We start from the raw sequence: 57,671 nt of genomic DNA on the forward strand, positions 1-57,671 counted from the left end.
GCACATCGACCTGCTCGCCAACGAGGTGCGGTCGTATGACGGGCGCCTCCAGCTGGCCACGGTCGACATCGACCGGGCGATGCAGATCCGCCAGGCGCTGCAGGTGCAGCAGGTCCCGATGGTGCTCGCGGTGCTGCAGGGCCAGCCGCTCCCGCTCTACGTCGGCGACCAGCCGGCCGAGGCCGTGCGACAGGTGCTGGACAAGGTGCTGGAGGCGGCTCAGGCCAATGGCGTGACCGGCCGGCTCGACGTGGCACCGTCGGACGATGCGACCGCGGACGGCGACGAAGCCTCCGCAGAGCCCGAACTGCCCGAAACCCACCAGCGGGCCTTCGACGCGATCGAGCAGGGTGACTACGACGCGGCCGTCGCGGCATACGAGGAGGCGCTCGCCGCCGACCCGGCCGACGACGAGGCGCGACTCGGGCTGGGTCAGGTGAAGCTGCTCAAGCGCACCGACGGCGTCGACCTGGCGCAGGCCCGAGAGGCGGCCGCCGCCGCGCCGACCGACGTCGCCAAGCAGACGGTGGTCGCCGACCTCGACCTGCTCGGTGGTCATGTCGAGGACGCGTTCACTCGCCTGGTCGACCTGGTCAAGGCGACGACGGGTGACGAGCGCAACGCCGCCCGGCAGCACCTGATCGAGTTGTTCGACGTCGTCGGCCCGACCGACGAGCGGGTGAAGAAGGCGCGCACGGCCTTGATGTCCGCGTTGTACTGACGCCCTCCGTGATTTTTACCCTGCCCGACGCCGAACGCCGTTGGCGCAGTGTTGAATTCGACTCGGTCGTCGGAGCCGGTCCGTGCGCGTGGCGAGCGGGGGAGTGGCGTCGCGAGGTGCGCGTGCGCAGCTGGCGACTGGAATACCAGTTCGTGGCCCGGGATGCGCGTGGGCGCCGTCATACGCTGCTGGACCCTGGGCAGGCGGGACGGGTCGACACCGAGTTCGGGGTCCGGTCGGTCTGGACCGCGCCCGACTACCGGCCGCCCGGCTGGCTCGGCGAGACCGCCGTCCACGGGCGGCGGCAGCGGCTGACGCTCCCGAGTGCCCTGGCCGATCCGCTGCCGGTCGAGGTGTGGTCGCCACGCGGCCTGCGGGCGCGCGACGCCGCGCCGATGCTGTGGTGCTTCGACGGCTCGTCGTACGCCGGCGCCGGGCAGCTGCTGCAGTGGGCGGGCGCGTCGATCGCGGCGGGGCGGCTGCCGGCCTTCCGCATCGTGCTGGTCGACGCCCGGCGCCGCATGCAGTGGTTCTCCGGGTCGCAGCGGTTCCTGCGGAGCGTCGACCTCGGCGTGGCCGCCCTGCGAGAGCGGTATGCCGTCACCGGACCGCTGGCGATGCTCGGCTCGAGCCTCGGCGGGCTGACCGCGATGCTCGTGGCCATGCGGCGCTCCGACGTGGGCGTCGTTGTGTCGCAGTCGGGTTCGTTCTTCAACGCGTCGTCGGACGAGGGTGGTTGGCCCTGGCTGACCCGGGTTCGGCGGCTCGTGCGCGCCATACGGGACGAGGAACCGGTCTGGGGGCGGCGACGTGCCGGCCGCGACCTGCTGATCGGCATGACGTGCGGTCGCCACGAGGGCAACTTCGCCGCCAACGAAGAGCTCGCCACTGCCCTTCGCCGGCGCGGGTACGACGTGACCTTCGAGCCAGGCCGCGACCTGCACAACATGGTCGCCTGGCGCGACCAACTCGATCCGATGTTGCCAAACCTCTTGCAGCGGGCGTGGTCTGCGACAGGATGAGCGGGTGAGCCAACGTGTTCAGCTGCCCGTGCCCGGGACCGACGCGTCCCTGGGCGTGGTCCGGCACGGCCATTGGGGGCGGCCGGTGCTGGTCTTCCCGAGTGAGGCCGGCCGGGCCGAGGACTTCGCCGCCAACGGCATGGTCGGGGCGGTGCAAAATCTGGTCGACGCCGGCCGCGTCACCTTCTTCTGCGTCGACGCCGCCGACAAGTGGACCTGGTCGGACAACACCGCGAGCACCGAGGAGCGGGCGCAGCGCCATCAGGTCTACACCGCGTGGCTGGAGCAGTCGCTGCTGCCGTGGATCGACGAACAACTGGGCAGCCGGCAACCGCTCATCACGCTCGGCGTGTCGATGGGTGCCTACCACGCGGTGCACTTCACGCTGACGCACGCGCACGTGGCACCGCTCGCGATCGGCCTGTCCGGCAACTACGACGTCTCGTCCTGGCACGGCCACGGATCACGCGGCGAGGCGACCTATTTCGCCAACCCGGTCGACTACGTCGGCGGCATGCAGGGGGATCACCTCCAGTGGTTGCAGCAGCATGCGAGCGTGCTGCTGGTCGTCGGTCAGGGGCCCTTCGAGGTGGACCCGACCCGTGCGCTGCCGTCGACCAAGGACTTCGCAAACTTGTTGGCGCAGAAGGAGATTCCCCACCAGCTTGACGTGTGGGGCTACGAGAGCGCGCACGATTGGCCGTGGTGGCAGCGGCAGCTCGCCCACCATCTGCCCCGGTTCTGTTGAGACACGTCGGAAAGGATCGAGGTATGACGGAGCACCTTGTCGGACTGCTGCTCGGCGCGGAGGAGGACTGGCCGCAGGCCTTCGAGGAACTCATGCGCCGGGTCGGCCCGGTGACCGCACCCGACGGGACCACGCACGAGGTCCGCAGCGAACGGCTCACGATCGAGCCGTTCAACCTGCGCGACAAGCCGCGCACCGACCTGGTCATCGACCGGCTCGCGCACTGGTACTACCACCCGCGCGAGTGGCTCAAGAAGGTGTCGCTGATGGACGACGTCTACCTGCTCAACTCGCCGTTCACCTTCCAGTCGATGGAGAAGCACTCGGCATACTGCGCACTCATGCGGCTCGGCATGCACGTGCCCGAGACCGTGCTGGTGCCCTACAAGAACCCGGTGGACAACGTGCGCTGGGCCTACACGTCGTCGAAGTACAACCGGTCGTTCGACCTCGACTCGGTCGCGGCCGAACTCGGCTACCCGATGTTCATGAAGCCGTTCGACGGCGGTGCGTGGCGCGGGGTGTCGATGATCTCGGGCGTGGACGACCTGCACCGAAGCTACGACGACTCGGGCGAGATGCTCATGCACCTGCAGCGGGCGGTCGACGGATTCGAAGTGTTTGCAAGGGCGCTCACCATCGGGCCGGAGACGATGGTGATGAAGTTCCGTCCGGACGAGCCGATGCACGACCGCTACGAGGTGGCCTACGACTTCCTGACACCGGAGGTCGGTGCGGAGACCCGCACGATCGCGCAGACCGTCAACGCGTTCTTCCGCTGGGAGTTCAACAGCTGCGAGATGCTGGTCAAGGACGGCGTGGTCTACCCGATCGACTATGCCAACGCCTGCCCCGACGTGGCGGTCACCTCGTTGCACTACTACTTCCCCTGGGCGATCAAGTCGCTGCTGAAGTGGTCGATCTTCTGCACGGTGACCGGCCGCAAGGGTTACAGCCAGGTCGACACCGGCCCCTGGTTCGACGTCGCCGACGCCGACACCGATTACGAGACGAAACTCGAGGCCTATCAACGGCTTTCGGACGAATACTTCGAGACGGAGAAGTATCGCGACTTCGTCGAGCATTCGCTCGGGCACGTCGACGAGATGGTGCTCGACTGGGTGCTGTCGGACGACTTCGACCGGTTGTTGGTCGAGACGGTGAAGTCCACCTATCCGCAGCACGAGCACGAGCGTTTCCTGGGTCACTTCCGCGGGCTGACCGGGCTGTGGGCCAAGGACGAAGAGAAGATCCTTGGGTGACCTCGCCATGACAGACACCACCACCGACATCACCACCGCGCCGGCATCGGCCGGCGTCGAGGCCAACGGACTCAACGTCATCGACGAGTCGGAGCGGCACGGCAGCCCGGCGACGCTCTTCTGGCCGTGGTTCGCGTCCAACATCTCGGTGCTGGCGATCAGCTACGGCTCGTTCGTGCTCGGCTTCGGCATCAGCTTCTGGCAGGCGGTCGTGGCCGCCGTCGTCGGCATCGTCGCCTCCTTCCTGTTGTGCGGCTTCGTGTCACTCGCCGGCAAGCGCGGGTCGGCGCCGACGCTGGTGCTGTCGCGCGCCGCGTTCGGGGTGCGCGGCAACAAGCTGCCGGCCGCGCTGTCGTGGATCCTCACCGTCGGCTGGGAGACCGTGCTGGTGGTGCTGGCGACGCTCGCGACGTCCACCGTGTTCGAGCGGCTCGGCTGGGGTGGCGGCACGGCCACCAAGCTCGTCGCACTGCTCGTCGTCGCCGCAATCACCGTGTTCGCAGGGGTTTTCGGCTTCGCGGTGATCATGCGACTGCAGACGGTGATCACGATCGCCACCGCGGTGCTGACGATCGTCTACATGGTGCTGGCGGCCGATCACATCCACTGGTCGTCGGTCACCGCGGCGAAGTTCGGCGGCTTCGCCGAGATGGTCGGCGCGTGCGTCCTGGTGATCACCGCGCTCGGGCTGGGCTGGGTCAACTGCGCCGCCGACTACTCGCGCTATCTGCCGCGCACCGCGTCCAGTGCCGGGGTCGTCGGGTGGACGACCTTCGGCGCCGCGCTCGGACCGCTGGTGCTGGTGATCTTCGGACTGCTGCTGGCCGGGTCCGACCCCAAGCTGGCGGACGCGGTCGGCGCCGACCCGATCGGTGCGCTGACCGGCATCCTGCCGACCTGGTCGCTGATCCCCTTCCTGCTCGTCGCACTGCTGGGCCTGATCGCCGGGGCGGTGCTCGACATCTATTCGTCCGGGTTGTCGTTGCTCAGTCTCGGACTGCCGGCACCGCGCTGGGTGGCTGCGCTGATCGACGGCACGATCATGACGATCGGCGCGATCGTGGTGGTCTTCTTCGCCGACGACTTCCTCGGGCCGTTCCAGGCGTTCCTGGTCACGATCGGTGTCCCGATCGCGGCGTGGTGCGGGATCTTCCTGGGCGATCTGGCGCGCCGGCGCGGACCGTATGACGATCAGGCGCTGTATGACGCGCGCGGTCGCTACGGGTCGGTCAACCCGATTGCCCTGGTGTTGCTGGTGATCGGCACCGCCGTCGGATGGGGCCTGGTGACCAGCCTGAGCAGCAGCACCGACTGGCTCACCTGGCAGGGCTACCTGCTCGAGCCGTTCGGGCTCGGCGGGAAGGCCGGCCTGTGGGCCGGTGCCGGACTCGGTGTGCTGGCAGCTCTGGCGATCGGCTTCGTGGGCACGGTGCTCACCTGGCGTGGCGACCGGGGCGCGGCGAAGCAGATCGGGTGAAACGTCGAATCCACCTGGTGCGACACGCAATGCCGCAGATCAGCGGTGAGTAGGCGCCTGACCGGTGGCCGTTGTCGGACGAGGGGCGTGCGGCCGCGGTCGCCTTGGCCGGGTTGTTGCCGGGCGGTGGTGGCAGGCGCTGGCACTCCCGCAGGTGGTCACCGTGACCGTCGCCTGACGCAGCCCTGGGTCACGCGCCGGGCAGCCCCCACGCCTCGGCCAGCAGCTCGAACGATCGGATGCGCAGCGCCGGGTCGTAGGTGTAGGTCGTCACGATCAACTCATCGACCTGGAGGTCGGCGACGATCGCTTCGAGCTGGCCGACCACCGTCTCGGGCGAGCCGACGGCGCGGACCTGCTGGAAGTCGTCGACGAACGCGGCGACGTCGGGCGGCAGCACGGCCCCGATGTCGTCCACCGGCGGCTGCAGCGGCACCCGCTGGCCGGTGCGGATGCCGGCGGCCATGAGCTGCGCCGTCGTGAAGAGCCGATGCGCCTCCTGATCGGTGGGGGCGACCACCACGTTGACTCCCGCCATCGCGTAGGGCTCTTGGAGCTCCGCTGTGGCGAACTCGGTCGAAAAGCGTTGGCGATAAAGGGAAAGAGCCTCGTGGCGCAGCTGCGGGGCGAAGTGGGAAGCAAACGCGTAGGGCAGCCCCAGGTAGGCCGCGACGGCGGCTCCGTCGAGGCTCGACCCGAGCATCCACAGCGGCACGTCGGTGCCGAGACCCGGTCGCGCGCTGACGCCGTTGGGCGTCTTGCCATCACCGAGGTAGTGATGCAGATCCACCACATCCTGGACGAAGGTGTCGGCTCCCTCCGAGCCGCGACGCAGCGCGGACGCGGTGATCGGGTCGGTGCCCGGCGCGCGTCCGAGGCCGAGGTCGATGCGATCGCCATACATCTCGGCGAGGGTGCCGTAGTACTCCGCGACCATCAGCGGGCTGTGGTTGGGCAGCATCACGCCGCCCGACCCGAGCCGGATGCGCTTGCTGTGCTCCGCCGCGCGGCCGATGAGCAGCGACGTGGCGGACGAGGCAAAGGTGGCCGTGTTGTGGTGCTCGGCATACCAAAACCGCTGGTAACCAAGGGCATCCGCGCGCCGGACCAGATCGATCGACTGGTTGAGCGCGTCCTGGGTGCTGCTGCCGGCGGAGAGCGGCACCAGGTCCAGGATCGACAGCGGCACTCGGGACGTACTCATGCGGCCTCCTCAGGTGGTCTCACCGCGACGCTAGTACAGATCGTCCGTCTCGTCCGGCACGGAGTGGCTGCCGTCGAACTCAGCTGTGTCGAACTCGCTCGTGTCGAACTCGGTCGTGTCGACGAGCGCTTCATCGGCCCGTTGCAGGATCTGGGTGATCGTCTGTGCCACGGACAGATTGGTGTTGTCGATCCACAGTCCGACACGACGGGTGCCGTGCTCGACCGAGTCGACGAGGCTCTCGACGGTGAAGCCGTCACGGTAGGCGTTCTTGCGTCGTCCCTCTTCGCGCTGGTAGATCGCGTCGACCGACGGCGTGAGCATCACCAGGTGGACCTCGGCGGGGGCGGCGATCGACAGAAAGTCGTCCAGGAAGGTGCCGAAGATGTTGTCGGCGATGACGGCGTCGAAGCCGGCCGCCCGGTAGACGTCGGCGAGGGTGAGTGCCCCGGCATACCGCAGGAAGAGCTGCTCGATCGCCTCGACGGTCGGCGGCTGCGACATGCCCGCCGCGCCGGAGGCGACCATGCCGCCGATGGTGTCGCCGTCGATGAAGACCGCCTTGCGCAGGCCCTCGGCCAGTGCCTGACCGACGGTCGACTTGCCGGCCGCCTGGGCGCCGGTGATCACGAAAAGTCGGCCAAGCTGTTCGGGTGCGTTCACCCGGCGAGCCTAACCGGCGCGGGCTTGAGGCGGCTGGCGCGGCGATCACTCGCCTGACGGTCCGGCCTCAGCCGAGCGCCGCCGAGACGATGTCGCGAGCCTCGCGCTGGACCTTCGCCAGATGCTCTGGGCCCTCGAAGGATTCGGCGTAGATCTTGTAGACGTCCTCGGTGCCCGACGGCCGGGCCGCGAACCAGGCCTTCTCGGTGACCACCTTCAAGCCGCCGATCGATGCGTCATTGCCGGGAGCCTTCGTCAGCTTCGCGGTGATCGGGTCGCCGGCCAAGGAGGTCGACTTCACGTCGTCGGGGGAGAGGGCGGAGAGCTTGGCCTTCTGCTCACGGTCGGCCGGGGCGTCGATGCGGGCGTATGCCGGATCACCATGCTGCTCCACGAGTTTCGCGTAGTGCTGGCTCGGGGTCTGCTCCGTGCGGGCCAGGATCTCGGATGCGAGCAGCGCGAGGGCGATGCCGTCCTTGTCCGTCGTCCACACGGTGCCGTCCTTGCGGAGGAAGGAGGCGCCGGCAGACTCCTCACCGCCGAATCCGACACTGCCGTCGAGCAATCCGGGCACAAACCACTTGAAGCCGACCGGCACCTCCCAGAGCTGTGCGCCGAGTGACGCGACGACCTTGTCGATCATCGACGAGGAGACGAGGGTCTTGCCCACTGTGGTGGACTTCCAGTCGGGGCGTGCCCCGCCATACAGATATTGGATGGCGACGGACAGGTAATGGTTCGGGTTCATCAGGCCTGCGTCAGGGGTGACGATGCCGTGACGGTCGGAGTCGGCGTCGTTGCCGGTCGCGATGTCGTAGTCGGCGCGCTTGTCGATCAGCGAGGCCATCGCGTAGGGCGACGAGCAGTCCATCCGGATCTTCTCGTCCCAGTCGAGGGTCATGAAACGCCACGTCGGGTCGACCAGGGGGTTGACGACCGTGAGGTCGAGGCCGTAGCGGTCGGCGATCGCCTGCCAGTAGGCGACCGAGGCTCCGCCGAGCGGGTCGGCGCCGATGCGCACGCCCGCGTCCTTGATCGCTTGGAGGTCAATGAGATTCGCCAGGTCGTCGACATACGTGGACATGAAGTCGTAGGAGCCGGCTGCGGCCCGCGCCTTCTCGAACGGCGTGCGCTTCACACCCTTGAGGCCGGCGCGCAGGTAGTCGTTGGCGGCCGCCGCGATGATCTTCGTCGCGTCGCTGTCGGCGGGGCCGCCGTGGGGCGGGTTGTACTTGAAGCCCCCGTCGGTGGGCGGGTTGTGCGACGGGGTGACGACGATGCCGTCGGCGAGGCCGGCGCCGGTCGTGCGGCCGCCGTTTGCGCGCAGGATCGCGTGCGAGACCGCAGGGGTCGGGGTGTAGCCGTCGGCGCTGTCGACGAGGAAGTCCACGTCGTTCGCGGCGAGCACCTCGAGCGCCGACGCCCAGGCCGGCTCGGACAGGCCATGGGTGTCCCGGCCGACGAAGAGCGGACCGTCATACCCTCGCGCATTGCGGTAGTCGACGATCGCCTGCGTCGTGGCGAGGATGTGTGCCTCGTTGAACGCCGATCGCAGGCTCGAGCCGCGATGGCCGGAAGTGCCGAAAACGACCTGCTGGTCGAGGTTTTCGGGATCAGGTTGCAGCTCGTAGTAGCTGGTGACGAGGTGGGGAACGTCCACCAGGTCGCTGGGCTGTGCGGGCTGACCGGCTCGGCTCTGGCTCATGGGTCCAGCCTGCCATGCGCGGTGGGGGTCCGGTCAGGTGTCGGTCGGATCGAGATGCGCCCGGATTGCCGTGACGAACTCCGTCGGCCGCGTCGCGTGCACGAGGTGCCCGGCGTCGATGGTGGTCATCCGCCCGTCGGTGAGGGCGGCTGCCAGTGCGGCGACGTCGGCCTCCGGCACGAAACTGGACGGGCCGCCGCTGATCGCGAGCGTGGGCGCGCCGACCTTCGCCAGCAGCTCCGGCCAGGACGGGTCGGGGTCGTCGATCTCGGGGCGCACCTGCCGCACGACCTCCCAGTCGAAGTCGAGCTCGCCCTCAGGGCGGGTCGGTGGGTTTGGCCGGTGCGGGCGCGGCACGCCGACGTCTTCGAGGACGAGTCGGCGCATGGCGGCACGTGCGTCGCTCCCACCTTTCGCGATGGCTTGCACCGCAACCAATCCGCCGAGCGAATGCCCGATCAAGTCCAGGCGATTGCCGAGCTGGGGGAGGAGGGCGGCGACGTCACCGGCCAGCAGCGCGATGCTGTAGCGCCCCGGCCGGTCGCTTGCGCCATGGCCGCGCAGATCGATCGCATGGACCGGCCGGTCACGGCTCAGCTCGGCGGCGATCTCGTCCCAGTCGTTCGCGGTGGCGCCGGTGCCGGGGAGCAGGACCAGTGGTGGATGGTCCGCCTGCTCGGTCGGCCAGCTGCGCACCGCGATGGCGATGCCGTTGGCGTCGTAGCGGCGCACGGTTGGCCGGGGTGTATCGGACACGACTCATCATCACCGATCGGCGCCGGGGCCGCTTGCGTGTTGTTCGAGTAGGCCGAGCCGTTTTCCTACGCTGATCGAGTAGCCCGAGCCGCCGCTTGCCCGCTGGTCGAGTAACCGGCCCTCCCGACGCTGATCGAGTAGCCCGAGCCGCCTTCTCCATGCTGATCGAGTAGGCCGAGCCGCTAGGCGAGGCCGTATCGAGATCAGCTGTGTCTTAGTCGGCGGGTCGGGTGGTGTAGGTGTGTCCGGTGGGGCTGGCCCAGGTGCAGGTGCCATCAGTTGTCATGTACACGGTCCAGCCGGCTTCGTGCTTGGCGCGGTGGTGGTGCCGGCAGAGGCATTGCAGGTTGTGTGGCGCGGTGGGCCCGTCCGGGTACGGGGTGACGTGGTCGAGGTCGGTGAGTTTGGCCGGTCGGGTGCAGCCGGGGAACCTGCAGTGCTGGTCACGGGCGCGCACGAACCGCGCCAACCGCATGCCCGGTGTGTACGAGTGGCAGCCGGTTTCGGCAACGGTGCCAGTTTCCGCATTCACCAGGGCGCGGGTGAACTTCACTCCAAGTAGGCCGGACAGTTCCCGGATCACGCCGGCGGGGATGACGCCGACACACCCGGGAACTGGACGTCGCCGAGTCGGTAGCCCACCGGCGCTGGGTCGTGAGTAAAGCGGGGCACTGTCCCGCCCGGATGGGTTTGCGCTGGGTCAGTGGAGCGCGCTGGATCAGTGCCGCTCGCGGGACCGGCCGATTGCAATGGATCAGGTGGTGGCCGGGTGCCGGTGCGTAGTGCGGCTTCGAGGAGCATGGCTTGGAGTTGGCGTTCCGCCTCGCTGATCGGGCGGCAGCTGCCGAGATCGACGACCATCCGGTTGACCGGGAGGATGACCTTCGGCGGACCGGGCGGTCGCACCTTCGACATCCACGCGCCGACGACCCCGGGCGCCGCGCCGTTCGCTGCTGCTGCGTCGTCAATGCTGCTCGCCCGGTCCAGCACATCAACCCCACCGCCCGTGCCCGTGCCGTTTGCGTCGCTCGCGCTCGTCGCGTCGCCCGTGCCGGTCGCGTCACTCGTGCCCGTGGCATCGTGCGAGCCGGGCGCTTCGGTCCCGCTCACGCCGGTGCCGGTCCCCGGGCTCGCGTTGGTGGACGGCGCGGTGTCCGGGTGGAACGGGACGTGCAAGACGAGCTCGGTCGTCACTTGCGCGTTCGACAGGAGGAGGTCCGTCAGGGCGTCGACGCGGCATTCGCCGAGGCTCTTGCTGGCAGTAGTCGAGTCGTGGAGCAGGCGGGCGTGGGCGTTGACCGCGGCCATGACTTTCGCCGCGTCAAGGGAGGGGAGCACGGCGGTGAGGGTGGACATGCCCGGCTCCCAATGGGGTTCGACGGTCACGTTGGTGCAGTCGCGCCGCCGCGCCGCGGACGCCTGGTCGGACGCGACCGGTGCGTGCTGCACCAACAAGCGCTGCGCGCGCCGGCGCAGCTTTGTCGAGGTGGATGCTTCCGGGGCACTGGCCAGGATCTCGGCCTCGACGGTCGCGGCGAGGTCGCCCGGACAATCGGCCGCCTCGACGGTGCTGGGTGCTCCGGGTGTGTCGGTTGCGGGGATTGCGTCGGCGAGGATGTCGCTGACCGCGACCACCTTCCGCGACTCCAGGCCGCCGGTGCCGGCGTGGTGGAGCAGCAGCGGCGTGTGACGCACGCTCTCGACCGCTTGGGTCAGTCGCAGGCTGGTTTGCCGGTCGGTCCACCCCAACCGGGCACCCACCTCCAACAGGGTCCAGGTGTCCGGGCTTTCCGGGTGCTTGTCGAACTCACGCTGCGCCAGCTGCTCCAGCCGCAGGGTCTGGGTGGCCCAGGCGGAGTTCTGCACCCGCTGCGTCGCCAGCACCTGATCGAGCAACTCGTCATCCGACAGATCCGAGCCGTCGCCTCGTGTGCTGGCGGTGTCGTCGCGGGTCTTGTCGAACACGGCGCGCAGCAGCGTCTGCGCTGCATCGAGGAGTTCACCGGTGGTGGCAGCGGCGATCACTGGATCGGTGAGGGCTCGCTGCAGGTGCGACATACCAAAACCATACACCTGTTCGAATCGGGTGGGAAGAGTTGAACACGATGAATTCGGTGTGTTTCCAGTGTGATTCGTGGGGTTCGGCAGGGTTGTCAGTGGCGGGTGGGATGGTGTCGCGTGGTGGAGTGGGTGGGTCTCGATACGGGCTCCCTCGCTTCGCTCCTCCGCCCTACTCGACCACCACAAAGGGGCTTCGCTGGTCCGCCCTACTCGACCACCATCAGGGGCTGCTCGTGTCCTACTCGACCAGCGCCTGGGGACTGCACCTGTTCGGTCGCAGTCGGCACGATCAGGTGAGTGGCGAGATCACCGAGCGGGGCGAGGGGCCGCGTGAGCGGCCCTATGAAGCGAAGCGGAGCGCTAGCGGAGCGAAGCGGAGTGAGGCCGCGAGGGCGGTCCCTCGGCCCGCGGCCGGCGAGTCGTCCCGCGGCCGTCGAGTCGGTCGCGCGGTCGCCGCAAGGCCTGCACTACGGCCAACTGGGCGCGGACGGCCCCGATGCGTCAAGCGCCCGGTCACCCTCACGGGCGCCGCTTGAGCGCCAACCAGCCGGCGATGCCGAGGTAGCCGACTCCGGTGGCTCGATCTACCTGACGACGACGGCGAGCGTCGTTGAGTCGGCCGCGAACGCTGTTGCCCAACAACACATAACCGACCGCGGTGATCGCCTCGACCCCGATGTAGGCGACGCCGACCACGCACAGTGACACCCAGTCGCGAGGGCCGGTGATGAACTGTGGCACGAACGCGGCGAAGAGCAGGTAAGCCTTGGGGTTGCTCATGGCGGTCAGGAACTCCCGGCGCACCGGTGTGTGCAGCGCGACGTTGCCCGCGCTCACGGCCTCATGCGGCTGCGGCGACGTGCCCGCATCACGAAAAGCCTTGAACCCCAACCAGACCAGATAGCCGACTCCCAACCACCGCAACATCTCGAAAGCAGCTGCCGACTGCAGCATGATCGCTGCCAGACCAGCTGCGACGAGGCCGACCTGTATGCCGAATGCCGCGAACCGGCCGGCCAGTCCGCAGAGCGCCGGGCACACGCCGAGGCGCGCGCCGTGCTGCAGGCTCAGCAGCTGGTTGGCGCCCGGCACGAGCGAGACGAGGACTGCCGCGGGCAGGAAGGCCGTCCAGTCGATCGAGGTCAGCATCGTTCGACGGTAGCGCCAGAGACCGACGGCCGGTGGTTGTCGGCGGTCACGGCTAGCGTCCGCGGGCATGGACGCATCTACCCTCGAACTCCGTGACGCACATGACGTGCTGGCCGGGGTCTACCGCGAGAAACTGGCCACGATCATCGACGAGATGCCGATCGAGCAGGCGGTGCTCGGCCTCTTCTGCGGCTGGGTGCGCGATGCGCCGGGGGACAACGTGATCGGCGACATCGGTTGTGGCACAGGCAGACTCGCGCCATACCTCGCTGATCTGGGGATGACGCCGCGCGGAGTGGATCTCTCACCGGAGATGGTCCGCGTCGCGCGCGAGGACTACCCGGACCATGACTTCGGCCAGGCCGACGCGCGCGAACTGCCCTTCGCAGACGGCGAGCTCGCGGGCGCGATCGGGTGGTATTCCCTGATGTACCTCGACCCGGAGCAACGGCGTCGAGCATTCGCGGAGCTGGCTCGCGTCATCCGGCCGGGCGGATATCTGGCGATGGCGTACAAGCAGGGGAATGACCAGCACCGGCGGGCGAGTCGGGCGAGAGCGTTCGGTGTCGACTTCGACATCTACTGGCTATCCGCGGCGGAGGTCGAGAGCCGCGCGGCGGAGGCCGGCTTCGACGTCGTCTTCTGGGCGGGTCGACCGGCCGGCACCGATGAGCTACAGCCGCAGGGATACCTCATAGCACAAAAGGCCACAGCCCAGAAGGCCACAGCCCAAAAGCATTGCGGCTCAACGAAACCTGGGTGAAACCTGGAAGTGCGTCCAGCCACACGCCCGTCCGGCGATGGCTAGCTTGGCTATCGGTGTGGATCGCACCTCACATCCTCGGAAGGATCCATCTTGATGCGTACACAGCTCGCCCTGCTCGGCGCGATCACCCTCGCAGCCGGAGCAGCCGCAACACCTGCCATGGCAGCCGGCAACCCCGGAGGGGCCAAGGGCCGCAAGGTCGTCGCGCACGCAGTGCAGAGGCCGGGCCAGGCACTCGGCGCGGCGCCGCAGACGAGCGGCACCAGCTTCATCGTCACCTTCAAACTGCGCGACGAAGCGGGCGCGGAGAGCTTCGTCAAGGCGGTCTCCGACCCGTCCAGCCCGCAGCACGGAAAGTATCTGAACCCGGCGCAGTTCACCAGCAGGTTCGCGGCGTCGCAGACCGACGTGTCCAGGGCACTCGCGTGGCTGCGCAGCCAGGGGCTGAATCCGGGCGCGGTGTCACCGACCCGCAGCTATGTGCAGGTCACCGGTGCGGTGTCCGCGGTGAACAAGGCGTTCTCGACCTCGATCAGGTCCTACCGCTCCGCCGGGCGCACCTATACCGCGCCCGCATCCTCGGTCACCGTCCCGAATGACGTCGGCGCGGTCATCTCGGGGGTCGTCGGCCTGGACCGGTCGAAGACGCTGACCACGAGCAACGCACGCTCGGACGAGACGGGTCAGAAGAAGGCAGCGGGCTCGGTGAGCGCGCTGGGTGCCAAGCCCGGCGGGAAGTCGGCCCGGAGCGACGCGTGCTCGTCCTACTACGGGCAGTACACCCTGCCCAACATCCCCGACGCCAAGTCGCCGCTCACGGGCACGCAGCCCGGTGCCATGTGCGGCTACACGCCTCAGCAGATGCGGGCGGCACGCGGCATCGACAAGGTCAAGCAGACCGGCAAGGGCAGATCAGTCGGCATCACCCTGTGGTGCAACGATCCTCGGATCGCCGACGACACCAACACCTGGGCGAAGGACCTCGGCTTCCAGAAGCTGAGGAACGGGCAGCTGCAGGTCATCGCGCCCGCCGGTGGTTACGACCCGCAGTACTGCGACGACAAGGACTCCGGCGGGGTCAACGGCGAGCAGGCCCTCGACGTCCAGTCGATCCACGGCGCCGCCCCCGACGCCAACATCGTGTATGCCGCGGCGGCACGCCCCTTCGACGACGCACTGCTGGCCTCGTTGCACACCCTCGTCGACGGCAACAAGGTCGACGCGATCTCCAACTCGTGGGGTGGCGGGGAAACGAACGACCCGGCCACCAACGACGCCTACAGCTCGGTCTTCATGCAGGCCGCGGCCCAGGGCATCTCGGTGCTGTTCTCCTCGGGCGACGACGGCGACAACACCGGCGGCGACCAGGCAACCACCCCGCCGAGCCCCGACTATCCGGCGGCCAACCCGTGGATCACCGCGGTTGGCGGCACCTCGCTCGCCACCGGCAACGCCTCGGGGTCGAAGGTCAGCTGGGAGCAGGCCTGGAACACCTCGCGCAGCGTGCTCAAGGACGACGCGTGGGGGCCGTGGACCTACCGCTACGGTGGCGGAGGCGGCGTGAGCCAGTATCACCCCGAGCCCTACTACCAAAAGGGCGTGGTGCCAACGCGATTCACCGGTGTCGACCCGCATCGCGCCTACCCGGACCTGGCCGGCGCCGGTGATCCCTACACCGGATATCTGATCGGCTTCCACGACGGAGAGGCGGCGTCCGGCAACTTCGGGCTGACCAAGATCGGCGGCACCAGCTGGTCGTCACCGTGGACCGCCGGCACCGTCGTGCTCGCCGGCAAGCGCGTGGGCTTCCTCAACCCGGCGATCTACGGCGCCGGGCACGCCGGGCTCTCCGACATCGCGGGCAACGGGCTCACCCATGGCTTCGAGGTCAAGACGACCATCGTGCCCAAGAGTGGTGCGCCCTACACCGCGCTGACGACCGTCGGCGTCAACTCCCAGGAGGTGCAGAACCAGACGCTCACCTCCGAGCCGGGCTACGACAACCTGACCGGGTTCGGCGTGCCGGCCTCGACCAGGGCATTCCTTTCCGGCATCAGCAGATAGCGGCAGGTATGACGAGCCCTGGGTGGTCTCGATACGGCCTCGGCTAGCGCCTCGGCCTACTCGACCACCCAGGGCTTCGTCTCGGGTCAGCGCCTCGGCCTACTCGACCACCCAGGGCTTCGTCTCGGGTCAGCGCCTCGGCCTACTCGACCACCCAGGGCTTGGTCTCGGGTTAGCGCCTCGGCCTACTCGACCACCCAGGGCTTCGTCTCGGGTCAGCGCCTCGGCCTACTCGACCACCCAGGGTTCAGCGCCTCGGCCTACTCGACCACCCAGGGGGTTTCGCTAGGGGCGTTCAGGCGTCAGCCAGACCGCACCGAGCGGGGGCACGGTGACGAGCGCGGAGTAGGGCTGGCCGTTCCAGGGTTGCTCCTGCGCCTCGACGCCGCCGAGGTTGCCGCGGCCGGCACCGCCATACGTCTCGGCGTCGGTGTTGAGCACCTCGGCCCAGCGGCCGCCGCGCGGCAGCCCGACGCGCACGTCACGGGCCTCGACACCGCTGAAGTTGATCACCGAGGCGACGACGTCGCCCTTGCGCTCGGAGTCCTCGAAACGCAAGTAGGAGAACAGGTTTGCGTCGGCCGCGTTGGCGTCGATCCACTGGAAGCCGTCAGGGGCGTGGTCGAGCTTCCACAACGCCGGGTGCTCGGTGTAGAGCGCGTTGAGGTCGCGCACCAACTCCGCGATGCCGCGGTGAGCCGGCTGGTCGAGCAGCCACCAGTCGAGGCTGCGACCGTCGGCCCACTCGGCCTCCTGCGCGAACTCCGAACCCATGAAGAGCAACTGCTTGCCCGGGTGGCTCCACATGTTGGCGAGGAACGCCCGCACGCCGGCCAGCTGCTCCCACCGGTTGCCCGGCATCTTGCGCAGCAACGACCCCTTGCCGTGCACGACCTCGTCGTGGCTGATCGGGAGCACGAACTGCTCGCTCCACGCATAGACGAGCGCGAACGTCATCTTGTCGTGGTGGTAGCGCCGGTAAATCGGTTGCTGCGCAACGTAATCCAGCGTGTCGTGCATCCACCCCATGTTCCACTTGAAGCCGAAACCGAGGCCGCCCTGATCGGTCGGCTTGGTGACGCCGGGCCACGAGGTCGACTCCTCGGCGATCATCACCGTGCCCGGCATGCGCCGGTAGGTGGTCGCGTTGGTCTCCTGCAGCAGTTGCACCGCGTCGAGGTTCTCCCGGCCGCCGTGCTTGTTGGGCACCCACTGGCCCTCGTCGCGTGAGTAGTCGAGGTAGAGCATCGACGCCACACCGTCGACGCGCAGCGCGTCGGCGTGGAACTCCTGCATCCAGTAGACCGCGTTGGCGACCAGGAAGTTGCGCACCTGCGGACGGCCGAAATCGAAGATGTACGAACCCCATTCGGGGTGCCAGCCACGCCGCGGGTCCGGGTGCTCGTAGAGCGGCGTGCCGTCGAAACGGGCCAGCGCCCACTCGTCGGTCGCGAAGTGCCCCGGCACCCAGTCGAGGATGACGCCGATGCCGGCCTGGTGCAGCTTGTCGACCAGGAAGCGGAAGTCGTCGGGGGAGCCGAGCCGCGAATTCGGGGCGTAGTAGCCGGTGACGTGGTAGCCCCACGACGGCGGATAGGGATGCTCCATCACCGGCATGAACTCGACGTGGGTGAAGCCGAGTTCGCTGACGTAGGAGACGAGTTCGTCGGCGAGGTCGCGCCACGACCGGCCCTGGCGCCAGGACATCGGGTGCACCTCGTAGACGCTCATCGGCTGCGTGTGCGCGTCGACCGCCGAACGCTTCGCCAGCCAGTCCCCGTCGCCCCATTCGTATGACGTGTCGGTCACGACCGACGCGGTCGCAGGTGCCACCTCGGCCTGGCGCGCCATCGGGTCGGCCTTCTCGCGCCATACGCCGTCGGGGCCGAGCAGGTCGAACTTGTAACGGGTGCCGGCCTCGACACCGGGCACGAACAACTCCCAGACACCACTGGTGCCGAGCTGTCGCATCGGGTGGCCCTGACCGTTCCAGAGGTTGAAGTCGCCGATCAGACGGACGCCCTGGGCGTTGGGCGCCCACACCGAGAACGCCGTGCCCCGCACGTCGCCGAGCGGGCCGGCGTAGCTGCGCACGTGCGCCCCGAGCACGGTCCACAGCTGCTCGTGCCGGCCCTCGCCGATGAGGTGTAGATCGACCTCGCCGAGTGTCGGCAGGAAGCGGTAGGGGTCGTCGGCGACGTGCTCGACGCCGTCGTCGTAGGTGGTCACCACGCGGTAGTCGGGCACCTCGTCGACCGGGAGCCGCCCGCTCCAGAGGCCCTCGACCTCGTGGGTCAGGGGAGCCCGGGAACCGTCCGGCAGTTGCACTTCCACCGACCGGGCGAGCGGGCGGAAAACCCGCACCAACACACCGGATTGGTCCTGGTGCGGGCCGAGCAGCTGGTGTGGGTCGCCGTAGCGGCCGGTGAGAAGTTTCGCGGCCGCGTCGGCGGGGAGTGCGTCGGTGGACGGGGTATCGGTCGGCATGTCGGTGCTCCTTGGTCTCGATACGGGCTCGCCCTGGGGGGCTCGCCCTACTCGACCGGCGGGGGTGGGGGTGGGCTCGGCCTGGGTTGCTGGCCCTACTCGACCGGCGGGGGTGGGGGTGGGCTCGCCCTGGGGGGCTGGCCCTACTCGACCGGCGGGGGTGGGGGTGGGCTCGCCCTGGGGGGCTGGCCCTACTCGACCGGCGGGGGTGGGGGTGGGCTCGCCCAGCAGCCGGTCGATCGCGCTGCGGGGGATCGGCAGCCAGGTGGGCCGGTTGCGCACCTCGTAGACGACCTCGTAGGAGGCCTTGTCGACCTCGAACGCGTCGAGCAACGCCTGGTGCGCGGCGAGGTCGACGTCCAGCTCGGTCGCGTAGCCGTCGAGGAACGCGGCGCGTGCGTCGGCAGCCCAGCCGCGCCGGTCGCCGCCGATGCGTTCCTGCCGGATCAACTCCTGCTCGATCGAACCGGCGGCGTAGTCGAACGACCGCAGCATGCCCGCGACGTCGCGCAGCGGCTGGTCGAGCTGGGTGCGTTCGGGCAGCGGACGCAACGGCTCGCCCTCGAAGTCGAGCAGCACCCAGCCACGCTCGGGGGTATCGAGCACCTGACCGAGGTGGTAGTCGCCGTGGATCCGTTGCAGCGCAGGCCAATTCGAGTCGGCGGCAGCGGCGAGGAGCGCCTCGAACGCCTGCCGGCGCTCACCCAGCTCGGGCACGGCGGCGGCGGCCGCGGCAAACCGCATCCGCATGGCGTCCAGCGACCTGCGAGTGGTGTCGGCATCGGCAGCGGCGGTCGGCAGCGCCTCCGCGAGCTGGCGGTGCACCTGCGCGGTGGCGACCCCGAGGGCCCGGGCCGGCCCGGCGAAGGACCGGTTGGCGCGTGCCGCGTCGAGCGCCTCCCGCCACGCGTCCCGCACCCCGGGGAAGAACTCCTGCGCGAAGGCGAGGTCGCCGGAGAGGCGCGGGACGGCCGCATCGCCCGAGACCGCAGGCCATTCGCCGCGCAGAGAGGCGACCATCTGCGGCACGTGCTCGCTGCCCGCGGCGCTCAGCACGGTCTGCAGCTCGACATCGGGGTTGTCCCCGGGCTGCACGACGCGGAACACCTTGATGATCACCGGTTCGTCGCGCTCGACGTCGACGATGATCGAGGTGTTGGACTGCTCGCCGGACAACACCCGGCTCGAGCTGATCGCCGGGACCGCGGCGTGCCGAAAACCACTGCCGCGCACGGTGATCGACGGGTCCAGCACCTCACCGGTCGGGCCGCTCTCGTCGTGCATCTCGAAGGCGGCCTGCCGCCCGCCCGTCACCATCGTGCGCAGCAGCGTGGCCACGAAGACCGGGTCGTGCGGGCCGTCATAGGCGAAGCGGCGTCCGAGCGTCGAGTGCTCGAGCTCGCCGATGAGCGCGTGCTCCGCGCCGGGCAGCGGGGCACCGCGGTAGGTCACCGGCACCTGGTAGACCACCGGCTCGGCGCCGGACTCGTCGACCAGGAAGAGCACCTCGACACCGACCTCGCCGGCCGGGTCGTCGAAGCGGTAGTTGCCGAGCGGGCGCAGCTTCGGGGCGCTGCCCTTGCCGACATACCAACGCTGTTCGCCGATCCAGGCCTCGACGACGTCCTTCTTGGACGGCGTCAGGGTCGCGCGGTGGATGATCGCCATCGGTGCCTCAGTCTCCCTGCTGCGGGCGGACGACCAGCCAGAAGAAGTCGCGGGAGCCGAGCGTCAGCGTGACCGAGCCGTCGTCGCCGACCGGGGGGAAGTAACCGCCGCCGAACGTGTCGCGCAGCCGGGCTCCGGCGAACCGCTCCGGCAGCTGCACCGTCACCGACTGGGGACGACTCGACAGGTTGTTGACGCAGAGCACGTCGCGCACCTCGATCTCGTCGTCGGGGTCGTCCTCGGGACGCAACGACCTGGTGAACGCGAGGATCGCCTCGTTGTCGGTCTCCTGCGTGGCGTAGTCGCCGAGACCGAAGACCGGGTAGCGCTTCCGGATCGCGAGCATCTCCCGGGTCCAGTGCAGCAGCGACGACCCGGAGCCCATCTGGGCTTCGACGTTCACGTTGTTGTAGTGGTAGACGAGGCTGGAAACGATGGGCAGATATAGCTTTCCGGGGTCCGAGGTCGAGAAGCCGGCGTTGCGGTCGGGTGACCACTGCATCGGCGTGCGCACCGCGTCGCGGTCCTCGAGCCAGATGTTGTCGCCCATGCCGATCTCGTCGCCGTAGTAGAGACACGGCGACCCCGGCAGCGAGAGCAGCAGCGCGTTGATCAGCTCGGTCTCGGCCCGCGAGTTGTCGAGCAGGGTCGCGAGCCGCCGCCGGATGCCGACGTTGGCGCGCATCCGGGGGTCGGGGGCGTACCAGCCGTACATCGCGGCGCGCTCCTCGGGCGTGACCATCTCGAGGGTGAGCTCGTCGTGGTTGCGCAGGAATGTGCCCCACTGGGTGCCGCCCGGGATCTGCGGCGTCTCGTCCATCACCTCGATGATGCGGGTCGCCTTCTCGTCACGCAGGGCGTAGTAGAGCCGCGGCATGATCGGGAAGTGGAAGCACATGTGGCACTCGGGGTCCTCCGGGGTGCCGAAGTAGTCGACCACCTCGTCGGGCATCTGGTTGGCCTCCGCGAGCAGCACCCGTCCCGGGTATTCCTCGTCCACCATCTTGCGCAGCTTGGCGAGGAATTCGTGTGTCTTCGGGTGGTTTTCGCCGTTGTGCCCCTCTTCGATGTAGAGGTAGGGGATCGCGTCGAGGCGGAACCCGTCGATGCCGAGGTCCATCCAGAACCGGACGATCTCGAAGATCTCCTCGTGCACCTTCTCGTTCTCGAAGTTGAGATCGGGCTGGTGGGAGAAGAAGCGGTGCCAGAAGAACTCGCGGCGCACCGGGTCGAAGGTCCAGTTGGAGACCTCGGTGTCGACGAAGATGATGCGCGCGTCGGCATACTTCTCGTCGGTGTCGGACCACATGTAGTAGTCGCCGTAGGGCCCCTCGGGGTCCGACCGCGACGCCTGGAACCACGGGTGCTGGTCGCTGGTGTGGTTGATCACCAGGTCGGTGATGATGCGTATGCCGCGCGCGTGCGCCTGCGACACCAGCTCGGTGAACTCCGGCAGCGTCCCGAACTCCGGCAGCACCGCGCGGTAGTCGGCGATGTCGTAGCCGCCGTCACGCAGCGGCGAGGCGTAGAACGGCGGCAGCCAGAGACAGTCGACGCCGAGCCACTGCAGGTAGTCGAGCCGGTTGATCAGGCCGGTGAAGTCGCCGGTGCCGTTGCCGGTCGAATCGCCGAAGGCACGCACCAGCACCTCGTAGAAGACGGCCTTGCGAAACCATTGCGGGTCGTGACGCAGACCGGGCTGCTGCAGGCTGAATCCCTGGACGGACAACGGTCTAGAACCTCCGGACTTCGACGATGTGCACCGGCTGGGCGTCGGGGCCCAGCCTGACGTAGTTGTGCTCGCCCCATTGCCAGGTCGAGTCGGTCAGCAGGTCGTGCGCGACGAACGAGTCACCAGGCTGCAGGCCGAGCGCCGCCAGGTCCAGGTGGATCGTCGACTCGCGTGTCGCGTGCGGGTCGGTGTTGGCCACCACGACGATGACGTCGTCGCCGCGACGCTTGGAGAAGACCAGCAGCGCCGGGTCGTCGACCCGGTGGAAGGTGATGTTGCGCAGCCAGTGCAATGCCGGGTGCGCACGGCGAATCTCGTTGAGCTGCTTCAGGTATGGCGCGAGCGACTGCCCCTCACGCTCCCCGCCGGGCTGGTAGAGCTCCCACCGGCGGTCCTTGTACTCGTACTTCTCGTTGTCGATCTGCTCCTCGGCGCCCGGACGCGCGACGTGCTCGACCAGCTCGTAACCGGAGTAGATGCCGTAGGTCGGCACGAGGGTCGCGGCCAGGGCGGCGCGCAGCTTCCAGGCGGTCGGCCCGCCGTACTGCATGTAGGGGGTGAGGATGTCGTGCGTGGTCGGCCAGAAACTGGGCCGCATGTAGGGCGCGTCCTGCGACGCGAGCTGCTCGACATACTCCTGCAGCTCGGCCGCGCCGTTGCGCCACGCGTAATAGGTGTAGCTCTGCTGGAAGCCGATCTTGGCGAGCGTCGCCATCATCGCCGGCCGGGTGAAGGCCTCGGCGAGCCAGACCACGTCGGGGTGGTCGCGGGCGACGTCCTCGATCAGCCACTGCCAGAACTCCAGCGGCTTGGTGTGCGGGTTGTCGACGCGGAAGATCTTGACGCCGTGGTCGATCCACACCTGCACCACGCGGCGCACCTCGGCGTAGATGCCCTGCGGGTCGTTGTCGAAATTGACCGGATAGATGTCCTGGTATTTCTTCGGCGGGTTCTCCGCGTAGGCGATGGTGCCGTCGGCGCGGGTGGTGAACCACTCCGGGTGCGAGGCGACCCACGGGTGATCGGGGGAGCACTGCAACGCCAGGTCGAGCGCGACCTCCAGCCCGAGCTCACCGGCGCGGGCGACGAACGCGTCGAAGTCCTCGAACGTCCCGAGGTCGGGATGTATGGCGTCGTGGCCCCCGTCGGCGCTGCCGATCGCATAGGGGGAGCCGGGGTCGTGCGGCCCGGCGGTCAGCGTGTTGTTCGGGCCCTTGCGGTTGGTGGTGCCGATCGGGTGGATCGGCGTCAGGTAGACGACGTCGAAACCCATGTCGGCGACCGCGGGCAGCCGGTCCTGCGCGGTGCGCAGCGTGCCCGAGATCCACTGTCCCTTCTCATGATCGAAGCGGGCGCCTTCGCTGCGCGGGAAGAGTTCGTACCACGCGCCGTAGAGGGCGCGGTCGCGTTCGACGAGCCAGGCGTAGGTGGGGCTGGCGCTGACGAAGTCGCGCAGCGGCGTCTGCCGCATGACGCGCTCGACCTCGCCGGTGGTGCCGGCCGCGAGGCGGGTGCCGGGCGGCTGTTCCTTGTCCCGCAGGGTCGCGATCGCGTCGGTCAGCACGGCCTTGTCCGCGTCGGCGTGCGGCACCTGCGCGACCGCCCGCTCCAGCACCCGCGCGCCCTCCTCGAGCATCAGCTCGACGTCCACCTCGGCTGCGATCTTGATCACGGCGTCGTGCTCCCACGTGCCGTAGGGATCGGACCAGCCCTCGACCCGGTAGGACCAGAGACCCGGCCGGTCGGCGACGAGCGTGCCCTCCCAGGCGTCCAGGCCGGGATTGGTCAGTGTCATCGGCAGTAGCGTCGTCACGTCGTCGGGGTCGGTGACCACGACCGTCGCGTTGACCGCGTCGTGACCCTCGCGGAACACGGTCGCGGTGACCGGAAACTCTTCCCCGACAACAGATTTGGTGGGCAGCACGCCGCCGTCGACGGACGGCGCGACGTCCTGCACCGGGATGCGTCCTATCGGGCGTGCGCTCGGGATCTTGCTCGATGTCGAAGTCTTGGTGGTCGGCAGGGGACGGGCCATCGGCTCCTGGTCAGTCACCGCACCGACGCTACACAATCCGCACCCCGGACTGACACCTGTCGCCGCAACCTCCGGCCGCACAGATGAGCGGCGCGGCACATCATCACCCTTTGGTGCTCGCACCCACGGGTGAGCGCCCTACCATCGGTGCACGTGAGAGCCATCCGCCGCTTCAATGTCCGCACCGCGCTGCCCGAGCCGCTGTCCCCGTTGTCCGAACTCGCGACCAACCTGCGGTGGTCGTGGCACAGCCGCACCCGCGAGCTGTTCCGCGATATGGACCCCGAGGCGTGGGAGCGGGTGCACGAGGACCCGGTCGCGCTGCTCGCGGCGCTCACCCCGGAGTGCCTCGCGGAGCTGGCCGCGGACGAGTCCTTCGTCGCCCGGATCCGCGCCGCGAGCGAGGGGTTGTCGTCATACCTCACCTCGAAGGTCTGGTACGACGACTTCCGCGGCGAGCGGCAGGCGCCGGCGTCGATCGCCTACTTCAGCGCCGAGTTCGGGCTGACGCACGTGCTGCCGCAGTATTCCGGCGGCCTCGGCATCCTCGCCGGCGACCACCTGAAGTCCGCGAGCGACCTCGGCGTGCCGATCGTCGGGATCGGCCTGTTCTACAAGTCCGGCTACTTCAAGCAGCAGCTGTCGGCCGACGGGTGGCAACTCGAGACCTACCCGCTGCTCGACCCCGACGACCTGCCGCTGTCGCTGGTCCGCGAGGCCGACGGCACCCCGGCCGAGGTCGTGCTCGCGCTGCCCGGCGACCGCACCGTGCGGGCCCGGATCTGGAAGGCGCAGGTCGGGCGGGTGCCGTTGCTGCTGCTCGACTCCGACGTCGAGGGCAACGACGCGGCCGCCCGCGAGCTGACCGGCCGCCTGTATGGCGGGGGCGGCGACCAGCGCCTCGAGCAGGAGATGCTGCTCGGCATCGGCGGCGTCCGCGCGCTGCGCACCTGGTCCCGGCTGACCGGTGCGCCGGAGCCCGAGGTCTATCACTGCAACGAGGGCCACGCCGGCTTCCTCTCGGTGGAGCGCATCAGCGAGCTGGTCACCCGGCAGGGGCTCGACTTCGACCAGGCCCAGCAGGTCGTGCGCGCCAGCAACGTCTTCACCACGCACACGCCGGTGCCGGCGGGTATCGACCGCTTCGACGCCGAGGCGGTGCGCGCGCACTTCAGCGGGCACGGCGAGCTCGCCGGGGTGCCGGTCGACCGCGTGCTGCCGCTGGGCGCGGAGGACTACGACGGCGGCCAGCCGGGCATCTTCAACATGGCCGTGATGGGGCTGCGTATGGCGCAGCGCAGCAACGGCGTCTCCCTGCTGCACGGCGAGGTCAGCCGCGAGATGTTCGACGTCCTGTGGCCGGGCTTCGACGACACGGAGGTGCCGATCACCAGCATCACCAACGGTGTTCACGCCCCGACGTGGATGGATCCGAAGGTGGTGGACCTGGCTCGCCGCCACCTCGGCGAGCAGGACGTGCGCGAGGGGATCGGCTGGGACGATGTCGACCGCATCCCGCGGGCGGAGCTGTGGGCGGTCAAACGCGAGCTGCGCGAGCAACTCGTCGCCGACGTGCGGGAGCGGATGCGCCGGTCGGCGAGCACCCGCGGCGCGAGCCAGGCCGAGCTCGGCTGGACCGACCAGATCCTCGACCCCGATGTGCTGACGATCGGCTTCGCGCGGCGCGTGCCGACCTACAAGCGGCTCACGCTGATGCTGCGCGACCCCGAGCGGCTACGGGCGCTGCTGCTGCACCCGGAGCGGCCGATCCAGCTGGTGATCGCCGGCAAGTCGCACCCGGCCGACGAGACCGGCAAGAAGCTGATCCAGGAGATGGTGCGCTTCACCGACGACCCGCAGCTGCGGCAGCGCATCGTCTTCCTGCCCAACTACGACATGGAGATGGCCCAGACGCTGATGCCCGGTGTCGACGTCTGGCTGAACAACCCGCTGCGGCCCTACGAGGCCTCCGGCACCTCCGGCATGAAGGCCGCGCTCAACGGCGGCCTCAACCTGTCGATCCTCGACGGCTGGTGGGACGAGTGGTATGACGGCGAGAACGGCTGGGCGATCCCGTCGGCCGACCCGACCGGCGTCACCGGCGAGCCGACGATGGACGAGAACCGCCGCGACGACCTCGAGGCCGCCGCTCTCTACGACCTCATCGAGTCGCAGGTCGCGGCGCGGTTCTACGACGTCGACGAGCAGGGCGTGCCGCAGCACTGGCTGGAGATGGTCGAGCACACCCTGCGGGTGCTCGGCCCGAAGGTGCTCGCGACCCGCATGGTGCGCGACTACACCACGCTGCTCTACACCCCGGCCGCGATCGCCGGGCGTGCGGCCAGCAGCGACGACTACGCCCTTGCCCGTGACCTTGCGGCATACCGTGACAACGCGCGGAATGCGTTCTCGCACCTGCAGATCGAACACGTCGAGGCCGAGGGCGTGAGCGACGCGCCGCTGGTTGGTGACCAGCTCACCGTGCGGGCCTACGTCCAGCTCGCCGGGCTCGCACCCGACCAGGTCACGGTGCAGGCGGTGCACGGCCGGGCCAGCGACAGCGACGAGCTGCGCGACGTCGAGGTCGTCGACCTCGCGCCCGCGCAGGACCTCGGCGACGGCCGCTGGCGCTTCGACGGGTCGGTCGCGCTGCGCCGGTCCGGCGCGTTCGGTTACACCGTCCGCGTGCTGCCGAGGCACCCGGCGCTGGCCAACCCGGTCGAGCTGGGCCTGGTCGTCAACGCCTGAGGCGTCACCTGCTCTGCAGGAACTCCTTGGACTTGGCGATCGCGAACCCCCACGCCTGACCGGGCGTCGCCTTGGGCGGCAGCGCGATCTCGTCGGGGTTGGTGACCATGTCCAGCAGGTAGGGGCCGTCGGTCGCCAGCGCCGTCCGCACCGCGTCGTCGACGTCGGCGGCGCCGGTGACCCGGCGGGCCGGGACGCCCATCGCCTCGGCGACCGCGGCCAGGTCGGGGTTGTCGAGCTCGGTGCCGAACTCCGGCAGACCGCCCTGCTCCTGCTCGAGCTTGACCATGCCGAGCCGCCCGTTGTCGTAGACCACGAAGGTCACCGGCAGCCGGTGGGTCACCGCCGTGCGCAGGTCGCCGAGCAGCATGGTCAGGCCGCCGTCGCCGCAGTTGGCGATCACCTGCCGGCTGCGGTCGAGCGCCTGTGCGCCGAGCGCCTGCGGCATGGCGTTGGCCATCGAACCGAGGTTGTAGGAGCCGAGCAGCCTTCTGGTGCCTCGCAATTCGATGAAGCGCGACAACCAGACCGTCGCCATGCCGGTGTCGCTGGTGAAGATCGCGTCGTCGGCCGCGTGCCGGTTGAGCGCCGCGGCGACCGCCTCGGGACGGATGCGGTGGTCGGGGTTGTCGGCCTTCCCGCGGAGCCGGCCGAGCAGCGTGCGGTCGTGCCCGGGGTCGGCCAGCTTCGCCTGCTCCTCGCGCCATTCGCGGTATGCCGAGGCCGCCTTCTGCAGATGCTTGCCCTTCTTGCCCGCCCGCAGTCGCGGCAGGAGGGCGCGCACGGTCGGACCCACGTGACCGACGAGCGCGTGCGTCACCGCGGTGCGCCGTCCGATGTGGCCGGCCCGCTGGTCGAGCTGGATCACGGTCTTGTCGCTCGGCAGCCAGTCGCGATAGGGGAAGTCGGTGCCGAGGAGGAAGAGCGTGTCGCAGTCGTCGAACGCCTCCTTGGTCGCCGGGTTGCCGATCAGACCGGATTGTCCGATCTGGTAAGGGTTTTCGGCCTCCAGGCCCTCCTTGCCCTTGAGCGTCAGGACCATCGGCGCCTGCAGGACCTCGGCCAGCTCGAGCACTGCGTCGCGGTCGGCCCGCGCGCCGCAGCCGACCAGAAGGGTCACCTTGCCGGCGTCGTTGAGCGCGGTCGCCGCGGCGTCCAGCTGCGCCTCGGGTGCGGCCGCCTGCTCGGCCCGCGGCGCGAAGCGGGGCGCGGTGGTGTCCTTGCCGACCTCCTGCGAGCCGAGGTCGCCGGGAAGGGTCAGCACCGCCACCCCCTGCTCGGCGTATGCCGTGTTGACCGCCTGCTCGAGCAGTCCCGGCAGCTGCGCCGGGCTCGTGACCGTCTCGTTGAACACCGCGACGTCGGCGAAGAGCACGTCGTTGTCGACCTCCTGGAAGAAGTCGCTGCCGAGCTCCGGGCTCGGCACCTGCCCGCACAACGCGAGCACGGGCGCGTGCGACTTCTTGGCGTCATACAGGCCGTTGAGGAGGTGTATCGACCCGGGGCCGACAGTGCCCATGCAGACCCCGATCCGGCCGGTGAGCTGGGCCTGCGCCCCGGCCGCGAAGGCCGCGACCTCCTCGTGCCGCACGCCGATCCACTCGACGCCGTCGTTGCGGCGGATCGCGTCGGTGACCGGGTTGAGGGCGTCGCCGACGACGCCCCACACCTGCTCGACGCCGTGCTCGGCCAGCGCCCCGACGATCAGTTCGGCAATGTCAGTCATGCGAAATCCTCTCTCCTGCACGATATTTCGAGATCGGGAAGCTGAAACGGTCGGCGCTCGCGAGCTGCCAGTCGCGGGTCCAGTCCTCCGGACCGCCGTCCAGCAGCTCCCCGGGCCGCAACCAGGTGAAGAGTTCGGCGTAGGTGCGGCTCTCGTCGGGGGAGGTGTTGTGCCGCAGCATCCACGGACTGAGCTCGTGCGGCTCCCGCGCGCCGAGCGTCGCCATGAGTTGCGCCGCCTGCGCGACGGTCGCCTCCTGGTAGCGGCGCACGCGCTCGCTCTTGTCGTCCACGTCGAGTGCGCGGGCTCGCGCGTGGCTCTGGGTCGCGACCCCGACCGGGCACTTGCCGGTGTGGCACTGCTGCGCCTGGATGCAGCCCGCGGCCATCATCATCGCGCGCGCGGCGTTGGTGTAGTCGGCTCCCTGGATGAGCCGCTTGACGATGTCGGCGCCGCCGGCGATCTTGCCGCTCGCACCCAGCTTGATGCGCTCCCGCAGCCCGGTGCCGACGAGCGCGTTGTGCACGGTCATCAGCCCGTCGGTGAGCGGCATGCCGACGTGGTCCTCGTATTCGAGCGGGGCAGCGCCGGTGCCACCCTCGGACCCGTCGACGATGATGAAGTCGGGTGCGGTGCCGACCTCGAGCATCGCCTTGCAGATCGCGAGCACGTCGACCCGCGACCCGACGCACAGCTTGAAGCCGGCCGGCTTGCCGCCGCTGAGTTCGCGCATGCGCGCTACGAATTCGATGAGTTCGGCCGGTGTGCGGAAGACCTTGTGCGCGGCCGGGCTCACGCACTTCTCGCCCTGTGGCACGCCGCGCACCGCGGCGATCTCGGCGCTCACCTTGGCGGCCGGCAGCACCCCGCCGATGCCGGGCTTGGCGCCCTGGCTGAGTTTCAGCGACACGCACCTGACCTGCTCGTGGGCGGCGTTGTCCCGGAACTGCGCCGGGTCGAAGTCACCGTCCTTGGTGCGGGTGCCGAAGTAGCCCGAGCCGATCTCCCAGACCAGGTCGCCGCCGTGCTCCAGGTGGTATGACGACAGGCCGCCTTCGCCGGTGTCGTGCGCGAACCCGCCCATCGCGGCACCCTTGTTGAGCGCGCGGATCGCGGCCGCCGACAACGCCCCGAAACTCATCGCGGAGACGTTCAGCAGCGCCATGCTGTAGGGCCGGGAGCAGTCCGGGCCGCCGACCAGCACCCGCGGCGGACGGTCGGGCGCCTCGAGCGGTGCCGTCGAATGCACCAGGGCCTCGTAACCGGTCTGGTTGACGTCGCGCTCGGTGCCGAACGGCAGCTCGCCGTGGATGCCTTTCGCCCGCTCGTAGATCACCGACCGGGTGTCCCGGTCGTACGGGCGACCGTCCCAGTTGCGCTCGATGAAGTACTGCTGCAGCTCCGGCCGGATGTCCTCCAGCAGATAACGCAGGTGACCGACCACGGGGTAGTTGCGCAGCACCGAGTGCTTGCGCTGGAGCAGGTCGTGCGCGGTCAGCGCGGCCACCGCACCGGCGGCGGTGGCCGCCGCGGCTCGCCAGGACGCCATGGATGTTTCTCCGTTCTCGTGTGCGGACAAGTGCGCTCCTACCCTCCGCACGGCAGCTGCATGCGAGCTGAATGTCGTGCCTTCCGTACGATGTCCGGGTGCTCGTGCCCCTCACCGTCGTCTTGGTCGTGCTGCTCGCCGCACTCGCGGGCTACGCCGCCTACCTGACGATCGCCGGCCGGGCGATGGACAACCCGATGTTCTACCTGGCCTGCGCCGCCGAGTTCGCGATCATCGCGCAGCTGGTGGTCGGCATCATGCGCATCGGTGACAGCCCGGGCCACATGTCGCAGGGGCTGTTCGTCGCCTACCTGGCAGGGCTGGTGCTCGTGGTGCCGGTCGCCGGCTTCTGGGGCATCGCCGAGCGGACCACCCGGTGGGGGACCGGCGTCGTCCTCGTCGGCGCCCTCGGCCTGCTGGTGATGGTCGGCCGCCTGCTGCAACTGTGGAACGGCAGCTGATGTCGATGGCACGCTCCTCGATGTCGACCCCGGCCTCATCGCCGACCCCGACCAACACCGGCCCCGGACGCATGCTCGTGGCGGTCTACGGCCTCTTCGCGCTCGCCGCGACCGGCCGCTCGGTCATGCAGATCGCCCAGACGTGGCCCGACCAGCACCTGCCCTACTGGCTGTCGGCGCTCGCCGCGGTCGTCTATTGCGTCGCCACGGTCGCGCTCGCCCGCGGCGACCGCACCAGCGCGCGAATCGCCCTGGGAACCATCAGCTTCGAACTTTTCGGGGTGATCGCTGTCGGCATCTGGTCGTATGCCGACAAGGCCGCGTTCGTCGCGGCCGGCCAGGCGGGGGACACCACCGTCTGGTCGAAGTTCGGGCAGGGCTACGGCTACGTGCCGCTCATCCTGCCGATCGTCGGACTCTGGTGGCTGCGGCGCACGGGCCGGAGAGCGGCCGGCGCCTAACCCGGGCGAGCGCGTCCCGCGGCGGACGGGTCTGCGCGGATCAGCGCCCCCGCCATACGGCGAACGAGGCTGCGGTCATGGGATATTCGTCGCCGACCGCGACCTCCTGACCGGGCACCTGGTCGGGCCGGTCGTAGCTGCTGTCCCAGACCAGATCCCACCGGGTGACCCCCGTCTGCTTCGGCAGCCGCACCGGCCCGTCGTGCGCGGCACCATGGAGGACCAGCAGCAGGCGGTCGTCCTGCACGTCGGTGCCGTCGAAGACCACCTGCACGGTGCGGGTCGACCCGTCGTTCCACTTGTCGGCCGTCATCACCGCGCCGTGGGCGTCGTGCCAGTGCAGCGCGGCGAGGGTGTCGCCGTCGACCGGGTCGCCGGGGAAGAACTCCCGCTGACGCAGCACCGGGTGCGCGGCGCGCAGCTCCACGAGAAACGCGGTGGTGTCTGCGAGGTTACGCTGCCAGTCCTCGAGATTCCAGTTGTACCAACTGATTTCGTTGTCCTGGCAGTAGGCGTTGTTATTGCCCTGCTGGGTCCGCCCGAATTCGTCGCCGCCGAGCAGCATCGGCACCCCGGAGGAGAGCAGCAGCGTCGCGAGCAGGTTGCGCATCGCCCGGCGCCGGTGCTGCTCGAGCTCGGCGTGGACGCCGTCGTGCCCCTCGACCCCGAAATTCCAGGAGCGGTTGTCGTCGCTGCCGTCCCGGTTGTCCTCACCGTTTGCCTCGTTGTGCTTGGTGTTGAAGGCGGTCAGGTCGGCGGCGGGGAAGCCGTCGTGCGTGGTGACGATGTTGATCGACGCCATCGGCGACCGCGACCCGAAGAGGTCGCGCGACCCGGCGAGGCGGGTGCCGAGGTCGCTCACGCCGTGCGCCGGCCGGCCGGCCAGGTCCGCCGCGACGTCGCCGAGCCAGAAGTCGCGCACGGTGTCGCGGAAGCGGTCGTTCCAGTCGGCGAACGGCGCCGGGAACTGCCCGGTCCGCCAGCCGTGCGAGCCGACGTCCCACGGTTCGGCGATCAGCTTCACCCGCGACAGCACGGGGTCGGCCCGCAGCGCCATCAGGAAGGGGTGGTCGGGGGTGAAGGCGTCGTCGGCGCCGCGGGCGAGCGCCGGTGCGAGGTCGAAGCGGAAGCCGTCGACGTGCATCTCCTGCGCCCAGTAGCGCAGCGAGTCCAGCACCATGCGCAGTCCGGCCGGCTGCCGCAGGTCGACGGTGTCCCCGCACCCGGTGACGTCGACGTCGTTGCCGCGCTCGTCCAGCCGGTAGTAGGTCGCCTCGGCCAGCCCGCGCCACGACAGGGTCGCGCCGCCGCCGGCGCTCTGCTCGGCGGTGTGGTTGTAGACGACGTCGAGGATCACCTCGATGCCGGCCGCGTGCAGCAGCTTGACCATGCCCTTGAACTCGGCGATCACCTCCTGCGGCTCCGCCGCCGAGGCGTATGCCGCATGGGGCGCGAAGAAGCCGAGTGTGTTGTAACCCCAGTAGTTCTGCCGGCCGGCCCGCACCAGCCCCGGCTCGGAGGTGAAGGCGTGCACCGGCAGCAACTCCACCGAGGTGACGCCGAGCCGCCGCAGGTGCGCGATCGTCGCGGGGTGCGCGACCCCGGCATAGGTGCCGCGCAGGTGCTCGGGCACGTCCGGCAGCAGCTTGGTGAGGCCGCGCACGTGGGTCTCGTAGAGCACTGTCCGGTCCCAGGGGACCTGCGGCGACGCGTCGTCGCCCCAGTCGAATCCGTCCGCGACGACCACGCTGCGCGGCATAAAGGGCGCGCTGTCGCGGTCGTCGCGGACCGAGCCGTCACCGGCGAAGGAGTCATCGACGCGGTGACCGAAAACCTCCGGACGCCAGGTGACTTCGCCGGCGATGCCGCGTCCGTAGGGGTCGAGCAGCAGTTTGGCCTTGTTGAAGCGGTCGCCCCGCTCGGGCGCCCACGGCCCGTCCGCGCGGAAGCCGTAGCGCTGCCCGGACCCGATGCCGGCGACGTGCCCGGCCCACACCCCGTGGGCGTGCCGGGTCAACGGCAGCCGGCGCTCGGCGCCGTCCGCGTCGAACAGGCAGACCTCCACCGCGGTGGCGCGCTCGGCATACACCGCGAACTCGACCCCGTCACCGGTGACGGATGCGCCCAGAGGGGGAGGTGCGTCGGGTGAGTTGCGGACGCTGACGAGAGGGTCGGTCGCGGGCATGGTGGGGAGGGTACTGAGCGTCCTGCCGGTCAAGTAGCGTGGCTCACATGACTGATCCGACTTCGCTGCCCAACTTCCCGCCGCCCGCCGACGAGCACCCGCTGCGCGGCCGGGTTCTGGACGCCCTGCAGGACGAGGGCTTCCGCCCGGACATCGACGCCGACGGCGACGTCAGCTACAAGGTCGAGGGCCAGCAGTTGTTCGCCCGGTGCATGGAGGGCGAGCCGGCGATGCTGCGCATCTTCGGTCAGTGGCAGATCACCGACGACCTGCCGCAGGACGTCACCAAGCAGCTGCTCGCCGCCAACGACGTCACCCTCAGCCTCAACATCATCAAGACCGGCATCGCCAACGGCACCCTCGTGGTCACCGGCGAGCACCTGGTCTCGCAGGGCGACGACGTGCGCTCGCTGGTGCAGTCGACCACCCAGATGGTGCTGCAGGCCGTGCAGCTGTGGCACCAGAGCGTGACCGGCGACGGCCCGCACGCGGCCACCTCCGCGCAGCCGCCCAACATCGGCCAGCCGGGAGCCGACGGCCAGCCGGGCGATGCGCAGCCCGGTGACGGTCAGCAGCCGCCCGCCGACGGCCAATCCGAATGAGCGACAACGCTTTCGGCGAGTTCGTCTCGCTGAGCGTGCAGGACGGCATCGGTGTCATCCGCATCGATCGCCCGAAGATGAACGCGCTCAACAAGGAGATCCAGGAGGGCCTCGCCGCGGCCGCCGCGGCGGTCACCGAGGACGACGACATCGCCGCCGCGATCGTGTATGGCGGGGAGAAGGTCTTTGCCGCCGGCGCGGACATCAAGGAGATGGAGCCGCTCGACCACGCCGAGATGGTCGGCCGGGCGGCCCGCCTCCAGGAGTGCTTCGCGGCGGTCGCGGCGATCCCGAAGCCGACGGTCGCCGCGGTCGCCGGCTACGCGCTCGGCGGCGGCTGCGAGCTGTCGATGACCTGCGACTTCCGGGTCGCCGCCAGCGACGCGACCTTCGGCCAGCCGGAGATCCTGCTCGGGATCATCCCGGGTGCCGGCGGCACCCAGCGGCTCACCCGGCTGGTCGGACCGGCGAAGGCGAAGGATCTGGTCTTCACCGGTCGTTTCGTCCCGGCGGAGGAGGCGCTGCGCATCGGGCTGGTCGACGAGCTGGTCGAGCCCGGCACGGTGCTGGAGTCGGCCAAGGCGAAGCTCGCGCCATACGTCGGTGGCCCGCGGCTCGCGCTGCGCGCGGCCAAGGAGGCCATCGATCGCGGGCTCGACGTCGACCTGCGCACCGGCCTCGCGATCGAGACCCAGCAGTTCGCGTCGTTGTTCGCCACGAAGGATCGCGCGAGCGGCATGCGGTCGTTCCTGGAGAACGGCCCGGGCAAGGCGACGTTCGAGGGTCGTTAGGCCGCGCGGACCCCGCCCGACCGTTACTCTCGGCCCGGATGGCCGGCCGGACAGCCAGCCTGACAACCAGCAACCAGCACGAGGAGGCGCCATGAGCACAGAGGAGCCGGTGCTGCCCGGCAGCGCAGCGGCCGAACGCAGCAGGATCGTCGCGATCGGCGTCGCCCTGATCGGGCTGGTCGGCATGTTCGTGGCGCTGCTCGGCTGGACCGGGATGATGCGTGACGTGGAGAAGACCATCGGCATCGCGCCGTGGGTCATCTTCGTGGTCGGCGCGGTGATCACCGTCGGTGCCGCACTCTTCGACCTGGCGGCGGGCAGTCGCTCCGACGTGTTCGCGGTGGCCCCGGGCGCACGGCTGACGCCGCTGCAGTTCACCCTCAACAAGCTCGCGCCGTGGATCATCGTGCTGCTGACCCTGGTCGGCATGCTGATCATCTGGCTGCGATACCGCTGACGGGGGCGACCCCCTGTCCAGAAGTTGTTACTGACCGGTAGCCTGACCCTTCAGTACGTCCCGTAGTACCCGAATCACCCGTTCCCACCGAAAAGGACGATCGACACATGAACATCGTGGTCTGTGTCAAGTACGTGCCGGACGCGCAGGCGGACCGTACGTTCTCGCAGGACAACACCACCGACCGCACCAACGTCGACGGTCTGCTGTCCGAGCTGGACGAGTATGCCGTCGAGGAGGCGCTCAAGCTGGCCGAGGCCGGCGAGGGTGAGGTCACCGTCGTGACGGTCGGCCCGGACGGTGCCGCCGAGGCGATCAAGAAGGCCCTGCAGATGGGCGCCGACAAGGGCGTGCACGTGCTGGACGACGCGATCCACGGCTCCGACGCCCCCGCGACCTCGCTGGTGCTGGCCGAGGCGGTCAAGAAGGCGGCCGGCGGCAGCCCCGAGCTGGTGCTCATGGGCCTGGCCTCCACCGACGGCACGATGAGCGTGGTGCCGGCGATGCTCGCCGAGCGCCTGGGCCTGCCGCAGATCACCCAGCTGTCCTCGATGGAGATCGCCGACGGCAAGGTCACCGGCCGCCGTGACAGCGACGCCGCGTCGGACACCCTGGAGGCGCCGCTGCCCGCGGTCGTCTCGGTGACCGACCAGATCAACGAGCCGCGCTACCCCTCATTCAAGGGGATCATGGCCGCCAAGAAGAAGCCGGTCGAGACCTGGTCGCTCGCCGACCTCGGCGTCGACGCCGGCCAGGTGGGCCTGGACAACGCATGGACCAAGGTCGAGTCGTTCACCGCGCGCCCGCCGCGCGAGCAGGGCGAGATCGTCACCGACGAGGGCGACGGCGGCACCAAGCTCGCCGAGTTCCTCGCCAAGGCCAAGCTCATCTGAGCTGCCCATCGAACGACTAGAAGTACGAAGGAGATTCACCCATGGCTGAAGTGCTCGTTCTGGTCGACCACACCGATGGTCAGGTCAAGAAGAACACCGCCGAACTGCTCACCCTGGCCCGCCAGATCGGCGAGCCGTCCGCGGTCTTCGTCGGCAGCAACGCCGAGGCGGCCCGCCCGCGCCTGGCGCAGTTCGGTGCCGAGAAGGTCTACGTGATCGACACCCCGGACGTGACCGGCGCCCTCGCGGCCCCGCTCGCCGAGGCGCTCGCCGCGGTCGCCGAGCAGGCGAAGCCGGCGGCGATCCTGCTGCCGACGAGCGGCGTCAACAAGGAGGCCGCGGCGCGGCTCGCGGTCAAGACCGGCTCGGGGCTGATCACCGACGCCACCAACGTTGAAGGCGGCGAGGGTGGCGTCAAGACCACCCAGTCGGCGTTCGCGTCCAACTTCACCGTCACCTCGACGGTGACGACGCCGACGGCGATCGTGACGGTCAAGGCCAACGCGACGGCACCGCAGGCATCGCAGGCCGGCGCCACCGTCGTACCCGTCGACGTGACGGTGTCCGACGCCGCCAAGGCGACGCAGGTGACCGCGTCGGAGCCCAAGCAGAAGTCCGGCCGTCCGGAGCTGACCGAGGCCCAGATCGTGGTCTCCGGTGGCCGCGGCACCGGCGGCGACTTCTCGCCGGTCGAGGCGTTCGCCGACACCCTCGGCGCCGCCGTGGGTGCCTCGCGCGCCGCGGTCGACGCCGGCTGGTATCCGCACTCCAACCAGGTCGGCCAGACCGGCAAGCAGGTCAGCCCGCAGCTCTACGTCGCGGCGGGCATCTCCGGCGCGATCCAGCACCGGGCCGGCATGCAGACGTCCAAGACGATCGTGGCGATCAACAAGGACGAGGAAGCGCCGATCTTCGAGCTGGTCGACTTCGGTGTCGTCGGTGACCTCTTCACCGTGCTGCCCCAGGCCAACGACGCGGTCAAGGCCGCCAAGAACTGACGCGGCATACGCACCACCGGCGCGGCCCGGCATCCCTCGAGGGGTGCCGGGCCGCACCGCGTCGGGCCGGATTCAGCCGAGCGGCGCGAGGCGGTCGGAGCCGTGCCAGGCGGCGGCCACCGTGCTCCCGCCCGGCTTGTCGAGCTGCAGCAGCGTGAGGCCGCCGACCGGCCGGCCCTTCGGCACCCAGAACACGATCGTGTAGTCGCCGGACTTGCCGGGCTGCACGAGCGCGCTGGTGAGCGTCTCGCCCTGGCTGCCGAGCGTCGAGGAGCGGCAGGTGCGTCCCTTGTCGTCGACGAGCAGGTAGCTGCCCCGGTCGACGTATGCCGGGGCGCCCTTCGCGGTCATGTGCAGCTTGACGTCGACGGCGTCGACGTCGTTGGGCTGGGTCGGGCCCGGTGTGAACGCGCGACGGGCCGGCTTGCCGGCGCGCACCGACGCCGACACCGTGTCGTCGCCCACCGTCACACTCGAGCCGTATGACGCAGCGTCCTTCGCGCGCAGCGTCGTGGTGGGGCCGTCACATCCGGTGCCGGCCGCGCTCGACGACGGCGCGGCCGCGCCGGTCCGCCACTCGGCCGCGGCACTGCCGGCCGAGGGTGCGGACAGGTAGCGCACCCGCAGCGTGCCGACCGGCAGGCCCTCCGGCACGAGGAAGGCAACGGCGCCCTTGCCCTGCTGCTTCTCGTCGACGGTCAGCGCCGCGAACCCGTCGGAGAGCGGATTGACCGCCGGGGCGGCGCAGAGTTTGCCGTCCGCGCCGGTGAGCACGAACTGTCCACTGTCGATCGCGAAGGTGCCGTTGGTGCGCACCGAGGTCGTCACCGGCACCTGGACGACCTGCATGCCGTCGCGGCCCGCGGGCGCGGCGCTCACCGTCGGCGCGCCGACCTGCACCTGGAGGGCGCCGTCCTTGCCGGTGGTCGCGGCAGCGCCATACGGCAGGGCGGGGCCGGAGAAGCTCGGCGCCGCATCGCCGCTGCAGCCGGCCGGCCGCGTGGACGAGGTCGTCGCGGGCGTGCCACCTGGGGTGGGGGCCGCGTCGCCGGCACCGGACGAGGTGCACCCGGCCGCGCCGAGCGCGAGGACCGAGAGGAGGCAGGCGGCGACGGGGCGACGGGGGCTCACGCGCCATAGTGTGGCAAACAGTGTGGTAAGTCACGCGCGTAGGCTGAACCGGTGAGTTCTCCCGTTTACCTGGACCATGCGGCGACCACCCCGGCTCGTCCCGAGGTCATCGACGCCATCGCGCAGCAACTGGCGGTGGTCGGCAACGCGTCGTCGTTGCACACCGCCGGCCGGGCCGCGCGCCGCGTCGTCGAGGAGTCCCGCGAGCAGGTGGCTGCGGCCCTCGGCGCCGGACCGTCGGAGGTGATCTTCACCTCGGGTGGCACCGAGTCGGACAACCTGGCGATCAAGGGCACCTTCGCGCGACGGCGCGCCGACGACCCGCGCCGCGACCGTCTCATCGTCGGCAGCACCGAGCACCACGCGGTCATCGACTCGGTGGAGTTCCTGGTCGCCGAGCAGGGCGCACGCGTCGACTGGATCGAGGTCGACTCCGAGGGCCGCGCGGACCCGGAGCAGGTGCGCGCGCTCATCGAGCGCGACCCGGCCTCGGTGGCGCTGGTCTCGCTGATGTGGGCCAACAACGAGATGGGCGCCGTGCAGCCGGTCGCCGAGGTCGCCGCGATCGCCCACGAATACGACATCCCGTTCCACACCGACGCGGTGCAGGCGATCGGTCAGTTGCCGGTCGACTTCGCCGCCTCGGGCGCCGACCTGCTGAGCGCCAGCGCGCACAAGTTCGGCGGACCGCAGGGCGTCGGTCTGCTGCTCGCCCGCCGCGAGGCCCAGGTGGTGCCGTTGACCCACGGCGGCGGCCAGGAGCGCGAGTTCCGCAGCGGCACGCTCGACGTCGCCGGCATCCGCGGACTCGCCGTCGCGGTGCAATTGGCGACGGCCTCGCTCGAGGCCGAGCAGGACCGGCTGGTCGCGTTGCGGGACAAGCTGATCCAGGGTGCGCTGGATGCCGGACTCGACATCGAGATCACCGGCCCGCACGAGGTCGGCGACGTGACCCGGCGACTGCCCGGCAACGCGCACCTGCGGGTGCCCGGTTGCGACGGCGACTCGCTGCTCTACCTGCTGGATGCGGCCGGCATCGAGTGCTCGACCGGTTCGGCGTGCCGGGCCGGGGTGCCGCAGCCCAGCCACGTCCTGCTCGCGATGGGCATCCCCGAGGACGACGCGCGCGGCGCGCTGCGCCTCAGCCTGGGCCGCACCTCCGGCGACGCCGACGTCGCGGCATTCCTCGAGGCGCTGCCCGCGGCCGTCGACCGGGCCCGGCGCGCGCGGACCGCGAGCCGGGGCAGCTGATGCGCGTCGTCGCTGCCATGAGCGGAGGCGTCGACTCCGCCGTTGCCGCCGCCCGCATGGTCGACGCCGGCCACGAGGTGGTCGGCGTGCACCTCGCGCTGTCGCAGTCCGCCGCCACCCTGCGGGAGTCGGCCCGCGGGTGCTGCACGATCGAGGACGCCGGGGACGCCCGCCGGGTGGCCGACCGCATCGGCATACCTTTTTACGTCTGGGACATGGCCGCGCGGTTCAAGCAGGACGTCGTCGACGACTTCGTCGCCGAGTACACCGCCGGCCGCACCCCCAACCCCTGCCTGCGCTGCAACGAACGCATCAAGTTCGCCGCGCTGCTGGACAAGGCGCTCGCACTCGGCTTCGACGCGGTCGCGACCGGTCACTACGCCCAGATCGTCGACGGCCCTGCCGGCCGTGAGCTGCACCGCGCCGTCGACCCGGCCAAGGACCAGTCCTATGTGCTCGGGGTGCTCGACGCCGACCAGCTCGCCCGGTCGTTCTTCCCGCTCGGTGACACCACCAAGCCGCAGATCCGCGAGGAGGCTGCCGAGCGCGGCTTCTCGGTCGCCAAGAAGCCCGACAGCCACGACATCTGCTTCATCGCCGACGGCGACACCAAGGGCTGGCTGACCCGCCGCCTCGGCGAGCAGCCCGGCGACATCGTCGACACCGACGGTGAGGTGGTCGGGCAGCACGAAGGCGCGTTCGCCTACACCGTCGGTCAGCGCCGCGGCCTCGGCCTGAAGGTGCCGCGCGCCGACGGTGCCAAGCGTTACGTGGTCGACGTCGAGCCGCGGACCAACACGGTCGTGGTCGGCACGCAGGACCTGCTCGGGGTCGACCTGGTGCACGGCGACCACGCCCGCTGGTGCGGCGCTGCACCGTCCGGGCAGTTGCGGGTCGGGGCGCAACTGCGGGCGCACGGCGAGGAGATCCCGGCCGTCGCCACCGCGCACGGCGACGAGGTCGAGGTGCGCCTGGACCGCCGGGCGCGCGGGGTGGCTCCCGGCCAGTCCGTCGTGCTGTATGACGGCACTCGCGTGGTCGGCTCTGCAACCATCAGCCGGTCAGGACGCGTCTGAGGGGAGCGCCGCAGGATGCCGCGGGATGCAGCGGGATATCGTGTCGGCGCACACTACCTGGGAGGGGAACGCACATGCAGCCTGCGCGCAACACCGCTCGTCACAGCACCGCACGCAACACCGCACGTCACAACACGGCACGTCACAACACCGCACGACGACTGATGGCGACAGGGGCGGCCGGAGCCGCGTGCCTCGCGCTCGCCGCCTGTGGCAGCGACGGCGGCACCGTGTCGGTGTCGGCACCGTCGACCACGGCGAGCACCGGACCTTCGGCCGGGTCGTCCGCATCGTCCGGTGCCACCACGCCCGGCAGCTCGGGCAGCTCAGCCGGCTCTGCGGCGCCGAGCGGGTCGGGCGCCTCCGCGGAGGCCGACTTCGCACCCGGCCAGTGCTACGACAACACGGTCAACTGGAAACTCACCCCGTGCGACCAGAAGCACAAGCTGGAGATCACCCAGGTGGTGACCAACGACCAGTACGCCGACGATGTGCAGAAGCGCTCGGTGCTGCGGACCTGGACGTGCAACAACGCGCTCGGTGGTTACCTCGGCGACCCGGCGGGCTACTTCTCGCTGGTGCTCGCGCAGCCGGTGCCGACCTCCGCCGACCCCAAGAACGCCGGCCGCATCGTCTGCGCCGCTGCCGTGACCAAGAACGACGACTCCGGCTACGACCAGATCACCTACCCGATCAAGAACTTGCTGAAGGACAAGGGCTACGTCGACTACCGGATCTGCACGCCGGAGCGACCGAGCCAGTCCGACTCCCCGAAGATCGTGCCGTGCACCGAGCCGCACGCCGCCGAGACCATCGGCGGTTACGTCATCGGGCAGGCCAACACGCCATACCCGGGTGAGGCGGCGACCGACAAGATCTCGCTCGACAAGTGCAAGGCGCTCGCCAAGACCTACCTCGGTGGGGTCGAGCGCAAGGACGTCGTCGCCGCGTCCAACCACTCGGGCCCGGGGCCGTGGGGTCGCGGCACGACGCTGACCGCCTGCTTCGTGGAGTCGACCAATGGCAAGTTCGTCAAGCCGCTCAAGGACATGAAGAACCAGCCGCTCTCGAAGTTCCAGTGACGCGGTCACCACGTCGTTCGACGGCATCGGCAACGCGAGCCCGGCCGACTATCGTTGACCGGCGTGACTGAAGCCAGTGCCGTCGGCTCGCTGCCCGGCGAGGACGTCGCCCGCGCGATGCGCGTCGTCCGGGAGTTGTATGACGACAAGGGGATTCCCTACCTGCCGGAGTTGCCCGACCGCGGACCCGGTGCGGACCTGATCGGGCGGACGGCGGCCCTGCTGGTGGAGCTGCCGGTCGACCTGCAGCCGTCCGGATGGCGTCTCACCGACGCACCCGGACGGGACGTCGTGCGGGCCGGTGGTTTCCTGCGGCACGACCTCGACGAGCTGGCCGAGGTCTACGACGGTTACTCCGGGCCGCTGAAGCTGCAGGTGTGCGGACCGTGGACGCTCGCCGCGACGCTGGCGCTGCCGCGCGGGGAGCGGGCGGTGACCGACCCGGGAGCCACTCGCGACCTGATCCAGTCGCTCGCGGCCGGCGTCGGCGAGCACGTCGGCATCGTGCGGCGGCTGGTGCCGGGCGCCGAGATCGTCCTCCAGTGGGACGAGCCCGCGCTGCCGGCGGTGCTGGCCGGACGTCTTCCGACCGCGTCCGGCTTCGGCCGGGTGCGCGCCGTCGAGCCGATCACCGTGCGTGACGGACTCGCGACTGTCACCGAAAGCGTTGCGGGACAGGTTGATTCGCAAGTGCTGCACTGTTGTGCGCCGGACGTCCCGGTGCCGCTGGTGCGGCAGCTCGACGGGTTGCAGCTCGGCGTCGACGTGTCGCTGCTCAAGGCCTCGCAGTGGGACGGCGTCGCCGAGCTGGTGGAGTCCGGGCGCCGCCTGTGGGCGGGCATCGTGCCGACCGGCTCATCGGCTCGGCATCCGCGCGAACACACCGAGCCGTTCCTGGACCGGTGGCGGCGGGTCGGCCTCGAAGCGCGGCTGCTGGACTCGGTGGTCGTGACGCCCGCGTGCGGTCTCGCCGGGGCCTCGCCGGGCGCGGCTCTCGCCATACAGCAGCTGACGGTGCAGGCGGCCGATCTGCTCACCGGGGCTGCCTCGGACTGACTGTCGGCGGCATGCGGAAGGATGACGCAACGTGAGTGAGATCGAGATCCCGGCCGAGGCCCGCCACGAGTGGACCGAGCTCGCCGAGGAGGTGCGCGGCCACCAGTTCGCCTACCACGTCAAGGACGCGCCGACGATCAGTGACGGGCAGTACGACGCGCTGATCCGCCGGCTGAACGAGCTGGAGGAGGAGCACCCGGGGCTGCGCACCCCGGACAGCCCCACCCAGCAAGTCGGTGGCGCGGTCTTCAACACCGACTTCGCCGCGGTCACCCACGCCGAGCGCATGCTGAGCCTCGACAACGTCTTCAGCGCCGACGAACTCGCCGCCTGGATCACCCGGGTGCAGCGCGACATCGGCGACACTCGCGTGCACTTCCTGTGCGAGCTCAAGATCGACGGCCTGGCGATCAACCTGACCTATGAACGCGGCAGATTGGTGCGCGCGGCCACCCGCGGCGACGGCACGACCGGCGAGGACGTGACCTCGAATGTCCGCACCATTGAAGGGATTCCGCACAAACTGACCGGTGACAACGTGCCGGAGCTGGTCGAGGTGCGCGGCGAGGTCTTCATGGGGATGGCCGATTTCGAGAAGCTCAACGCCTCGCTGGTCGAGGCGGGCAAGCCGCCGTTCGCCAACCCGCGCAACACCGCCGCCGGCTCGTTGCGGCAGAAGGATCCGCGGGTCACCGCGAGCCGCGCCTTGAGGATGCTCGTGCACGGCATCGGCGCGCGCCGCGGCTTCGACATCCAGCGGCAGTCGCAGGCCTACGACCTGCTGCGCGAGTGGGGTCTGCCGGTATCGACCCACTCCAAGGTCGTCGACACCGCCGCCAAGGTCCAGAAATACGTGGAATGGGCTGGTAACAACCGGCATTCGGTGGAGCACGAGCTCGACGGGGTGGTCGTCAAGGTCGACGAGGTCGCCACCCAGCGCGCGCTCGGGTCGACGTCGCGGGCGCCACGGTGGGCGATCGCCTACAAGTATCCGCCGGAGGAGGTCAACACCAAGCTGCTCGACATCGAGGTCAACGTCGGGCGCACCGGGCGGGTGACGCCGTTCGGGGTGATGGAGCCGGTGGTCGTCGCGGGGTCCACGGTGGCCAACGCGACGCTGCACAACGCGTCCGAGGTGAAGCGCAAGGGCGTGCTGATCGGCGACACGGTCGTGCTGCGGAAGGCCGGTGACGTCATACCCGAGATCGTGGGGCCGGTGGTCGACCTGCGCGACGGCAGCGAGCGGGAGTTCGTGATGCCGACGCACTGCCCGGCGTGCGGCACCGAGCTGGCCTACGAGAAGGACGGCGACAAGGACATCCGCTGTCCCAACTCGCGCACCTGCCCGTCGCAGCTGCGGGAGCGGCTGTTCAGCCTCGCCGGCCGGGGCGCCTTCGACATCGAGGCGCTCGGCTGGGAGGGCGCCGTCGGGCTGCTCGACTCCGGCGTGCTGACCGACGAGTCCACGCTGTTCGGGCTGACCCGCGAGCAACTCTCGCGCGTGCCTGTCTACACGCGGGCGGCGAAGAAGACCGACGACCCCGAGCATGTCGTCGACGGAAAAGTGTTGTCCGCCAACGGGGTCAAGCTGCTGGACAACCTGCAGCAAGCGAAGTCGCAACCCCTGTGGCGGGTGATCGTGGGGCTGTCGATCCGGCACGTCGGACCGACCGCGGCGCGTGCGCTCGCCACCGAGTTCGGCTCGATCGATGCGTTGCGCGCGGCGAGCGTGGAGGAGTTGGCGGCCGCGGACGGCGTCGGGGGAGTGATCGCCCAGGCGGTGACCGAGTGGTTCGGCGTCGACTGGCATGAGCAGATCGTGCGGCAGTGGGCGGCCGACGGGGTGCGCATGGCCGACGAGCGCGACGAGTCGATCGAGCAGACGCTCGCCGGACTCACGGTCGTGGTGACCGGTTCGCTCGAGGAGTTCAGCCGCGACTCCGCCAAGGAGGCGATCCTGGCCCGCGGTGGCAAGGCGGCCGGGTCGGTGTCGAAGAAGACGTCCTATGTCGTGCTCGGCGCCAATGCCGGCTCCAAGGCGGACAAGGCCGCCCAGCTGGGCGTGCCGACGCTGGACGAGGCCGGGTTCGTGCAGCTGCTCGAGCAGGGGCCGCCGCCGGCCGAGGCCGCGGACGGGTCGGCAGAGGCGGAGGAGTCGAAAGAGGCGGCCGAGGCGGAGGAGTCGGCCGATGGCTGACGCCGTGCCGGTGCATGCGGTGCCGGTCCATGCGGTGCGGGTGCACCTCGATCGCGCGCTCGACGGCATGTGCGAGACCGTGCGGGAGCTCGGCGACGACCTGGCCAACACCGGCACCGGGCTGCCCGGAGGCAACACGGCATACCAGCTGCTGCGGCACTGCGCGGGGGTGTTGGAGTTCTGGGGTGGCCGGGTGCTCGCCGACCGGCCGATCGACCGTGACCGGGACGCGGAGTTCGTGGCGGCCGGCCCGGTCGCTGAGCTGCTGGAGCTGGTGGCGGCGCAGCGCGCCCGATTCGCCTGCGATCTGGACGGATTCGACGGTGCGGCGCCGCCGCGCGGCCCGCTGCGCGAGCGCGACCTCGACCGCGACGAGGTGCGCACCCAGGGCGGGGTGCTGATGCACATCTACGAAGAGCTCGCCCAGCACCGCGGCCACCTCGACGTCACCGCCGACATCGTCCGCGCGGCCGCCGCATCTCGTAAGCAACCGTGACGTCAGGCGCACCGTCGCTTACGAGACGCGCGCCTCTCAGGAGACGTGCCCCCATCGCGGGGCCGTAAGCAAGCGTGACGTCAGCGGCACCTTCGCTTACGGGATGCGCGCCTCTCTGGAGGCGCGGCCCCTATCACGGGGCCGTAAGCGAGCGTGACGTCAGCGGCACTGTCGCTTACGGGATGCGCTCAGTCCTCGCGACGCGTCCCTCAGGACGCGCCCCGATCGCGGGGCCGTAAGCGAGCGTGATGTCAGCGGCACCTTCGCTTACGGGATGCGCGCTGTCCGCGAGACGCGCGCCCCGTCGCGGGGCCGTAAGCGAGCGTGATGTCAGGCGCACCTTCGCTTACGGGATGCGTGCTTCTCAGGAGGCGCGCCCCCAGCCGAGACGTCAGCCGGCCGCGACGCGCTCGCCCTTCTTGGCGAGGAATGCCTGGTAGGCGGTGACGATCATTTCGATGCACTGGCCCTGTTCGAGCAGGGGAGTGTTGAACTGCAGGTGGTAGAGCGCGGGGTCGTCGATGTCGCGACCGTAGAGGTGGTGCACATACTTCGCACGGGCGGCGTCGGTCTGCTCCATGTGTCGCCGGGCCTCGTCCTCACTGACGCCGCTGAAGCGCATCGCTGCGTCGAGCCGCTGCTCGGGAGTGCCGTAGAAGCGGATGTGCAGCACGTCGTCGCGGTCCTGGAAGGCTGCGGCGCCGCCGCGTCCCAGGATTACCGCGCCCTTGTCGAGGGCGTCGCTCATGATCCGGTTGGCCTCGGCGCGAAACTCCGAGGCGCCGGCCTGGTCGCTGCGGGCGATCTCCGCGTCGCCGGCGACGGTGTCGGCGAGCGGGGCGAGCGCACAGAAGAACCGGTCGGCGAAGCTCTGCTTGCGTTCGCCGTGCTGCGCCTCGTCGAGCGAGACCTGCAGGTCGTCGGCAACCCGGGCGCTGATGGCCCGGTCCAGCATCGTGACGCCGAGGCGCTCGGCGACCTTGGGTGCAACGACGCTGCCGCCCGCGCCATACGCGGAAGAAATGGTGATGCCTGGCATGACTTCCTCCTTGCCGAACCACGTGAGAAGGTAGCTCTACTATCTATTTCTATCACCGTGGAATGCCGCGTCTCACACCGGCGTTGCCGGATGGTGTGAATGCCGACGTGACGATCTACTGGCGACCCGGTTGTCCCTTCTGTACCAGACTCGAGTCAATCATCGGTCCCGATCGCGACCGAGCACAATGGCGCAACATCTGGCAGGACGCCGACGCCGCGGCGTTCGTGCGCAGCGTCAACGACGGCAATGAAGTCGTGCCGACCGTGGTGATCGACGGCATCCCGCTGACCAACCCCGACCCCGCCGTGGTCAAGAGCGCGCTGCGCGCCGAGGGCTGATTTCCCTCTCACCGTCCCTTCGCGGGCCCGATGCCGATGGCCGTCCGTCGGCCGGTCCGGCGCGCGAATAGACTGCGCGGCATGTCTGCGCTGTCCCGCGACGAGGTTGCCCACGTCGCCATGCTCGCCCGCATCCAGCTGTCCGACGGCGAACTCGACCGGCTCGCCGGTCAGCTCGACCAGATCGTCGGATTCGTCGCCACCGTGGGGGAGATCGCGGCCGACGACATCCCGCCGATGTCGCACCCCCTGCCGCTGGAGAACGTCACCCGCACCGACGAGGTGCGCCCCAGCCTGACCCCGGAGCAGGCGCTCGCCGCCGCTCCCCGCGCCGAGGCAGACCGCTTCGCGGTGCCGCGCATCCTGGACGAAGAGTGAGGCAGAGCCGACCGATGACTGACTACACCCGTATGACGGCGGCCGACATCGCCGCCGCGCTCGCCGCCGGCGAGACCACCTCCGTCGAGGTCACCCAGGCCCACCTGGACCGCATCGCCGAGGTCGACGGCGACGTCCACGCCTTCCTCCAGGTCGACGCCGAGGGCGCGCTCGCCACCGCGCGGGCCGTCGACGAGGCGCGCGCGGCCGGCCAGGAGCTCGGCCCGCTCGCCGGGGTCCCGATCGCGGTCAAGGACGTGCTCGCCACCGAGGGCCTCACGACCACCGCCGGCAGCAAGATCCTCGAGGGCTGGGTGCCGCCGTACGACGCCACCGTCGTCGCCAAGCTGCGCGCCGCAGGGATGCCCATCCTCGGCAAGACCAACATGGACGAGTTCGCGATGGGCAGCTCGACCGAGCACTCGGCATACGGCCCCACGCACAACCCGTGGGACCTCGACCGCATCCCCGGCGGCTCGGGCGGTGGCTCGTCGGCCGCGGTCGCCGCATTCGAGGCGCCGCTCGCGATCGGCACCGACACCGGTGGCTCGATCCGCCAGCCGGCTGCCGTCACCGGCACCGTCGGCACCAAGCCGACCTATGGCGGGGTGTCCCGCTACGGTCTGATCGCGCTGGCGAGCTCGCTCGACCAGGCCGGCCCGTGCACCCGCTCGGTGCTCGACGCGGCCCTGCTGCACGAGGTCATCGGCGGCCACGACGTGATGGACTCGACGTCGATCGATGCGCCGGTGCCGCCGGTCGTCGAGGCTGCCCGCAAGGCCGACGTCAAGGGCCTGAAAATCGGTGTCATCAAAGAGATTTCGGGTGAGGGCTTCCAGCCGGGGGTGAAGCAGCTCTTCGACGAGTCGGTGCAGTTGCTGGTCGACCGCGGCGCCGAGGTCGTCGAGATCAGCTGCCCCAGCTTCGAGAAGGGACTGGCCGCCTACTACCTGATCCTGCCGAGCGAGGCGAGCTCCAACCTCGCCAAGTTCGACGGCATGCGTTACGGCCTGCGCGTCGGTCCGGAGGGCGTCGCCAGCCCGAGCGCCGAGCAGGTGATGGCCGCCACTCGCGACGCCGGCTTCGGCGACGAGGTCAAGCGCCGCATCATCCTCGGCACCTATGCGCTCTCCGCGGGTTACTACGACGCCTACTACGGGCAGGCGCAGAAGGTCCGCACGCTGATCGCGCGCGACTTCGCCGCGGCATACGAGAAGGTCGACGTGCTGGTCACGCCGACCGCGCCGACGACGGCGTTCAAGCTGGGCGAGAAGCTCGACGACCCGATGGCCATGTATCTCAACGACGTTGCGACGATCCCGGCCAACCTGGCGGGCGTGCCCGGCATGTCGATCCCTAACGGCCTCGCGTCCGAGGACGGTCTGCCGAGTGGCTTCCAGATCCTCGCCCCGGCGACCAAGGACGAGCGGCTCTACCAGGTGGGTGCCGCCCTGGAGGCTGCGTTGCAGGAGAAGTGGGGCGGGCCGATTCTCGCGCAAGCTCCGGAGCTGGCCGGAAAGGCGGATGCACGATGACCGACGCAGTCGTCGACTACGACGAGGCGCTGCAGACCTACGACCCGGTGATGGGTCTCGAGGTGCACGTCGAGCTCAACACCAAGACCAAGATGTTCTGTGGCTGCTCAACGGTTTTCGGCGCCGAGCCGAACAGCCAGGTGTGCCCGGTCTGCCTCGGCCTGCCCGGCGCACTGCCGGTCGTCAACGCCTCGGCGGTCGAGTCGGCCATCCGGCTCGGCCTGGCTCTGCACGGCAGCATCGCCGACTGGAGCCGCTTCGCCCGGAAGAACTACTTCTACCCGGACATGCCGAAGAACTTCCAGACCAGCCAGTATGACGAGCCGATCGTCTACGACGGCTACCTCGACGTGGAGGTGCCGACCGAATCCGGTGACGGCACAGAGGTTTTCCGGGTCGAGATCGAGCGTGCCCACATGGAGGAGGACACCGGCAAGTCCCTGCACGTGGGTGGCGCGACCGGCCGCATCCAGGGTGCGGAGTATTCGCTCGTCGACTACAACCGGGCCGGCATCCCGCTGATCGAGATCGTCACCAAGCCCATCGTCGGAGCCGGTAGCCGCGCTCCGCAGATCGCCCGTGCCTACGTCGCGGCGCTGCGAGACCTGTTGAAGGCTCTCGACATCAGCGACGTGAAGATGGAGCAGGGCTCGGTGCGCTGCGACGCCAACGTGTCGCTGCGCCCGGTCGGGACCGATAAGTTCGGCACCCGCACCGAGACCAAGAACGTCAACTCGCTGCGGTCGATCGAGCGCGCGGTCCGCTACGAGATCAGCCGGCAGGCGGCTGTGCTCGACGCCGGCGGCACGATCACCCAGGAGACGCGGCACTGGCACGAGGACACCGGCATCACGACCGCCGGGCGTCCCAAGTCCGACGCCGACGACTACCGCTACTTCCCGGAGCCGGACCTGGTGCCGGTGGCACCCGCGCCGGCCCTGGTCGAGAAGCTCGACGAGACGCTGCCCGAGCCGCCGGCCCAGCGCCGCAAGCGACTGCAATCCGACTGGGGTTACAGCGATTTGGAGATGCGCGACGTCATCAACGCCGGCGCTGTCGACCTGATCGAGCAGACCGTGGCCGCGGGAGCCAGCCCGGCCGGTGCCCGCAAATGGTGGACCGGCGAGCTCGCCCGGCGGGCGAATGCCGAGGGCAAGACCGTCGAGGACTTCGGCGTCACCCCGGCATACGTCGCCGAACTCGACGGCCTGGTCAAGGGCGGCCGGCTCAACGACTCGATGGCCCGCCAGGTGCTCGAGGGCGTCATCGCCGGTGAGGGCGCGCCGACCGCGGTCGCCGACGCCCGCGGGCTGGAGCTGGTGCAGGACGACGGCGCGCTCGAGGCGGCGGTGGACAAGGTCATCGCGGCCAACCCGGACGTGGCCGAGAAGGTGCGCGGTGGCAAGCTCAACGCCGCCGGCGCGCTTATCGGCCAGGTGATGAAGGAGCTCAAGGGACAGGCCGACGCCGCCAAGGCGCGCGAGCTGATCCTCGCCAAGCTCACCTGAGGCCGACCGCCGGCGGAGGGCTTGCTCTGACGCGGTTTCGCACTACGTTCGTAGGGTGAGGTCACCGATCGACTGGCAGGAGCTGCGGCTGGCGCGCGCGTTCGCGGTGCAGCTCTACGCGGCGAAGCTGAAGGTGCAGGTGGACGCGCGGCTGCGCGGCGACCCGCTCGCCCGGGTCGGTCTCACCCCCTGGCACAACGACCCCTACCCGCTCTACGACCAGGTGCGGGAGCGGGGTCCGCTGAGCCGTGGCCGGCTGCCGGGCACCTGGGTGACCGCGACGCACGCGGTGTGCAAGGACGTGCTGAAGAACCGCGACTTCGGCACCGTCGGCCGGGAGGGGGTCGGGCGGGAGTCCGAGGAGTTCGACCTGTCGATGCTGGAGCAGAACCCGCCTGACCACACCCGGCTGCGCCGGGTCGCCGCGCCGGCGTTCACCCCGCGGCGGATGGCGTCCTACGAGACCAGCATCGGCAAGACCGTGCACGCGCTGCTCGATCAGGCGCCCGCCGGTGAGGTGTTCGACCTGCAGCGCACCGTCTCGGCGCCGCTGCCGATCACCGTGATCAGCGACCTGCTCGGCATCCCGGACGCCGACGCCGACAGGTTCACCCGCTACGGCACGGCGTTGGGCAAGGCGCTCGACGGCATCAAGTCGATGCGGCACGCCCATCAGGCGTATGGCGCCAAGCTCGCGCTGGCCCGGATGTTCTCCCGGCTGCTGGAGCAGCGCGCGGCCGACCCGCGCGACGACCTGCTGTCGGTGCTCGCGGCCGAGCGCGGTGAGACGATCCGGCCCGAGGAGATCCTGCCGCTGTGTCAGCTGCTGCTCGTGGCCGGTTTCGAGACCACGGTCAACCTGATCGGCAACGCCGTCCATGCGCTGCTGCGCCATCCGGACCAGTGGCAGCTACTCGTCGACGACCCGACGCTCGCCGGAGCCGTCGTCGAGGAGACGCTGCGATGGGACCCGCCGATCCAGTTCACCTCACGGGTGGCGATGCGCGACGTCGAGGTCGCCAACACCGTTGTCAAGCAAGGATATTGGGTCGTCACCGCACTCGGCGGGGCCAACCGTGACCCGGCCGAGTTCAGCCGGCCGAACGACTTCGACATCACCCGCACCGACGGCGGGGACCACCTGGCCTTCTCCAGTGGCATCCACTACTGCCTCGGCGCCGGCCTCGCCCGCCTCGAAGGCGAGATCGCGCTGCGGGCGATCGCCGAGCGGATGCCGACGCTGCAGCTGGCCGGCAAGGTGCCCATGCGTCGCACCACGACCATCCGCGGCGTACGCGCCCTGCCCGTCCGCGGCTGACCGCTACCGTGCAGTCCATGGTCGTGGTCAGCATCGCCGAGCAGGAGTGGGTCGAGCCGCTGCGTGACGTCGCCGGGGTGGAGGTCGTGCACTGGGACCTGAAGTCCGACGCGCCGCGCGACGACATCGAGGTGGTCGTCCCGCCATACATGAGCAACCCGAAGCGGCTGGAGCGGCTCGCCGGCCTGCCGAAGCTGCGGGCGGTGCAACTCGTCACCGCCGGTTACGAGCACGCAGTGCCCTACCTGCCGGACGGCGTCCAGCTAGCCAACGGTCGCGGCATCCACGACACCTCCACCGCCGAGCTCGCCGTCGGCCTGGCGATCGCCGCGGAGCGTGGCATCCCGGAGGCGGTGCGCGCCCAGGAGGACGGCGACTGGCTGCGTATGGCGGGCCGCCCGTCGCTCGCCGACCGGCACGCACTGGTGATCGGCTACGGCTCGATCGGCCGGGCGCTGGCGCAGCGCCTGCTCGCCTTCGAGGTGGAGGTGACCGCGGTGGCGTCCACGCCGCGGGAGGGCGACGACCTGGTCGACCGGGTGCACGGCATCGACGAGCTCCCGACGCTGCTGCCGCAGCACGACGTCGTCTTCCTGATCGTGCCGTTGACCGAGACCACCCGGCACCTGGTCGACGCGCAGTTTCTCGCCGCGATGCCGCCGAATGCGTTGCTGGTCAACGTCGCTCGCGGGGGAGTGGTCGACACCGACGCCTTGGTCGAGGCCTGCGCCGAGGGCCGGGTGCGTGCGGCGCTCGACGTGACCGACCCCGAGCCGTTGCCGCAGGACCACCCGCTCTGGCGCACCCGCGGCGTGCTGATCACCCCGCATGTCGGCGGTGCGACGACCGCGTTCGCGCCCCGTGCGCTGCGCTTCCTGCGCGACGAACTCGGCGGCTACGCGGCCGGCCGGCCACTGCGGAACACGGTGCGGTGAAACAGCGCACGATCGGGGTCCGGGTCCTGTGGCTCGCGATCGTCGCCCTCGGGGTCCAGGCCGTCTTCGTGCTGACGTATGCCGGGGCCTTCGAGTCCGGTGCGGACCGTCTGCGGGTGACGGTCGTGTCGCCCGACGCCGGCTGGGCCGGGCTGATGGCCAATCGGATCAATTCCATTGACGGTGAACCGATTTGGGCCGACATCGGCTCCGATCGCGCCAGTGCCGAGCAGTTGTTGCGCCAGGACGACCTGCAGGCGGTGCTGGTGTTCGACCCGCAACAGCAGGAGGACCTCCTGCTGACCAGTTCGGCCCAGGGTCAGACCGCGGCCACCGGGTTGCGGCTCGCGATCACTCAGATCGAGGCGAGTCAGGGACGCACCGTCCGCGCGCAGGACATCACTCCCGTGCAGCCCGGCGATCCGGGCGGCGTGACCGGCTACTACCTGGTGACGTGCTGGGTGGTCAGCGGCTATCTCTTCGCCGCGCTGCTGGTGACCAGTCGCGACATCATCCGCCGTCCGCAGCGCCACCATCCTGCATGGTGGCTGCTCGGCTCGGTCGTATTCGCCGCAGCCGCAGGGCTTTCCGGCGCATTCCTGGTGACCGGATTTCTCGGCGCGCTGGACGCCGCCCTGCTCTCGCTGGCAGCCGTCGGCGCGCTGGTCGTGCTGACGGGTGCGGTCGTGACCCTCGCCCTGACCCGGTTGTTCGGCGCGTTCGGCCTCGGCGTGTCGGTGCTGGCCCTGGTCGCGGTCGGCGGACCGTCGGCAGGCGGTGCCTACGGCTTCGCCGTGCTGCCGCCGGTGTGGAGCGGGATCGTGCGATGGCTGCCCGGTGGGGCAGGGGTCGACGCGGTCCGCAAGCTGACCTACTTCGCCGCGGACGGCCTCGCGCTGCCCCTCGGCACGCTGATCTGGTGGTTGGTGCTCGGCGGTCTGGTCGTCGTGCTCGCCGGCGTCAATGCGCCCGCGGCCACCCGCAGCCGGCCCGGACGGCATCGCGCGGCTCCCGCGCGCAGGTCCGGGCGACACGGCGGGAGCAGCGGGTCGAGTCCACAGCGCGGACCCAGGAAGTGACATCCTCGTCGGTATGACCGCACCCCGACAGCTCATCGTCATCCGGCACGCGAAGGCCGCGAGCCCCGAGTCCGCCGAGGCCGACCACGAGCGCCCGCTGACGCCACGCGGAGTCGCGGATGCCAAGGCGATGGGTGCCTGGCTGAAGGAACGCGGCATCAGCGTCGACCTCGTCCTCTGCTCGACCGCGACCCGCACCCGCGAGACGTGGGCCGGCATCGTCGAGGGCGGCAAGCTCGGGGCGCTCGTCGAGCACGACCCCCGCATCTACAACGCCTCGGTCGAGCGCCTGATCGGGGTGATCCGGGAGCAGGGCAAGTCGGCGCGCTCGGTCGCGCTCGTCGGGCACGCCCCCGGCATACCCGGTCTGGCCGCGACGCTCAGCGAGGGACGTGGCGACGAGGACGAGAAGCTCGCGATGGCGAGCGGCTTCCCGACCTGCACCGCGGGCGTGCTCGAGGTCGAGGCGCCGTGGAAGGAACTCGCGGCCGGCACCGCCGAGCTCGTCGCCGTGCACACCGCGCGCAGCGACGATGCGTCCGATTGATGGGACCGCCGTCCCAACAGGTGGACGCGGGCATACGATGCCCACATGACCGACACGCCGGACCCCAAGCCCCGTAGCCGCGACGTCACCGACGGTCTGGAGAAGACCGCCGCGCGAGGGATGCTGCGCGCGGTAGGGCTCGGCGACGACGACTTCGCCAAACCCCAAGTGGGAGTGGCGAGTTCGTGGAACGAGATCACCCCCTGCAATCTGTCGCTGGACCGGCTCGCCCAGGCGGTGAAGGAAGGCGTGCACGCGGCCGGCGGTTACCCGCTGGAGTTCGGCACGATCAGCGTCTCCGACGGCATCTCGATGGGCCACGAGGGCATGCACTTCTCGCTGGTGTCGCGCGAGATCATCGCCGACTCGGTCGAGACGGTGATGAACGCCGAACGCCTCGACGGGTCGGTGCTGCTCGCGGGCTGTGACAAGTCGCTGCCCGGCATGCTCATGGCCGCCGCGCGGCTCGACCTGGCCAGTGTCTTCCTCTATGCCGGTTCGATCCTGCCGGGCATCGCCAAGCTCTCCGACGGCAGCGAGAAGCAGGTCACGATCATCGACGCGTTCGAGGCGGTCGGGGCGTGTGCCGCCGGCCGGATGAGTCGCGAGGACGTGGACGCGATCGAGCGGGCCATCTGTCCCGGTGAGGGCGCCTGCGGCGGCATGTACACCGCCAACACGATGGCGTCGGTGGCCGAGGCGATCGGTATGTCGCTGCCCGGGTCCGCGGCGCCGCCCGCCACCGACCGGCGGCGCGACGGGTTCGCGCGCAAGTCGGGCGAGGCCGTCGTCGAGTTGCTGCGCCGCGGCATCACCGCGCGCGACATCATGACCAAGGAGGCGTTCGAGAACGCCATCGCGGTCGTCATGGCCTTCGGTGGCTCCACCAACGCGGTCCTGCACCTGCTCGCGATAGCCCACGAGGCCGACGTCGAGCTGACCATCGACGACTTCCAGCGGGTCGGCTCGAAGGTGCCGCACCTGGCGGACGTGAAGCCGTTCGGGCAATACGTCATGACCGACATCGACCGCGTCGGTGGTGTGCCGGTCGTGATGCGCGCGCTGCTCGACGCGGGCCTGCTGCACGGGGACTGCCTCACGGTCACCGGCCGCACGGTCGCCGAGAACCTCGCCGACATCGCACCGCCGGACACCGACGGCAAGGTGCTGCGCGCGATGAACGAGCCGATCCATCCGACCGGCGGCCTGACGATCCTCAAGGGCTCGCTCGCGCCCGAGGGTGCCGTGGTGAAGTCGGCCGGTTTCGACAGTGACGTATTCGAAGGCACCGCAAGGGTTTTCGACGGCGAGCGTGCCGCGATGGACGCTGTCGAGGACGGCTCGCTGAAGGCGGGCGACGTCGTGGTGATCCGCTACGAGGGCCCCAAGGGCGGGCCCGGCATGCGCGAGATGCTCGCAGTGACCGGCGCGATCAAGGGTGCCGGTCTCGGCAAGGACGTGCTGTTGCTCACCGACGGCCGGTTCTCCGGAGGCACCACGGGGCTCTGTGTCGGCCACGTCGCGCCGGAGGCGGTCGACGAGGGGCCGATCGCGTTCGTCCAGGACGGCGACCCCATCCGACTGGACGTCGCCGGCGCGACCCTCGACCTGCTCGTCGACGAGGACGAGCTCGACCGTCGGCGGGCGGCCGGGGTGACCCAGCCGGAGCCGAAATACACCCGCGGTGTGCTCGCGAAGTACCGCAAGCTCGTCGGCAGCGCGAGCGGCGGGGCGGTCTGCGACTGATGCCTGCGGCCGAGCGGATGGTCCACATTCCGAGACGTGCGTCTCAGAATGTTGACCTCCGCTCGGTCGGCGGCGGAGACTGTCCGCGTGGCACGAATTCTCGTACTTCCCAGGCGCGCAAGCTGATTCGACGACTCAGCTAGCGCGCCAGCCCTCACTACCCGACATCGGGATTGAGGGTTTTTTTGTGCTCAACGTCCGTTAACGAACCACGAGGGACGACATCGTGACAACACAGATCCCGACCCCGGCAGAGGTGGCGGCCAAGTCCTCGACGCAGGCTGCCGTCCAGGAAGTGACCGGAGCGCAGAGCCTCGTCCTCGCGCTCGAGGCGGTGGGGGTCGAGGTCGTATTCGGGATCCCCGGCGGTGCGATCCTGCCGGCATACGACCCGTTGCTGGACTCGGTCAACCTGCGGCACATCCTGGTGCGGCACGAGCAGGGCGCCGGGCACGCGGCCGAGGGCTACGCCTCGGCGACCGGCAAGGTCGGGGTGTGTATGGCGACCAGCGGTCCCGGCGCCACCAACCTGGTGACCGCGATCGCGGACGCCTACATGGACTCGGTGCCGCTGGTCGCGATCACCGGGCAGGTCAACTCCCGCACGATCGGCACGGACGCCTTCCAGGAGGCCGACATCCGCGGCATCACGATGCCGATCACCAAGCACAGCTACCTGGTCACCGACCCCGCCGAGATCCCGGCGGCGGTCAAGGAGGCCTTCCACATCGCCTCGACCGGTCGCCCGGGGCCGGTGCTGGTCGACATCACCAAGGACGCGCTCGTCGCCAAGACCCGCTTCGAGTGGCCGGCCGACGTCGAACTGCCCGGTTACAAGCCGGTCACCCGGCCGCACCACAAGCAGATCAAGGCCGCCGCCAAGCTGATCCGCGAGGCGAAGCGCCCGGTGTTCTACCTCGGCGGCGGGGTGGTCCGGGCCGGGGCGTCGGAGGAGTTGCGCGAGCTGGTCGACCTCAGCGGCATCCCGCTGGTGACCACGCTGATGGCCCGTGGCGCCGTGCCGGACAGTCACCCGCTGCACCTCGGCATGCCGGGCATGCACGGGTCGGTCGCCGCGGTGACCGCGCTGCAGAAGGCCGACCTGCTGATCACGCTCGGTGCCCGGTTCGACGACCGGGTGACCGGTGACCTGGCGTCGTTCGCCCCCGGTGCCAAGGTGATTCACGCCGACATCGACCCGGCCGAGATCTCCAAGAACCGCGCCGCCGACGTGCCGATCGTCGGCGACGCCCGCGAGGTGATCCGCGACCTGACAACCACCCTGCGTGCCGACATCGAGGCCGGCAAGGGCGGCGACTACGAGGCGTGGCGCCAGCGCACCAAGGGCTGGACCCGCACCTTCCCGCTCGGCTACACCACGCCCGAGGGCGCGACCGCGATCGCCCCGCAGTACGTCATCGAGCGGCTCGGCGCCCTGTCCGGCCCGGACGCGGTGTATGCCGCGGGCGTCGGCCAGCACCAGATGTGGGCGGCGCAGTTCGTGCAGTACGAGCGGCCGAACGCCTGGCTCAACTCCGGTGGCCTCGGCACCATGGGCTATTCGGTGCCGGCCGCGATGGGCGCGAAGGTCGGCGAACCCGACCGGACCGTCTGGTCGATCGACGGCGACGGCTGCTTCCAGATGACCAATCAGGAGCTGGCGACCTGTGTGATCAACAAGATCCCGATCAAGGTCGCGATCATCAACAACTCCAGCCTCGGCATGGTGCGTCAGTGGCAGACGCTGTTCTACAACGAGCGCTACTCCAACACAGACCTGCACACCGCGATCGGCGAGTCACGGGTGCCCGACTTCGTGAAGCTCGCCGAGGCCTACGGGTGTGTGGGTCTGCGCTGCGAGAAGCCGGAGGATGTCGACGCGACCATCGCAAAGGCGTTGGAGATCAACGATGTTCCGGTGGTGATCGACTTCGTCGTCGAGCGGGACGCCATGGTGTGGCCGATGGTGCCGGCCGGTGTCTCCAACGACCTGGTGACCACCGCGCGCGCGATGACGCCGGTCTGGGACCGCGACGACGACGCCGCGATCAGCGAGGAGACCGTGATCATCGAGGAGGAGGAGCGCTGATGGCGCGTCATACCCTGTCCGTGCTGGTGGAGGACAAACCCGGTGTGCTCGCACGCATCTCGGGGCTGATCTCCCGGCGTGGGTTCAACATCAACTCGCTCGCGGTCGGTCCGACCGAGCACCCCGAGATGTCCCGTATGACGATCGTCGTCGACGTCGACGAGACCGCGCTGGAGCAGGTCACCAAGCAGCTCAACAAGCTCGTCGAGGTGCTCAAGGTGGTCGAGCTCGAGACCAGCGCCTCGGTGCAGCGCGAGCTGGTGCTGATCAAGGTCCGCTGCGATGCGACGACCCGCGCCGAGATCGTGCAGCTGACCCAGATGTTCCGCTGCAACGTGGTCGACGTCGGTCTCGATTCGGTGGTCATCGAGGCGACCGGCACCCCCGAGAAGCTCGACGCACTGCTCGCCGTCCTCGAGCCCTACGGCGTGCGCGAGATCGTGCAGTCCGGTCTCGTCGCGGTCGGGCGCGGTGGC

Annotated in this window: 47 protein-coding genes (2 of these 47 cut by a window edge); 32 read left to right on the forward strand and 15 right to left on the reverse strand. The window is 69.9% G+C overall.

Features of this window, described 5'->3' with window-relative positions; genetic code table 11:
• The 5 genes in view from HJ588_RS08620 to HJ588_RS08640 are tightly spaced (at most 23 nt apart) and all read left to right on the forward strand, a layout consistent with a single transcriptional unit that may run on beyond the window.
• Positions 1 to 721: the 3' portion of a tetratricopeptide repeat protein gene (locus tag HJ588_RS08620; protein WP_171154001.1), read on the forward strand. 221 nt of this gene lie to the left of the window's left edge; the window shows 721 of its 942 coding nt (coding positions 222-942); its start codon lies beyond the left edge, outside the window; it ends in the stop codon at positions 719 to 721.
• Between the two features lie 8 nt (positions 722 to 729).
• On the forward strand, positions 730 to 1,743 hold the full coding sequence (locus HJ588_RS19370; protein ID WP_171154003.1) for an alpha/beta hydrolase-fold protein: 1,014 nt from the start codon (positions 730 to 732) through the stop codon (positions 1,741 to 1,743).
• Positions 1,744 to 1,747: 4 nt separating this feature from the next.
• A complete protein-coding gene (locus tag HJ588_RS08630; RefSeq protein ID WP_171154005.1) occupies positions 1,748 to 2,491 on the forward strand; it encodes an alpha/beta hydrolase-fold protein in 744 nt (247 codons plus the stop codon).
• 23 nt (positions 2,492 to 2,514) lie between these two features.
• The gene (locus tag HJ588_RS08635) at positions 2,515 to 3,753 is read left to right on the forward strand and encodes an ATP-grasp domain-containing protein (RefSeq protein WP_171154007.1); all 1,239 of its coding nucleotides are present in this window, start codon (positions 2,515 to 2,517) and stop codon (positions 3,751 to 3,753) included.
• A 7-nt stretch (positions 3,754 to 3,760) separates the two neighbouring features.
• A complete protein-coding gene (locus tag HJ588_RS08640; protein ID WP_171154009.1) occupies positions 3,761 to 5,230 on the forward strand; it encodes a purine-cytosine permease family protein in 1,470 nt (489 codons plus the stop codon).
• Between the two features lie 190 nt (positions 5,231 to 5,420).
• On the opposite strand, the gene HJ588_RS08645 is transcribed toward HJ588_RS08640, so the two are convergent.
• The 7 genes from HJ588_RS08645 to HJ588_RS08675 form a co-directional block, all read right to left on the reverse strand.
• On the reverse strand, positions 5,421 to 6,434 hold the full coding sequence (locus HJ588_RS08645; RefSeq protein WP_171154012.1) for an LLM class flavin-dependent oxidoreductase: 1,014 nt from the start codon (positions 6,432 to 6,434) through the stop codon (positions 5,421 to 5,423).
• 30 nt (positions 6,435 to 6,464) lie between these two features.
• Positions 6,465 to 7,097 (reverse strand): nucleoside/nucleotide kinase family protein, encoded by a 633-nt coding sequence (locus tag HJ588_RS08650; protein ID WP_171154014.1) that lies wholly within the window; start codon positions 7,095 to 7,097, stop codon positions 6,465 to 6,467.
• Positions 7,098 to 7,164: 67 nt separating this feature from the next.
• Positions 7,165 to 8,802 (reverse strand): phosphoglucomutase (alpha-D-glucose-1,6-bisphosphate-dependent), encoded by a 1,638-nt coding sequence (gene pgm, locus HJ588_RS08655; protein ID WP_171154016.1) that lies wholly within the window; start codon positions 8,800 to 8,802, stop codon positions 7,165 to 7,167.
• Positions 8,803 to 8,835: 33 nt separating this feature from the next.
• Positions 8,836 to 9,558, reverse strand: a complete 723-nt coding sequence (locus HJ588_RS08660; RefSeq protein WP_171154018.1) for an alpha/beta fold hydrolase — start codon at positions 9,556 to 9,558, stop codon at positions 8,836 to 8,838.
• 214 nt (positions 9,559 to 9,772) lie between these two features.
• Positions 9,773 to 10,033, reverse strand: coding sequence for an HNH endonuclease signature motif containing protein (locus HJ588_RS08665; RefSeq protein ID WP_171154020.1), 261 nt, complete (start codon positions 10,031 to 10,033; stop codon positions 9,773 to 9,775).
• Positions 10,034 to 10,137: 104 nt separating this feature from the next.
• On the reverse strand, positions 10,138 to 11,616 hold the full coding sequence (locus HJ588_RS08670; RefSeq protein WP_171154022.1) for a hypothetical protein: 1,479 nt from the start codon (positions 11,614 to 11,616) through the stop codon (positions 10,138 to 10,140).
• A gap of 522 nt (positions 11,617 to 12,138) precedes the next feature.
• Positions 12,139 to 12,768 (reverse strand): LysE family translocator, encoded by a 630-nt coding sequence (locus HJ588_RS08675; protein ID WP_171154024.1) that lies wholly within the window; start codon positions 12,766 to 12,768, stop codon positions 12,139 to 12,141.
• 67 nt (positions 12,769 to 12,835) lie between these two features.
• Here HJ588_RS08675 and HJ588_RS08680 point away from each other — a divergent pair, with 67 nt between their 5' ends.
• Positions 12,836 to 13,531 (forward strand): class I SAM-dependent methyltransferase, encoded by a 696-nt coding sequence (locus HJ588_RS08680; protein WP_171154026.1) that lies wholly within the window; start codon positions 12,836 to 12,838, stop codon positions 13,529 to 13,531.
• Between the two features lie 96 nt (positions 13,532 to 13,627).
• Complete coding sequence (locus HJ588_RS08685) at positions 13,628 to 15,598, forward strand: S53 family peptidase (protein WP_171154028.1); 1,971 nt, start codon at positions 13,628 to 13,630, stop codon at positions 15,596 to 15,598.
• Positions 15,599 to 15,883: 285 nt separating this feature from the next.
• Here HJ588_RS08685 and glgB read toward each other — a convergent pair whose 3' ends face one another.
• The 3 genes from glgB to HJ588_RS08700 are packed head-to-tail and all read right to left on the reverse strand — an operon-like array spanning position 15,884 to position 23,520.
• Positions 15,884 to 19,753: a 1,4-alpha-glucan branching protein GlgB gene (gene glgB, locus HJ588_RS08690; RefSeq protein ID WP_171154030.1), complete on the reverse strand. Its 3,870-nt coding sequence runs from the start codon at positions 19,751 to 19,753 to the stop codon at positions 15,884 to 15,886.
• Between the two features lie 7 nt (positions 19,754 to 19,760).
• A complete protein-coding gene (treS, locus tag HJ588_RS08695) occupies positions 19,761 to 21,482 on the reverse strand; it encodes a maltose alpha-D-glucosyltransferase (RefSeq protein WP_171154032.1) in 1,722 nt (573 codons plus the stop codon).
• A gap of 4 nt (positions 21,483 to 21,486) precedes the next feature.
• Positions 21,487 to 23,520 carry an alpha-1,4-glucan--maltose-1-phosphate maltosyltransferase gene (locus HJ588_RS08700; RefSeq protein WP_171155552.1) on the reverse strand — a complete coding sequence of 678 codons (2,034 nt, stop codon included), beginning with the start codon at positions 23,518 to 23,520 and terminating at the stop codon, positions 21,487 to 21,489.
• A gap of 153 nt (positions 23,521 to 23,673) precedes the next feature.
• Between HJ588_RS08700 and glgP the strand changes: the two genes are divergently transcribed.
• Positions 23,674 to 26,268: an alpha-glucan family phosphorylase gene (gene glgP / locus HJ588_RS08705; protein WP_171154034.1), complete on the forward strand. Its 2,595-nt coding sequence runs from the start codon at positions 23,674 to 23,676 to the stop codon at positions 26,266 to 26,268.
• 4 nt (positions 26,269 to 26,272) lie between these two features.
• Here the strand turns inward: glgP and HJ588_RS08710 are convergent, their stop codons facing one another.
• On the reverse strand, positions 26,273 to 27,994 hold the full coding sequence (locus tag HJ588_RS08710) for a thiamine pyrophosphate-dependent enzyme (protein WP_171154036.1): 1,722 nt from the start codon (positions 27,992 to 27,994) through the stop codon (positions 26,273 to 26,275).
• Entirely contained in the window at positions 27,987 to 29,543 is a 1,557-nt protein-coding gene (locus HJ588_RS08715; protein ID WP_171154038.1) for an FMN-binding glutamate synthase family protein, read from the reverse strand. Before HJ588_RS08715 ends, HJ588_RS08710 begins: the two co-directional genes overlap by 8 nt.
• Before the next feature lie 98 nt (positions 29,544 to 29,641).
• On the opposite strand from HJ588_RS08715, the gene HJ588_RS08720 reads away from it, so the two are divergent.
• Together HJ588_RS08720 and HJ588_RS08725 are read left to right on the forward strand one after the other, a co-directional pair.
• A complete protein-coding gene (locus HJ588_RS08720; protein WP_171154040.1) occupies positions 29,642 to 30,004 on the forward strand; it encodes a hypothetical protein in 363 nt (120 codons plus the stop codon).
• Positions 30,004 to 30,465 carry a hypothetical protein gene (locus tag HJ588_RS08725; protein ID WP_246241785.1) on the forward strand — a complete coding sequence of 154 codons (462 nt, stop codon included), beginning with the start codon at positions 30,004 to 30,006 and terminating at the stop codon, positions 30,463 to 30,465. Before HJ588_RS08720 ends, HJ588_RS08725 begins: the two co-directional genes overlap by 1 nt.
• Before the next feature lie 40 nt (positions 30,466 to 30,505).
• On the opposite strand, the gene glgX is transcribed toward HJ588_RS08725, so the two are convergent.
• Positions 30,506 to 32,650: a glycogen debranching protein GlgX gene (gene glgX / locus HJ588_RS08730; RefSeq protein ID WP_171154042.1), complete on the reverse strand. Its 2,145-nt coding sequence runs from the start codon at positions 32,648 to 32,650 to the stop codon at positions 30,506 to 30,508.
• 47 nt (positions 32,651 to 32,697) lie between these two features.
• Here glgX and HJ588_RS08735 point away from each other — a divergent pair, with 47 nt between their 5' ends.
• The 5 genes from HJ588_RS08735 to HJ588_RS08755 all read left to right on the forward strand — a co-directional run bounded on the left by HJ588_RS08735 (position 32,698) and on the right by HJ588_RS08755 (position 36,391).
• Positions 32,698 to 33,252: a hypothetical protein gene (locus HJ588_RS08735; RefSeq protein ID WP_171154044.1), complete on the forward strand. Its 555-nt coding sequence runs from the start codon at positions 32,698 to 32,700 to the stop codon at positions 33,250 to 33,252.
• Entirely contained in the window at positions 33,249 to 34,043 is a 795-nt protein-coding gene (locus tag HJ588_RS08740) for an enoyl-CoA hydratase/isomerase family protein (RefSeq protein ID WP_171154046.1), read from the forward strand. The genes HJ588_RS08735 and HJ588_RS08740 overlap by 4 nt, the downstream gene beginning before the upstream one ends.
• Before the next feature lie 91 nt (positions 34,044 to 34,134).
• Positions 34,135 to 34,500, forward strand: a complete 366-nt coding sequence (locus HJ588_RS08745) for a hypothetical protein (protein WP_171154048.1) — start codon at positions 34,135 to 34,137, stop codon at positions 34,498 to 34,500.
• A gap of 107 nt (positions 34,501 to 34,607) precedes the next feature.
• Entirely contained in the window at positions 34,608 to 35,393 is a 786-nt protein-coding gene (locus HJ588_RS08750) for an electron transfer flavoprotein subunit beta/FixA family protein (RefSeq protein WP_171154050.1), read from the forward strand.
• A gap of 41 nt (positions 35,394 to 35,434) precedes the next feature.
• Entirely contained in the window at positions 35,435 to 36,391 is a 957-nt protein-coding gene (locus tag HJ588_RS08755) for an electron transfer flavoprotein subunit alpha/FixB family protein (RefSeq protein ID WP_171154052.1), read from the forward strand.
• Positions 36,392 to 36,463: 72 nt separating this feature from the next.
• On the opposite strand, the gene HJ588_RS08760 is transcribed toward HJ588_RS08755, so the two are convergent.
• Entirely contained in the window at positions 36,464 to 37,522 is a 1,059-nt protein-coding gene (locus HJ588_RS08760; protein ID WP_171154054.1) for a hypothetical protein, read from the reverse strand.
• Between the two features lie 51 nt (positions 37,523 to 37,573).
• Between HJ588_RS08760 and HJ588_RS08765 the strand changes: the two genes are divergently transcribed.
• The 6 genes from HJ588_RS08765 (at position 37,574) to HJ588_RS08790 (ending at position 44,680) form a co-directional block, all read left to right on the forward strand.
• On the forward strand, positions 37,574 to 38,773 hold the full coding sequence (locus HJ588_RS08765) for an aminotransferase class V-fold PLP-dependent enzyme (protein ID WP_171154057.1): 1,200 nt from the start codon (positions 37,574 to 37,576) through the stop codon (positions 38,771 to 38,773).
• Positions 38,773 to 39,849, forward strand: a complete 1,077-nt coding sequence (mnmA, locus tag HJ588_RS08770; protein WP_171154059.1) for a tRNA 2-thiouridine(34) synthase MnmA — start codon at positions 38,773 to 38,775, stop codon at positions 39,847 to 39,849. Before HJ588_RS08765 ends, mnmA begins: the two co-directional genes overlap by 1 nt.
• Positions 39,850 to 40,013: 164 nt before the next feature.
• The gene (locus HJ588_RS08775) at positions 40,014 to 40,931 is read left to right on the forward strand and encodes a septum formation family protein (protein ID WP_171154062.1); all 918 of its coding nucleotides are present in this window, start codon (positions 40,014 to 40,016) and stop codon (positions 40,929 to 40,931) included.
• 63 nt (positions 40,932 to 40,994) lie between these two features.
• Complete coding sequence (locus HJ588_RS08780) at positions 40,995 to 41,987, forward strand: uroporphyrinogen decarboxylase/cobalamine-independent methonine synthase family protein (RefSeq protein ID WP_171154064.1); 993 nt, start codon at positions 40,995 to 40,997, stop codon at positions 41,985 to 41,987.
• Between the two features lie 31 nt (positions 41,988 to 42,018).
• Entirely contained in the window at positions 42,019 to 44,184 is a 2,166-nt protein-coding gene (gene ligA / locus HJ588_RS08785) for an NAD-dependent DNA ligase LigA (protein WP_171154066.1), read from the forward strand.
• Positions 44,177 to 44,680, forward strand: a complete 504-nt coding sequence (locus tag HJ588_RS08790; protein WP_171154068.1) for a mycothiol transferase — start codon at positions 44,177 to 44,179, stop codon at positions 44,678 to 44,680. The genes ligA and HJ588_RS08790 overlap by 8 nt, the downstream gene beginning before the upstream one ends.
• 391 nt (positions 44,681 to 45,071) lie before the next feature.
• Here HJ588_RS08790 and HJ588_RS08795 read toward each other — a convergent pair whose 3' ends face one another.
• Entirely contained in the window at positions 45,072 to 45,719 is a 648-nt protein-coding gene (locus tag HJ588_RS08795) for a cytidylate kinase-like family protein (protein ID WP_171154070.1), read from the reverse strand.
• 62 nt (positions 45,720 to 45,781) lie between these two features.
• Between HJ588_RS08795 and HJ588_RS08800 the strand changes: the two genes are divergently transcribed.
• The 11 genes from HJ588_RS08800 to ilvN form a co-directional block, all read left to right on the forward strand.
• The gene (locus HJ588_RS08800; RefSeq protein ID WP_171154072.1) at positions 45,782 to 46,060 is read left to right on the forward strand and encodes a glutaredoxin domain-containing protein; all 279 of its coding nucleotides are present in this window, start codon (positions 45,782 to 45,784) and stop codon (positions 46,058 to 46,060) included.
• A gap of 81 nt (positions 46,061 to 46,141) precedes the next feature.
• The gene (gene gatC / locus HJ588_RS08805; RefSeq protein ID WP_171154074.1) at positions 46,142 to 46,438 is read left to right on the forward strand and encodes an Asp-tRNA(Asn)/Glu-tRNA(Gln) amidotransferase subunit GatC; all 297 of its coding nucleotides are present in this window, start codon (positions 46,142 to 46,144) and stop codon (positions 46,436 to 46,438) included.
• Positions 46,439 to 46,452: 14 nt separating this feature from the next.
• Complete coding sequence (gene gatA, locus HJ588_RS08810) at positions 46,453 to 47,973, forward strand: Asp-tRNA(Asn)/Glu-tRNA(Gln) amidotransferase subunit GatA (protein WP_171154076.1); 1,521 nt, start codon at positions 46,453 to 46,455, stop codon at positions 47,971 to 47,973.
• Entirely contained in the window at positions 47,970 to 49,481 is a 1,512-nt protein-coding gene (gene gatB / locus HJ588_RS08815; RefSeq protein WP_171154078.1) for an Asp-tRNA(Asn)/Glu-tRNA(Gln) amidotransferase subunit GatB, read from the forward strand. Before gatA ends, gatB begins: the two co-directional genes overlap by 4 nt.
• Positions 49,482 to 49,536: 55 nt before the next feature.
• Positions 49,537 to 50,799, forward strand: coding sequence for a cytochrome P450 (locus HJ588_RS19970; protein ID WP_212755349.1), 1,263 nt, complete (start codon positions 49,537 to 49,539; stop codon positions 50,797 to 50,799).
• A gap of 17 nt (positions 50,800 to 50,816) precedes the next feature.
• Positions 50,817 to 51,734 carry a 2-hydroxyacid dehydrogenase gene (locus tag HJ588_RS08825; protein WP_171154081.1) on the forward strand — a complete coding sequence of 306 codons (918 nt, stop codon included), beginning with the start codon at positions 50,817 to 50,819 and terminating at the stop codon, positions 51,732 to 51,734.
• Positions 51,731 to 52,813: a DUF3533 domain-containing protein gene (locus tag HJ588_RS08830; RefSeq protein WP_171154083.1), complete on the forward strand. Its 1,083-nt coding sequence runs from the start codon at positions 51,731 to 51,733 to the stop codon at positions 52,811 to 52,813. The genes HJ588_RS08825 and HJ588_RS08830 overlap by 4 nt, the downstream gene beginning before the upstream one ends.
• Before the next feature lie 13 nt (positions 52,814 to 52,826).
• The gene (locus HJ588_RS08835; RefSeq protein WP_212755351.1) at positions 52,827 to 53,360 is read left to right on the forward strand and encodes a SixA phosphatase family protein; all 534 of its coding nucleotides are present in this window, start codon (positions 52,827 to 52,829) and stop codon (positions 53,358 to 53,360) included.
• A gap of 45 nt (positions 53,361 to 53,405) precedes the next feature.
• Entirely contained in the window at positions 53,406 to 55,106 is a 1,701-nt protein-coding gene (ilvD, locus tag HJ588_RS08840; RefSeq protein WP_171154087.1) for a dihydroxy-acid dehydratase, read from the forward strand.
• Between the two features lie 226 nt (positions 55,107 to 55,332).
• Positions 55,333 to 57,195, forward strand: coding sequence for an acetolactate synthase large subunit (locus HJ588_RS08845; RefSeq protein ID WP_425483538.1), 1,863 nt, complete (start codon positions 55,333 to 55,335; stop codon positions 57,193 to 57,195).
• On the forward strand, positions 57,195 to 57,671 hold the 5' portion of the coding sequence (gene ilvN / locus HJ588_RS08850; protein ID WP_171154090.1) for an acetolactate synthase small subunit. It continues 36 nt past the right edge of the window; the window shows 477 of its 513 coding nt (coding positions 1-477); it begins with the start codon at positions 57,195 to 57,197; its stop codon lies beyond the right edge, outside the window. Before HJ588_RS08845 ends, ilvN begins: the two co-directional genes overlap by 1 nt.

The sequence above is a fragment of the Flexivirga aerilata genome, assembly GCF_013002715.1.
Classification (GTDB): Bacteria; Actinomycetota; Actinomycetes; order Actinomycetales; family Dermatophilaceae; genus Flexivirga; species Flexivirga aerilata.

Excerpts from the sequence above, each read along its gene's own strand:
- HJ588_RS08635 (WP_171154007.1), top strand. The coding sequence starts at position 2,515 with ATGACGGAGCACCTTGTCGGACTGCTGCTCGGCGCGGAGGAGGACTGG.
- HJ588_RS08640 (WP_171154009.1), top strand. The coding sequence starts at position 3,761 with ATGACAGACACCACCACCGACATCACCACCGCGCCGGCATCGGCCGGC.
- HJ588_RS08645 (WP_171154012.1), bottom strand. The coding sequence starts at position 6,434 with ATGAGTACGTCCCGAGTGCCGCTGTCGATCCTGGACCTGGTGCCGCTC.
- pgm (WP_171154016.1), bottom strand. The coding sequence starts at position 8,802 with ATGAGCCAGAGCCGAGCCGGTCAGCCCGCACAGCCCAGCGACCTGGTG.
- HJ588_RS08665 (WP_171154020.1), bottom strand. The coding sequence starts at position 10,033 with ATGCGGTTGGCGCGGTTCGTGCGCGCCCGTGACCAGCACTGCAGGTTC.
- HJ588_RS08670 (WP_171154022.1), bottom strand. The coding sequence starts at position 11,616 with ATGTCGCACCTGCAGCGAGCCCTCACCGATCCAGTGATCGCCGCTGCC.
- HJ588_RS08675 (WP_171154024.1), bottom strand. The coding sequence starts at position 12,768 with ATGCTGACCTCGATCGACTGGACGGCCTTCCTGCCCGCGGCAGTCCTC.
- HJ588_RS08680 (WP_171154026.1), top strand. The coding sequence starts at position 12,836 with ATGGACGCATCTACCCTCGAACTCCGTGACGCACATGACGTGCTGGCC.
- HJ588_RS08685 (WP_171154028.1), top strand. The coding sequence starts at position 13,628 with ATGCGTACACAGCTCGCCCTGCTCGGCGCGATCACCCTCGCAGCCGGA.
- glgB (WP_171154030.1), bottom strand. The coding sequence starts at position 19,753 with ATGGCGATCATCCACCGCGCGACCCTGACGCCGTCCAAGAAGGACGTC.
- HJ588_RS08700 (WP_171155552.1), bottom strand. The coding sequence starts at position 23,520 with ATGGCCCGTCCCCTGCCGACCACCAAGACTTCGACATCGAGCAAGATC.
- HJ588_RS08710 (WP_171154036.1), bottom strand. The coding sequence starts at position 27,994 with ATGACTGACATTGCCGAACTGATCGTCGGGGCGCTGGCCGAGCACGGC.
- HJ588_RS08715 (WP_171154038.1), bottom strand. The coding sequence starts at position 29,543 with ATGGCGTCCTGGCGAGCCGCGGCGGCCACCGCCGCCGGTGCGGTGGCC.
- HJ588_RS08725 (WP_246241785.1), top strand. The coding sequence starts at position 30,004 with ATGTCGATGGCACGCTCCTCGATGTCGACCCCGGCCTCATCGCCGACC.
- glgX (WP_171154042.1), bottom strand. The coding sequence starts at position 32,650 with ATGCCCGCGACCGACCCTCTCGTCAGCGTCCGCAACTCACCCGACGCA.
- HJ588_RS08735 (WP_171154044.1), top strand. The coding sequence starts at position 32,698 with ATGACTGATCCGACTTCGCTGCCCAACTTCCCGCCGCCCGCCGACGAG.
- HJ588_RS08740 (WP_171154046.1), top strand. The coding sequence starts at position 33,249 with ATGAGCGACAACGCTTTCGGCGAGTTCGTCTCGCTGAGCGTGCAGGAC.
- HJ588_RS08745 (WP_171154048.1), top strand. The coding sequence starts at position 34,135 with ATGAGCACAGAGGAGCCGGTGCTGCCCGGCAGCGCAGCGGCCGAACGC.
- HJ588_RS08750 (WP_171154050.1), top strand. The coding sequence starts at position 34,608 with ATGAACATCGTGGTCTGTGTCAAGTACGTGCCGGACGCGCAGGCGGAC.
- HJ588_RS08755 (WP_171154052.1), top strand. The coding sequence starts at position 35,435 with ATGGCTGAAGTGCTCGTTCTGGTCGACCACACCGATGGTCAGGTCAAG.
- mnmA (WP_171154059.1), top strand. The coding sequence starts at position 38,773 with ATGCGCGTCGTCGCTGCCATGAGCGGAGGCGTCGACTCCGCCGTTGCC.
- HJ588_RS08775 (WP_171154062.1), top strand. The coding sequence starts at position 40,014 with ATGGCGACAGGGGCGGCCGGAGCCGCGTGCCTCGCGCTCGCCGCCTGT.
- HJ588_RS08790 (WP_171154068.1), top strand. The coding sequence starts at position 44,177 with ATGGCTGACGCCGTGCCGGTGCATGCGGTGCCGGTCCATGCGGTGCGG.
- HJ588_RS08795 (WP_171154070.1), bottom strand. The coding sequence starts at position 45,719 with ATGCCAGGCATCACCATTTCTTCCGCGTATGGCGCGGGCGGCAGCGTC.
- HJ588_RS08800 (WP_171154072.1), top strand. The coding sequence starts at position 45,782 with ATGCCGCGTCTCACACCGGCGTTGCCGGATGGTGTGAATGCCGACGTG.
- gatC (WP_171154074.1), top strand. The coding sequence starts at position 46,142 with ATGTCTGCGCTGTCCCGCGACGAGGTTGCCCACGTCGCCATGCTCGCC.
- gatA (WP_171154076.1), top strand. The coding sequence starts at position 46,453 with ATGACTGACTACACCCGTATGACGGCGGCCGACATCGCCGCCGCGCTC.
- gatB (WP_171154078.1), top strand. The coding sequence starts at position 47,970 with ATGACCGACGCAGTCGTCGACTACGACGAGGCGCTGCAGACCTACGAC.
- HJ588_RS08825 (WP_171154081.1), top strand. The coding sequence starts at position 50,817 with ATGGTCGTGGTCAGCATCGCCGAGCAGGAGTGGGTCGAGCCGCTGCGT.
- HJ588_RS08835 (WP_212755351.1), top strand. The coding sequence starts at position 52,827 with ATGACCGCACCCCGACAGCTCATCGTCATCCGGCACGCGAAGGCCGCG.
- ilvD (WP_171154087.1), top strand. The coding sequence starts at position 53,406 with ATGACCGACACGCCGGACCCCAAGCCCCGTAGCCGCGACGTCACCGAC.